Annotated in this window: 34 protein-coding genes (1 of these 34 only partly in view); 13 read left to right on the forward strand and 21 right to left on the reverse strand. The window is 66.1% G+C overall.

Annotated elements, in window-relative coordinates:
* Nucleotides 1-181, reverse strand: the 5' end (the start) of a protein-coding gene (locus KF759_RS07075; RefSeq protein WP_291223977.1) for a hypothetical protein. Its footprint begins 401 nt before the window's first position; only the first 181 of its 582 coding nucleotides appear in the window; its start codon is at nt 179-181; its stop codon lies off the left edge, out of view.
* A gap of 400 nt (nt 182-581) precedes the next feature.
* Here KF759_RS07075 and KF759_RS07080 point away from each other — a divergent pair, with 400 nt between their 5' ends.
* A complete protein-coding gene (locus KF759_RS07080; RefSeq protein WP_291223979.1) occupies nt 582-1595 on the forward strand; it encodes a tellurite resistance/C4-dicarboxylate transporter family protein in 1014 nt (337 codons plus the stop codon).
* A gap of 26 nt (nt 1596-1621) precedes the next feature.
* Here KF759_RS07080 and KF759_RS07085 read toward each other — a convergent pair whose 3' ends face one another.
* Together KF759_RS07085 and KF759_RS07090 are read right to left on the reverse strand one after the other, a co-directional pair.
* Nucleotides 1622-4738 carry a multidrug efflux RND transporter permease subunit gene (locus tag KF759_RS07085; RefSeq protein ID WP_291223981.1) on the reverse strand — a complete coding sequence of 1039 codons (3117 nt, stop codon included), beginning with the start codon at nt 4736-4738 and terminating at the stop codon, nt 1622-1624.
* A gap of 8 nt (nt 4739-4746) precedes the next feature.
* Nucleotides 4747-5871 (reverse strand): efflux RND transporter periplasmic adaptor subunit, encoded by a 1125-nt coding sequence (locus KF759_RS07090; protein WP_291223983.1) that lies wholly within the window; start codon nt 5869-5871, stop codon nt 4747-4749.
* Nucleotides 5872-6252: 381 nt separating this feature from the next.
* Here KF759_RS07090 and KF759_RS07095 point away from each other — a divergent pair, with 381 nt between their 5' ends.
* Nucleotides 6253-7371 (forward strand): diguanylate cyclase, encoded by a 1119-nt coding sequence (locus KF759_RS07095; RefSeq protein ID WP_291223985.1) that lies wholly within the window; start codon nt 6253-6255, stop codon nt 7369-7371.
* A 5-nt stretch (nt 7372-7376) separates the two neighbouring features.
* Here the strand turns inward: KF759_RS07095 and KF759_RS07100 are convergent, their stop codons facing one another.
* Complete coding sequence (locus tag KF759_RS07100) at nt 7377-7907, reverse strand: Lrp/AsnC family transcriptional regulator (RefSeq protein ID WP_291223987.1); 531 nt, start codon at nt 7905-7907, stop codon at nt 7377-7379.
* A gap of 156 nt (nt 7908-8063) precedes the next feature.
* Between KF759_RS07100 and KF759_RS07105 the strand changes: the two genes are divergently transcribed.
* Nucleotides 8064-10778 carry a tryptophanase gene (locus tag KF759_RS07105; protein ID WP_291223989.1) on the forward strand — a complete coding sequence of 905 codons (2715 nt, stop codon included), beginning with the start codon at nt 8064-8066 and terminating at the stop codon, nt 10776-10778.
* A gap of 75 nt (nt 10779-10853) precedes the next feature.
* Here KF759_RS07105 and def read toward each other — a convergent pair whose 3' ends face one another.
* From def to KF759_RS07130, 5 genes are all read right to left on the reverse strand, one after another.
* A complete protein-coding gene (gene def, locus KF759_RS07110) occupies nt 10854-11357 on the reverse strand; it encodes a peptide deformylase (protein WP_291223991.1) in 504 nt (167 codons plus the stop codon).
* 45 nt (nt 11358-11402) lie between these two features.
* Nucleotides 11403-13604: a DNA helicase II gene (gene uvrD, locus KF759_RS07115; protein WP_291223994.1), complete on the reverse strand. Its 2202-nt coding sequence runs from the start codon at nt 13602-13604 to the stop codon at nt 11403-11405.
* A gap of 46 nt (nt 13605-13650) precedes the next feature.
* The gene (locus tag KF759_RS07120) at nt 13651-16992 is read right to left on the reverse strand and encodes a DEAD/DEAH box helicase (protein WP_291223995.1); all 3342 of its coding nucleotides are present in this window, start codon (nt 16990-16992) and stop codon (nt 13651-13653) included.
* A gap of 104 nt (nt 16993-17096) precedes the next feature.
* Nucleotides 17097-17546 (reverse strand): DUF3574 domain-containing protein, encoded by a 450-nt coding sequence (locus tag KF759_RS07125; protein WP_291223997.1) that lies wholly within the window; start codon nt 17544-17546, stop codon nt 17097-17099.
* Nucleotides 17543-20029: an LpqB family beta-propeller domain-containing protein gene (locus KF759_RS07130; protein WP_291223999.1), complete on the reverse strand. Its 2487-nt coding sequence runs from the start codon at nt 20027-20029 to the stop codon at nt 17543-17545. The genes KF759_RS07125 and KF759_RS07130 overlap by 4 nt, the downstream gene beginning before the upstream one ends.
* Before the next feature lie 151 nt (nt 20030-20180).
* Between KF759_RS07130 and KF759_RS07135 the strand changes: the two genes are divergently transcribed.
* The 4 genes from KF759_RS07135 (at nt 20181) to hemC (ending at nt 23575) form a co-directional block, all read left to right on the forward strand.
* Nucleotides 20181-20846, forward strand: a complete 666-nt coding sequence (locus tag KF759_RS07135) for an alpha/beta hydrolase (RefSeq protein ID WP_291224000.1) — start codon at nt 20181-20183, stop codon at nt 20844-20846.
* 67 nt (nt 20847-20913) lie between these two features.
* Nucleotides 20914-21924 (forward strand): histidine kinase, encoded by a 1011-nt coding sequence (locus KF759_RS07140; RefSeq protein ID WP_291224002.1) that lies wholly within the window; start codon nt 20914-20916, stop codon nt 21922-21924.
* On the forward strand, nt 21921-22658 hold the full coding sequence (locus KF759_RS07145; protein WP_291224004.1) for a LytTR family DNA-binding domain-containing protein: 738 nt from the start codon (nt 21921-21923) through the stop codon (nt 22656-22658). Before KF759_RS07140 ends, KF759_RS07145 begins: the two co-directional genes overlap by 4 nt.
* Nucleotides 22655-23575, forward strand: a complete 921-nt coding sequence (gene hemC / locus KF759_RS07150) for a hydroxymethylbilane synthase (RefSeq protein WP_291224006.1) — start codon at nt 22655-22657, stop codon at nt 23573-23575. Before KF759_RS07145 ends, hemC begins: the two co-directional genes overlap by 4 nt.
* 186 nt (nt 23576-23761) lie before the next feature.
* Here the strand turns inward: hemC and KF759_RS07155 are convergent, their stop codons facing one another.
* The 3 genes from KF759_RS07155 to KF759_RS07165 form a co-directional block, all read right to left on the reverse strand.
* The gene (locus KF759_RS07155; RefSeq protein WP_291224008.1) at nt 23762-24547 is read right to left on the reverse strand and encodes a DUF481 domain-containing protein; all 786 of its coding nucleotides are present in this window, start codon (nt 24545-24547) and stop codon (nt 23762-23764) included.
* A 152-nt stretch (nt 24548-24699) separates the two neighbouring features.
* Entirely contained in the window at nt 24700-26460 is a 1761-nt protein-coding gene (locus KF759_RS07160) for an SLC13 family permease (protein ID WP_291224010.1), read from the reverse strand.
* A gap of 172 nt (nt 26461-26632) precedes the next feature.
* Nucleotides 26633-27214 carry a hypothetical protein gene (locus KF759_RS07165; protein WP_291224012.1) on the reverse strand — a complete coding sequence of 194 codons (582 nt, stop codon included), beginning with the start codon at nt 27212-27214 and terminating at the stop codon, nt 26633-26635.
* Nucleotides 27215-27324: 110 nt separating this feature from the next.
* Between KF759_RS07165 and KF759_RS07170 the strand changes: the two genes are divergently transcribed.
* Together KF759_RS07170 and KF759_RS07175 are read left to right on the forward strand one after the other, a co-directional pair.
* Nucleotides 27325-28308: a YafY family protein gene (locus KF759_RS07170; protein WP_291224014.1), complete on the forward strand. Its 984-nt coding sequence runs from the start codon at nt 27325-27327 to the stop codon at nt 28306-28308.
* Nucleotides 28305-29306, forward strand: coding sequence for a patatin-like phospholipase family protein (locus tag KF759_RS07175; RefSeq protein WP_291224016.1), 1002 nt, complete (start codon nt 28305-28307; stop codon nt 29304-29306). Before KF759_RS07170 ends, KF759_RS07175 begins: the two co-directional genes overlap by 4 nt.
* Nucleotides 29307-29321: 15 nt before the next feature.
* On the opposite strand, the gene trpC is transcribed toward KF759_RS07175, so the two are convergent.
* From trpC to KF759_RS07190, 3 genes are all read right to left on the reverse strand, one after another.
* Nucleotides 29322-30116, reverse strand: a complete 795-nt coding sequence (gene trpC, locus KF759_RS07180; protein ID WP_291224018.1) for an indole-3-glycerol phosphate synthase TrpC — start codon at nt 30114-30116, stop codon at nt 29322-29324.
* A 71-nt stretch (nt 30117-30187) separates the two neighbouring features.
* Nucleotides 30188-31225, reverse strand: a complete 1038-nt coding sequence (gene trpD / locus KF759_RS07185; protein WP_291224020.1) for an anthranilate phosphoribosyltransferase — start codon at nt 31223-31225, stop codon at nt 30188-30190.
* Between the two features lie 2 nt (nt 31226-31227).
* Nucleotides 31228-31824: an aminodeoxychorismate/anthranilate synthase component II gene (locus KF759_RS07190; protein ID WP_291224022.1), complete on the reverse strand. Its 597-nt coding sequence runs from the start codon at nt 31822-31824 to the stop codon at nt 31228-31230.
* Nucleotides 31825-32228: 404 nt separating this feature from the next.
* Between KF759_RS07190 and KF759_RS07195 the strand changes: the two genes are divergently transcribed.
* The 3 genes from KF759_RS07195 (at nt 32229) to KF759_RS07205 (ending at nt 33930) form a co-directional block, all read left to right on the forward strand.
* Nucleotides 32229-32699 carry a hypothetical protein gene (locus KF759_RS07195; RefSeq protein WP_291224024.1) on the forward strand — a complete coding sequence of 157 codons (471 nt, stop codon included), beginning with the start codon at nt 32229-32231 and terminating at the stop codon, nt 32697-32699.
* Nucleotides 32700-33041: 342 nt separating this feature from the next.
* A complete protein-coding gene (locus tag KF759_RS07200; RefSeq protein WP_291224025.1) occupies nt 33042-33443 on the forward strand; it encodes a metalloregulator ArsR/SmtB family transcription factor in 402 nt (133 codons plus the stop codon).
* Nucleotides 33421-33930, forward strand: a complete 510-nt coding sequence (locus tag KF759_RS07205; protein ID WP_291224027.1) for an SRPBCC family protein — start codon at nt 33421-33423, stop codon at nt 33928-33930. The genes KF759_RS07200 and KF759_RS07205 overlap by 23 nt, the downstream gene beginning before the upstream one ends.
* 61 nt (nt 33931-33991) lie before the next feature.
* Here KF759_RS07205 and KF759_RS07210 read toward each other — a convergent pair whose 3' ends face one another.
* The 6 genes from KF759_RS07210 to KF759_RS07235 all read right to left on the reverse strand — a co-directional run bounded on the left by KF759_RS07210 (nt 33992) and on the right by KF759_RS07235 (nt 41389).
* A complete protein-coding gene (locus KF759_RS07210; protein WP_291224029.1) occupies nt 33992-35278 on the reverse strand; it encodes an acetyl-CoA C-acetyltransferase in 1287 nt (428 codons plus the stop codon).
* Nucleotides 35275-36246 (reverse strand): hypothetical protein, encoded by a 972-nt coding sequence (locus KF759_RS07215; RefSeq protein ID WP_291224031.1) that lies wholly within the window; start codon nt 36244-36246, stop codon nt 35275-35277. Before KF759_RS07215 ends, KF759_RS07210 begins: the two co-directional genes overlap by 4 nt.
* The gene (locus tag KF759_RS07220; RefSeq protein WP_291224033.1) at nt 36243-36719 is read right to left on the reverse strand and encodes a GNAT family N-acetyltransferase; all 477 of its coding nucleotides are present in this window, start codon (nt 36717-36719) and stop codon (nt 36243-36245) included. Before KF759_RS07220 ends, KF759_RS07215 begins: the two co-directional genes overlap by 4 nt.
* Before the next feature lie 297 nt (nt 36720-37016).
* Nucleotides 37017-38447, reverse strand: a complete 1431-nt coding sequence (ntrC, locus tag KF759_RS07225) for a nitrogen regulation protein NR(I) (RefSeq protein ID WP_291224035.1) — start codon at nt 38445-38447, stop codon at nt 37017-37019.
* The gene (locus KF759_RS07230) at nt 38444-39454 is read right to left on the reverse strand and encodes an ATP-binding protein (RefSeq protein ID WP_291224037.1); all 1011 of its coding nucleotides are present in this window, start codon (nt 39452-39454) and stop codon (nt 38444-38446) included. Before KF759_RS07230 ends, ntrC begins: the two co-directional genes overlap by 4 nt.
* 153 nt (nt 39455-39607) lie before the next feature.
* Entirely contained in the window at nt 39608-41389 is a 1782-nt protein-coding gene (locus KF759_RS07235) for a hypothetical protein (RefSeq protein WP_291224039.1), read from the reverse strand.
* A 39-nt stretch (nt 41390-41428) separates the two neighbouring features.
* Here KF759_RS07235 and KF759_RS07240 point away from each other — a divergent pair.
* Nucleotides 41429-41690: hypothetical protein (locus KF759_RS07240; RefSeq protein ID WP_291224040.1), on the forward strand; the 262-nt coding region annotated here is incomplete at its 3' end.

Here is a 41690-nt window from a genome sequence, read left to right on the forward strand (position 1 = left end):
ACTTCCAGGTCACGAGCGGCTGCGCCGCGGCGAAACTCGCCTCCAGTGCATCGTCCGGCCCGAAGTTGAGCTGGCTGACTTGTTCCGGGCCCTTGCCGGTTCCGTCGCTATCTTGCGCAATAACCGGACCCGCAACGACCAATGCGATCGCCGTGGCGATCACTCGTGCTTTCACGTTCATGCTGTCAACCTCATTTGTTCAAGGACGGAATGCCGCACATCCGCAACGACGTTCGCTCCATCACCTCGATGCGCGGAAGGCGATGGTGCCCTGCACGACGCCCCACTCGCCGAGACGCGTTCGGCAGCATTTCCGAGAACCGTATCACATTTTGCGAATGACACGCGGACGCAATCGAAATGCGCGATGACCCATTCGAGGGCAGGATCGACCGGTTCCCGGCAGGAGGGAGGGGCAGGCCTCCCTGCATCGTTTCGGCGTGGGGTCACGGCCGAACCGATCGATGTGTCGCATCACCGATCGACGGAGAAACCGAGCGGCGTGGGTTCCCGCGGCAGCGGCGGCATAATCGCCGCATGCGACCCTGCCACGCCGCGATCAGGTGAAGGCGCGCCTGCGAGTGAGGGCGCACGATCTGGCGCCCGGCTGCTTTGCGCTTGTGATGGCTACCGGAATCGTCTCGATCGATGCAAGCCAGCACGGCTTGCCATGGTTGGCGCGCGCGCTGTTCGCGCTCAACCTGCTTGCCTTTGTCTGCCTGATCGCGCTGAGCGTGCTGCGCTTGATCTGGTTTCGCGACGATTTCATGACCGACTTGCGCAGTCCGGTGCGCAGCGCGGGATTCCTCACCTTCGTCGCCGGCGCTTGCGTGCTCGGCAGCCAGAGCCTGTTGCTGTTCGACGGGCACTGGCTGGCCTGGCTGCTGTTTGCACTCGCACTGCCTGCATGGCCGCTGTTCGGCGCCTTCTGGCTGTCCGCACTCGCACGCGCGGCGCGTGAGGGAACCTTGATGCGGAATATCCGCGGCGGCTGGCTGATTGCCGTGGTTGCGACGCAAGGCTTGGCCGTACTGCTGCTCCTGCTCGCGGTGCGGCAGGGCAGGCTTGCAAGTCTGTGGCAGCCCGCATTCGGGCTGTTCGTGCTCGGCATCGTGCTCTACCTGCCGATCATCGCGCTGATTCTCTGGCGCCTGCTGTGCCTGCCGCTGCGGCCACGCGAGCTCACGCCGCCGTACTGGATCACGATGGGCGCGCTGGCCATCAGCACGCTTGCGAGCAGCTTGCTGCTGCGGCACCTGCCGCCCGCGCCGCCACGCGTGGCGCTGCTGTTGCCGCAGCTGGTTCAAGGCCTGTGGTTCGCCGCAACTGGCTGGCTGCTGGTGATGATCGTGTTGTGGGCGTGGCGCTGGTGGCACGTGCCGATTCGCTACGGCATCGAGGCCTGGGACATCGTGTTTCCACTGGGCATGTACACCGTCGGCACGTTCGAGCTTGCCGCCGCGCTGCCATGTCCCGCGCTGCTCGCGATCCCGCGTGTCGGCGTCTACGTGAGCCTCGTCGTCTGGGCGCTGGCCGCGATCGGCGCACTGCGCCGTGGCCTGCGCAGCGCGCGCCTCGCGCGGCGGCGGCACTGACGCGAGGCCGGGAGCGCACGCGCGGTTCAGTTTGCCGGCGGGGTCTTGCGCGCCGAACGCTGCATGATCAAACGGAAGAACAGCGGGATGAAGAAGATCGCGATGAAGGTTGCCGCGAGCATGCCGCCGATCACCGGCCAGCCGAGCGCGTGACGACTGGCGGCGCCGGCGCCGCTCGAGGTCACCAACGGCACGCAGCCGAGGATGAAGGCGAGCGAGGTCATCACGATCGGGCGGAAGCGCAAGCGCGCCGCTTCGAGCGCGGCATCGAGCAGGCCCATGCCTTCCTGATGCTTCATCACCGCGAATTCGACGATGAGGATTGCGTTCTTGGCCGCGAGACCGACCAGGGTGACCAGGCCGATCTGGAAATAGACATTGTTGGTCTGGCCAACCAGCCAGGTGGCAAGCAAGGCGCCGAACAGCGCAAACGGCACGGCGGTGATCACCGCGAACGGCAGGCTCCAGCGCTCGTACTGTGCGGCGAGAATGAGGAAGATCATGATGATGCCGAAGGCGAAGGCGAGCGCCGCGGTACTGCCGGCCCTGCTCTCCTGATAGGCGGAGCCGGTCCACTCGAGCTTGGCATCGTTGCCCAGCGTCTGCGCGGCGACTTCCTCCAACGCCTTGATCGCCTGACCCGAACTGTAGCCGGCCGCGGGCTGGGCCATGATCTTGGCCGCCTGGAATACGTTGAAGCGCTCGACCAGTTCCGGGCCGACCGTGTCCTTGACCGTGACCAGACTCGTCAATGGAATCATCTGGCCATCCTGCGAGCGCACGTAGACGTTGCGGACGTCCTCGCGGTGGGCGCGATAGTCGGCTTCCGATTGCACCTGCACGCGGTAGGTACGGCCGAACTGGTTGAAGTCGTTGACGTAGACCTGGCCGAAGGTCGCCTGCATGGTGTCGAACACCGACCGGATCGGCACGCCGAGTGCCTTCGCCTTGTCGCGGTCGAGGTCGAGGAAGATCTGCGGCACATTGGCACGGAAGGTCGAAGTCACGCTCTGAAACTCGGCCCGCTTGCCGGCCGCATCGAGCAACTTCTGCACCTCGGCGGCGAACGCCGCGGTGCCGCCCGAGCCGCGGTTCTGCAGGTAGCCTTCGAGCCCGCCGGTGGTCGACATGCCGCTGATCGGCGGCGGATTGAACGCCGCGGCAAAGCCATCCTTGATCGTCATGTAGGCCTGCCCCTGCAGGGACTGCGCGAGCGAGGCTGCATCGTCGCCCTTGCCCTTGCGCTCCTTCCAGTCCTTGAGCGTGATGAAGGCCAGTCCGCTGTTGCTGATCACCGCGCCCGAGAGGATGTCGAAGCCCGCGAAGGTGACGACATTGGCAACATTCTTGTTGGCCAGCACCATCGCATCAAATTGATCGGCAACCGCCTGGGTGCGCGTGAGCGAGGCCGCATCGGGCAGGAACACCGCCGCCAGCAGATAGCCTTGATCCTCGTTGGGCACGAGTTCGCCGGGCACGCGCTTGAACAGGCCGAAGCTGCCGAGCAGGATCAGGCCGACCAGCAGAAAGGCAACGCCGACGCGGCGATTGAGGAAGGCCACGCCGCCGACGTACTTGCCGGTGATGCGGTCGAACTGGCGGTTGAACCAGACGAAGAAACGCGCCGGCTCATGGTGGCCCTGCTTGAGGATCACCGCACACAGCGCCGGCGAAAGCGTGAGCGCCACCACGCCCGAGATCGCCACCGAAATCGCCACCGTGACCGCGAACTGCTTGTACATCACGCCGGTCATGCCGCCCATGAACGCCACTGGCAGAAACACCGCGCACAACACCAGCACAATCGCCACCACCGGCCCGGCGACCTCTTCCATCGCCAGAATCGCCGCCTGTTTGGGCGAACACTTCTGCTCGCTCATGATGCGCTCCACATTCTCGAGCACCACGATCGCGTCATCCACGACGATGCCGATCGCGAGCACCATGCCGAACAGGGTGAGCAGGTTGATCGAAAAGCCGAGCAGGAGCATGCCGGCGAAGGTGCCGATCAGGGACACCGGTACCGCGATGCACGGAATCAGCGTGGCGCGGAAGTTCTGCAGGAACAGGAACACCACGAGGAACACCAGCACGATCGCCTCGAACAGGGTGTGCACGACCTCCTCGATCGACAGCTTGACGAAGCGGGTGGTGTCGTAGGGCACGTTGTAGTGCACATCGTGCGGGAAGCGCGCCTTGAGCTCTTCCATCTTCGCCACCACCGCATCGGCCACGGCCACCGCGTTGGCCCCGGGCTGCATGTAGACGGCAATGCCGATCGCGGGCTTGCCGTTGGCGTGGGCGATGAGGTCGTAATCCTGGCCGCCCATCTCCACGCGCGCGACATCGCCGAGGCGGATCGTGGAGCCATCGGGCATCGCGCGCACGATGATGTTGGCGAACTCATCGGGGCTGCTCAGCCGCCCCTTGGTCTGCACCGTGTAGGTGAAATCCACACTCGCACGGGTCGGCTGCGAACCGATCTTGCCGGCCGCGAACTGCGCGTTCTGCTCGCGGATCGCGCCGATCACGTCGCTCGGCGTGAGGTCGAGCTGGGCCAGCCGGTCGGGACGCAACCAGATGCGCATCGCGTAGTCGGTACCGCCAAACAGCATGGTGTCACCGACGCCACTGACGCGCTTGAGCTCATCGATGATGTTGAGCAGGGCGTAGTTGGACAGGTAGGTGGTGTCGTGGCTGCCCTGCGGTGAATCGAGCGTGACCACCTGCAGAATCGACGTCGACTTCTTCTTGACCGTCACGCCCTGCTGCTTGACCTCCTCGGGCAGTTGCGCAATGGCCGCCGATACGCGGTTGTTGACGTTGATGGCCGCCTGCTCGGGATCGGTGCCGATGTCGAAATACACGCTCAGCGTCATCAGCCCGTTGGAGGCCGAGCCCGATTCCATGTAGATCATGTTCTCGACGCCGTTGATCTGCTGCTCGAGCGGTGCGGCCACGGTCTGCGACACCACCTCGGGGGTCGCGCCCGGATAAAACGCCTGCACCGACACCACCGGCGGAGTGATCTCGGGATACTGCTCGACCGGCAGGCTGCGCATGGCCGCGAGGCCCGCGAACACGATCACGATCGAGATGACGGAGGCAAAAATCGGCCGCTCGATGAAGAACCGCGAGAACATGGCGCGGCCTACTTCGCGGTCTGCGCAGTCGGCGCTGCGCTGGTGGCCAGGCTCGGTGCGACCCTGGTCCCGGGGCGCGCCTTGAGCAGGCCCTCGACGACCACGCGATCGCCCGCCTTGAGCCCTTCCTTGACCAGCACCATGCCATCGCTGGTGTAGCCCAGAGTCACGGTGCGCGGCTCGATCACATCGTCCTTGCCGACCACCATCACCATCTTGTCGGCCTGTGCCTGCACGATCGCTCGCTGCGGAACCTGCAGGACATTCTTGAGCAGGCCGAGGTCGAGGATCACGCGCACGAACTGGCCTGGCAGCAGGTGCTCGTCGGGATTGTCGAAGATCGCCCGCGCACGAATCGTCCCGGTGCGCGTGTCGACGCGACTGTCGGAGAAGTTCACATGCCCGGCATGGCTGTAGATGCTGCCATCGGCCAGCCGCAAGCGTACCGGCCAATCCTCATCGCCATCGTCTTCGATCGTGCCGTCATGCTGCATCCGCTCGAGGTTGAGTCGATCCTGTTCTGGATAGGCGAAATTCGCGTACATGGGGTCGAGCTGCGAGATCGTCGTCAACAGGCCGCTCTCGCTGCCCGCGACGACCAGACTGCCTTCGGACTGGGTGCCCTTGCTGGTCACGCCCGCAATCGGCGCGGTGACGTGGGTGTAGTCGAGGTTGAGTTCGGCCTCCTTGACCCGCGCGCGCGCCGACTGCGCATTGGCCACTGCGGCATCGTAGGCGGCGATGGTGTCGTCGTAATCGCGTCGGCTGACCACGTGCTTGGCAAACAGCGGCACCATGCGGTCGCGGTCGGCCTTGGCCTTGTTGAGGGCCGCCTGCGCCTGGGCCAGGCCACCGCGGACCTGCTCCAGCGCGGCTTGGTAGGGCGCGGGGTCGATTTCGAACAAAACCTGCCCGGCCTTGACTGCCTCGCCTTCGGTGTAGGTGCGCTTGAGCAGGATCCCGCTGACGCGCGCGCGTACCTCGACTTCGCGGAAACCCGCGGTTTCGCCGACATACTCGATGCTCAGGGGCATCGACGAGGGCTGCATCTGGACCACCGTCACCGGCGCTGGCGGAGGCGCCTGGCCGCCGTCCTTGCTGCCGCATGCAGCCAGGGGGACCAGTGTCGCCATCAGGATCACCCAACGCGCGCGCGCGCGCAGCCCAAAGCCCTGCCCCTGCCTCATCATGCTTTCCCCTGATCTGGAATCTGGAAGTGCACGCCGCGGGGCCTGCACACCGCGCCATGGCGGTGGCGGCGACCCCGGATGCGAACGCGAACCGTGTGCGCAATACTAAGCCTTTGGCGCAGCTTGCGTGTCGGCGATTGGGTCCTTGGGAGCCTTGAGCGCCAAAACGCAGCGTCAAGGATCACCGGCGGCTCGTGCGATGGCGTTGCGACGAGCAGGCCGAACCTGACCGCCACACGGCATCCGGAAGGCTTGATTGGCACAAATGCTGCATCGGGTCACCCATCGCTGACCTTCGCGCCAGCTCAGGCACCAACACCGACCATGTTCAACCTGTTCACCTGGAACGACGCCTTCGTCACCGCAATCCCGCTGGTCGACGAACAGCACCGGGTGCTGGTCGACCTGATCAACCAGCTCGGCGAGCTGTGCACCTCGGCCAAGGACATCGGCCAACGCGATTTCGTGGCAGCACGCGACGCCTTGGTGGCCTATGCCGAGGCCCATTTCCGCGACGAAGAGGCGCACATGGCGAAGTGCGGCCTCGATCCGCGCTTCCAGCGCACGCACTGTGCTGCGCATTGGGCCTTCGTCAAGCGCGTGCAACATCTGGGTGGCGGCGCCGAGCAGTCGCCGCGCAGCATGCATGCCGTGCTCGACTATCTGGTGTGCTGGCTGACCGACCACATCCTCGTGGTCGATCTGAGCATGGCGCGTCAGGAACAGGCGATCCTCGCCGGCAAATCGCCGCAACAAGCCTATGACGAGGACATGCAGTTCACGCGCCCGAGCGCCGAGCCGGTCACTGCCGCGCTGCGCGGCTTGTTGTGGAAACTCGCCGAGAGCAATGACCAGCTGCGCAAGCTCAACCATGAACTCGAGCAGCGCGTCGAGGAACGCACGGCCGACCTCGACTACGCCAATCGGCAATTGCGCATCCTGTCCAATCAGGACGACCTCACCGGCCTGCCCAACCACCGCTATGCGGTCACCATGCTCGATCACCTGTGGGCGTTGGCCGCGGACACGCCCTTCGCGATTCTTCTGCTCGATGCCGATCGCTTCAAGGTCGTCAATGACAAACACGGCCACGCCATTGGCGACGAACTGTTGCGCCACCTCGCGCAGCGACTGCGCGACGCGGTGCGCAGCAGCGACATCGTCTGCCGCTTTGGGGGCGACGAGTTTCTCGTGATCTGCCCCGACAGCAATCGCGACTGCGCCATCAAGGTCGCGCAATTCGTGCTCGATGCACAAACGCCGTTTTTTGCCCATGGCCAGGAACCATGTTGGGATGGCGCACTGAGCATCGGCGTGGCGACCGTGGGGCCGGGCATCGATTCGATCCAGGCCCTGCTCGAATCAGCCGATCGAGCGCTGTATCGCGCCAAGCAGAACGGCGGCAGCCGTTTCGCGCTCGACGAGGGGCCGCGCGCGGCCTGAGCGCGTCAGTTCGGCGCGCGCTGGCGACGGCGTGGCGTGACGGCAGAACGAGACTTGCCAGCGTCGCTGCGCGGCGGCGACAGCGCACGGCTGGGCACCGGCATCGACAGCACGATCGAAGTCGAGGTGGTTCCGAACGGCGTGAGCTGGTCGATCAAGTGCTCGAGGTCCTCGATCGAGGCCACCGCGATCTTCGCAGTGAAGGAGTCGGCACCGGTGCCGCGATAGCACTCGAGCACCTCGGGCATCTCGCGCACCGTGGTGGTCACGCGTGCGAGTACGTCGCCGACCACGTTCATGCGCACGATCGCGAGAATCGGTCGCCCGATTCGCGCCAGATCAACTTGTGCGCGATAGCCGACGATCACGCCGGCGGCTTCGAGTTGGCGCACGCGCTCGGCTGCTGCCGGCGTGGACAGGCCCACACGCCGCCCGAGCTCGGTAAACGTGACGCGCCCGTCCTCCTGCAGCACTTCGAGGATGCGCCAATCGAGCCTGTCGAGTGTGTTTTTAGGTTCTGAGGTGATTTTTACCATTGTCTTGAATATGTTTCGTGTGTGGCCATTGGCGCCTAACGTATTGCATTCAAACACGCAAAGCGCCTTTCTACAATGCTTGCCTTCCGTGCGCTGTTTGCGGGCTTGGGCCTGGCTGCGGCGCGCCCGTCTTCCCGTCCGCTTCCGGAGCACGCCATGGCAACGCCCGTTCCCGTTCACGAGCCGCACAAGGTCAAGACCGTTCGCCCCATCGCGTTCCCGGGCATCGAGGAGCGCAAGCGCAATCTGGCCGCCGCGCATTTCAACACCTTCAACCTCACGCCCAGGCAGGTCGCCTTCGACATGGTCTCCTACGGCTGTGGCGCCGTGACCCAGGAACAGCTTGCCGGCCAGTTGCTCGGCGACGAGGCCTACGCCGGCGCGCGCAACTTCGAAACGATGAACGCGCAGATCACCCGCGTGCTCGGCCACACCTATGTCTGCCCGACGCACAACACCTTGGGCTCGGTGAAGATCCTGCTGCACGCGTTCGCCAAGAGTGGCCAACGTTTGCCGAGCAATGCACGCGCGCGCATCGATCTGCACGCACCGCGCGGCATCGAACTGCTTGACGTGCGCGACCATGCGGAAGGCGTGTTCACCGGCAACTTCGACCTCGCCCGCCTGGAAACCGTGATCGGCGAGCAGCGCCCGCCTTTCATCGGCGCGCAAGCGTTCGCCGACGGCCAGCATCCCTTGAGCCTGGCCAATTTGCGTGCGGTGCGTGAACTGGCCGACCGCCACGGCCTGCGCCTGGTGCTCGATGTCTCACGCGTGGTCGAGAATGCCTGGTACATCCAGTGCTACGAGCCGGGCCTGGCCGATCGCACCATTGCCGACCTGGTCAAGCTGATCGCCAAGAGCGCGCACGCGATCATGATGGACGGCGCCCAGGATGCGCGCGCCAACACCGGCGGCTTTCTCGCCACCGACAATCCCGCCGACCACGAGCGCTTCATCAACGACATCGTGGTGTTCGAAGGCCTGCATACCTACGGCGGCATGGCCGGGCGCACGATGGAGATGATCGCGCGCGGTCTCGAGCTGATGTGCGAGGAGACCAGCGTGCAGTGGGCGATGGCACAGACCGAACGCTTCACCGCGCGCCTGCGCGAAGGCGGCGTGCCGCTCGAGCGTGGCTGCGACGGCGCCTACCTGCAGGCCGACCAGTTCCTGCCGCAGGCCGGCGCACACGCCGCGCATGCACTCGCCTGCGCGCTCTACCAGACCTCGGGCGTGCGTGCGCTGGTGCCGGGCCTGGTCGGTCGCGACTCATTGCTGCCGCTGCAGATCCCGCGTCTGGCCATGACCAACCGCCAGCTCGACCAGGTCGCCGACGCGGTGATTGCACTGTATCGCCAGCGCGAACAAGTGCCCGCGCTCAAGCTCGAACGCGACAGCGACTGGCACGATGCGCTGCACTTCGGCTCGGTGTTTGCCGATCTCGCGGAATACCACTTCGATTGCGAACCCTGGCTCATCCACACGCTCGAACCGATCGCGCTGACTTCGCGCGAACAGCGCGAACGCGCGATCCGCGAAGCCGGCTGGAACACTTTCCTGCTGCGCTCGGCCGATGTCGCCATCGACCTGCTGACCGACTCGGGCACCACCGCGATGTCGACCGCGCAGTGGGCCGCCTACGACGCCGCTTCGCCGACACCGGCGACCAGCGATGCCTATCTCGACTTCGTCGCCGCGATCCGCGACACCTATGGCTATGACCACGTGCTGCCGACCCACCAGGGCCGCGCCGCCGAGCAGATCCTGTCGGAGGTGATGATCAAGCCCGGCCAGATCGTGCCTGGCAACATGTACTTCACCACCACCAAGGTGCATCAGGAATACGCCGGCGGCGTGTTCGCCGACGTGATCGTCGACGAGGCCCACGATTCGACCTCCACCTTCCGTTGGAAGGGCAACATCGACATCGCCAAGCTCGATGCGCTGGTGCGTGAGCACGGCGCGGACAAGATCGCCTATATCTCCTTCGAGCTGTCGGTGAATCTTGCCGGTGGCCAGCCGGTGTCGATGGACAATCTGCGCGAGGTCTACGCCTGGACGCGCAAGCACGGCATAGCGGTGATGTTCGATGCCACGCGCGCGGTCGAGAACGCCTACCTGATCCAGAAGCACGACCTGCGCTACCGCAGCACCAGCGTCAAGGACATCCTGCGCGAGATCATGCTCTACGGCGACGGCGCGACCGTTTCGGGCAAGAAGGATTTTCTCATCAACATCGGCGGCCTGCTCACCTACAAGGACAATGCCGATTGGGCGCGCCGCTCCGAAGCCAAGCTGCGCATCTACGAAGGCGGCGTGCGCGACGGCGGTCTGCCTGCGGCCGATCTTGCGGCGATGGCGCAGGGCGTGCGCGAGATGGTCGATGACCGCTACATCCGCGCCCGCATCGAGCAGTCGGTGCGTCTAGCCGGCTGGCTGCGCGAGGCGGGCGTGCCGGTGGTCGAGCCGACCGGCACCCATGCGGTGTTCGTCGATGCGCGCCGCTTCCTGCCGCATCTGGACCAGGACGAATATCCGGCGCAGCGGCTGGCGAGCGAGATCTACGTCGAGACCGGCGTGCGCCCGATGGAACGCGGAAATGTTTCCAGCGGACGCAAGGCCGATGGCAAGAATTACCGCCCCGCACTCGAACTCGTACGCCTGACCTTGTCGCGCCGCGTCTACACCGACGATCACCTGCGCGCGGTCGCCGATGGGATCATCCGTCTGTGGCAGCGTCGTCACGAGATCGGCGGCTTGCGCTTCGTCTACGAGCCCAGGGATCTGCGCTTCTTCCAGGGCCGCTTCGAGCCGATCCCCGGCGGTGAACAGGAACAACCCGGAAAGCGGGCCAGCGGCGCCGCCTGAGATTGCGACACGCGATCATCCCGTGCGTCGCTTCGGCGCCGCACGGGGCGTGACGCGCGGAAATTGGCGGCTGGCTCAGGCGCTCTGCTTGCGCTTCTTGTCGAGTTTCTTGAGCAGCAGCGAGCGCTTGAGCGGCGAGAGGTGATCGACGAACACCTTGCCGGCCAGATGATCCATCTCGTGCTGCACGCAGACCGCGAGCGGGCCTTCGACCTCGAACTCGATGTGCTTGCCATCGACATCCTGTGCCGCGACCTTGACCCGCAGCGCGCGCTCGACATCGGCATAGATGCCGGGAAACGACAGGCAGCCTTCCTGGAAGATCTGCTCGCCGCTCTTTTCGAGCAGGCGCGGGTTGATCAGCACGCGCGCATCGGACTTGTCCTCGGACATGTCCATCACCAGCAGCTGCTGGTGCACGTTGACCTGGGTCGCGGCCAGACCCACGCCGGGAGCGGCGTACATGGTTTCGAACATGTCGGCGACGAGCTGCTTGAGGGCGTCGTCGAACACGGTCACCGGCTGCGCCTTGGTGCGCAGGCGCGGATCGGGAAACTCGAGGATCGTGAGCAGGGCCATGTCAGTCAGATGCGGCCAAGCCGCGTGGATTGCAAGGCGGCCATTCTAGGGCAACGGCGCCAGCTTGGCGTAGGCGAGCACCAGCCGCTTGCGGCCGTGGCCGGCGAAGTTGATCTCGACGAGGGTGTGCGCGCCGGCGCCTTCATAGGCGAGCACCACGCCTTCGCCGAAACTCGCATGGTTCACGCGTTGACCCAGATTGAACGGGACGGCCGATTCCATGCGCTGCGCGGCGCCGGATGCAAACACCGGTCGGCTGACCTGGGCGCGCGGGCGCACATCACGCAGCAGATTGGCGGGGATTTCGGCGAGGAAGCGCGAGGGCCGCGCATAGGATTCCACCCCGTGCAGGCGGCGAGACTCGGCGTGGCAGAGCACGAGCTGTGCCCGCGCGCGGGTGATCCCGACATAGGCGAGGCGCCGCTCTTCTTCGAGCCGGGCGGCGTCATCGGTCGATTTCTGGCTCGGGAACAGGCCTTCCTCGAGGCCGACCAGAAACACGTTGGGAAATTCCAGACCCTTGGCCGAGTGCAGGGTCATGAGCTGCACGCAATCCTGCCACGCTTCGCCCTGCCCCTCGCCCGCCTCGAGTGCGGCATGCGCGAGGAAAGCCGACAGTTCCGACAACCCGGCCTCCAGATCCTCGGCGCTGCGCTCGAAGCGTGCGGCGACGTTGGCCAGTTCATCGAGGTTCTCCACCCGTGACTCGGCACTGCCGCGACTGTCTTTCTCGTAGTAGTCGCGCAGGCCCGAGCGCGCGAGTGCCTGCTCGACCTGTTCCGACAGACACAACTCATATGCCTTGCCCGAATCATCTCCGACCTCACCGCGACACTCGCGCGCCAGCGTGTCGATGAGATCGAGAAACGCGCGCAGCGCATGCTTGGCGCGCGCAGCGAGTTCGCCCTGCGCGAGTTCCTGCTGCGCGGCCTGCCACAAGGCGATGCCTTGGCCACGCGCCCGTCGGCGCAGCGCATCAAGCGTGCGCTCGCCGATCCCGCGCGGCGGCGTGTTGACCGCGCGCTCGAAAGCCGCATCGTCATTGCGATTGGCGGCCAGACGCAGATAGGCAAGCGCATCCTTGACCTCGGCGCGATCGAAATAACGCAGGCCGCCGTAGACGCGATAGGCCACGCCGTGCTGGGCGAGCTGTTCCTCGAAATTGCGGGATTGTGCGTTGGATCGGTACAGGATCGCGTGGTCGCTCGGTCGCGCGCCTTCGCGCAGATTGGCGCGGATGCGCTCCACCACATAGCGCGCCTCGTCCTGCTCGTTGTAGGCGCTGTACAGGTCGATCGGCTCGCCGGCGGCGTCCGCGGTCCAAAGCTGCTTGCCCAGACGCGCGGGATTGTGCGCGATCACCGCGTTGGCAGCCGCGAGGATATTGCCGGTCGAGCGGTAGTTCTGTTCCAACCGTATCGTCTGCGCCTTGGGAAAATCACGCAGGAAATGCTGCACGTTCTCGACCCGCGCGCCGCGCCAGCCGTAGATCGCCTGATCGTCGTCTCCGACTACGAAACAGCGCCCGCTGCTCCCGGCGAGCACGCGCAGCCAGGCGTATTGCAAGGTGTTGGTGTCCTGGAATTCGTCGACCAGCAGATGCCGCCAGCGCTCGCGGTAGTGCGCAAGCAAGGCCTCATCGTGCAACCACAATTCATGCGCGCGCAGCAGCAGTTCGGCGAAATCGACCATGCCGCCGCGCTGACAGGCCGCCTCGTAAGCGCGATAGATGTCCAGCAACACGCGATTGGCGGGATTGAAGCCGGGATCGATGGCATCGGGGCGCTTGCCCTCGTCCTTGGCGCCATTGATGAACCAGCTCGCCTGACGCGGTGGATGGCGCGCTTCGTCGACGCCCAAGTCGCGGATCACGCGTTTGACCAGACGTTGCTGGTCGTCGGCATCGAGGATCTGAAAGGTCTCGGGCAACCGCGCTTCACGCCAGTGCCGGCGCAGCAGGCGATGGGCGATGCCGTGGAAGGTGCCGATGCTCAGTCCGCGTGCATCAGCCGACACCAACTGCTCGGTGCGCGCGCGCATCTCGGCAGCCGCCTTGTTGGTGAAGGTCACAGCGAGCACCGACCAGGGCGAGACACGCTCGACCTGCAGCAACCAACCGATGCGGTGGGTGAGCACGCGGGTCTTGCCCGAACCGGCGCCGGCGAGCACGAGGTAGTCGCCGGGTGCCGCGGTTACCGCGCTGCGCTGCGCGTCGTTGAGCCCATCGAGCAGATGCGAAACGTCCATCCGCGCATTGTATCGGCGCAGCGTGGGCGTACGCGCAGAAATCGTCTCAGCCGAGCGGGGCAAACAGCTCGGCGACGTCGTCCTCGTCGAAACGCAGCGCCTGCGTGCTGCCGCCCTCGAGCACCGCGCGCGCCAGTTCGGCCTTGCGCTGCTGCAAGGCCTGGATCTTTTCCTCGACCGTGTTCGCACAGATCAACTTGTAGACGAACACCGGCTTGTCCTGGCCGATGCGGTGGGCGCGGTCGGTTGCCTGCGCCTCGACCGCCGGATTCCACCACGGGTCGTAGTGGATCACGGTGTCGGCCGCGGTGAGGTTGAGACCGACGCCGCCTGCCTTGAGGCTGATCAGGAACAGCGGCACCTTGCCGTCCTGGAACTTCTTCACCAAGGCCGTGCGCTGCGTGCCGGGGGTGTCGCCGGTGAGTGACTGCCAGGGCAGCTTGCGCGCATCGAGTGCTTGCTCGATCAGGGCCAACATTTGCGCGAATTGGCTGAACACGAGCACACGCCGACCTTCTTCGACGAGGCTGTCGAGCATGTCGAGCAGGTAATCGAGCTTGGCGCTCTCGACCACGCGCCGCGCGCGTTCGAGCTTGACCAGCCGTGGATCGCAGCAGACCTGACGCAGCTTGAGCAGGGCGTCGATGACGACGATGCCGCTTTGCGCAAGGCCGCGCTTTTTCATTTCCTCCAGCACCCGCTGATGCTGGGCCAGGCGCAGGGTTTCGTAGAGCTCGCGCTGACGGCCTTCGAGTTCGATCTGGCGCACGATCTCGGTCTTGGCCGGCAGTTCCGCAAGCACATCTTCCTTGCGCCGGCGCAGCATCAAGGGCGCGATGCGGCGATTGAGACGCTCCTGGCGCTCGCCATCACCATGTTTTTCGATCGGCGTGCGGAAGAAGCGCGTGAAGTGGCGATCGTCGCCGAGCAAACCCGGCTCGACCGCATCGAACAGCGCCCACAACTCACCGAGATGGTTTTCCAGCGGCGTGCCGGTCATGGCGATGCGCTGCCTGGCATCGAGCTCGCGCACCAGTTTCGCCGCGCGACTCTTGGCGTTCTTGATCGCCTGCGCCTCGTCGAGCACGAGCAGCGAAAATTCCTGCGCCGCCAATTGCTCGTGATCGCGCAGCAGCAAGGGGTAGGTGGTGATGACGAGATCGTGCCGCGCCATTTCCTCATGCAGACCGTGCCGTTGCGGCCCATGCACGACCAGTACCCGCAGCTGCGGCGCGAAACGCGCCGCTTCGTCACGCCAGTTGCCGACCAGACTGGTCGGTGCAAGCACGAGGGCGGGCTGCTCGAGTTGACCGCGCTGCTTGCGCGCGAGCAGATGAGCGAGCAGCTGCACGGTCTTGCCCAGACCCATGTCGTCGGCAAGGATGCCGCCCAATCCCGAGTCGGACAGGAAGTCGAGCCAAGCCAGACCATCACGCTGGTAGCCGCGCAGGCTTGCGCGAAAGCCTTCGGGTTCGTGTGTCGGTTCGCGCTGACCGTGGCGCCGTTCGAGCTGTTCGCGCAGGCGCTCGCCGCCGCGCCAGGGCGTCGCGATCGCGGGCGTGAGCGCTTCGATCACATCGGCCTGGGCACGCCGCAGGCGCAGCGCGCCATCGGTCTCACGCAAGGGCCCTTGCAGCCATTCGAGCAGCGGCGCGATCAGTTCGCGCAACTGGCTCAGCGGCAGCGAAATGCGACGGCGCGCGTCGATCGGCACCAGCCAGGTCGCGCCTTCGGGCTCGCCCTTGCGCGGTGCCAGCGGAAAGACCGGATCGGCGAGCAAGCGATGCAGGATCGGCAACAGGTCGATGCGCTCGCCACCGACGTCGATGCCCAGACGCAGGTCGAACCACGGGCTGCCCGCATGTTCGTCGATCTCGAAGTTCCATTGCACCTCGCCATCGATGAGCTCGAACGGAAAGCCGGCATCGGATTCGAGTCGGAACCCGCATTCGCGCAGGCGCGGCACCAGCGCGAAGAGCTGGTCGGCTGCGGCAACCTGCCTTTGGCCGGGGGCGAGCACGAAGTCGTTGTCGTTGAGCGTGCGCGTGGCGATGCCACGCAGCGAGGCGAGCATTTCGGCAGGAACCAGCGAGAGTTCCTCGAGCTGTTCGAACGCGGCCATCTCGCGCGCGCGGTCGCGCACGATTTCGACCACCCGATCGCCCTGGCGATGCCGCTCGCGTGCGGGCGCGGGGAACGCGGGAACACGCACGCCGGCATAGTCGAACGAAAGTCGCGCAATCCCGGCCTGATAGGGTCGACTGGGCGGCGCATAGGCCGACACCGCGCGCAGTGCGAGCACCGGCTGCGGAACGACAGCGCGCTGGCGTTCGACCACCGGCGCCGCCGGTTGCGGCAGGGCCGCGAGCAAGGGCATGTCGCGCCAGCGCTCCATCAGCAGCGGCACCTGCTCGGGCAGCAGCGGCGGCGCGCGCAGCACCGCTTCGGCCAGACGCAGGTTGCCGTCGACGCGACCGAGCTCGCGCGCCTGCGGATCGAAGTACCAGAGACCACCGATCTTGAACAGGCGACTTTTCGCAGCAGCGCCATCGACGCTGAGCGCAAGCTTTTGCGTGCCATCCTCGCGCGCTTCCCAGCCGATGCGCAGCGCGCGCAGCGGGCCGAGCGTGAGCCGGCCCGCCGAGACCTTGTCGAAAAAGCACGGCAGCGACGCGAGCAGGGTTTCGAGCAAGGGTTCGTCGGCCTCGAAGGCGAGCTGGAACCAGCCGCCGCTGCCACCGAATACCGGCACACGCATGCGCAGGCCGGCGACGAGCTGAAAGGTCGCCTCATCCAGTCCCCGCCACGGCGCCGGATCGGCCCACGAGGGTTGCAAGGGTTGCGGCGTGACGTAGCCACCGCGCTTGCCCGGCTTGACGCGCACCGCTTGGGCCTGCAGGGTCGGCACCGGTCCGGCGCCGTCTGCGCGCAGCAGCACTGCGCAGACCGATTCTTCGACGAGTGCGGGCGCTGGCGGCGCGGCGCCGGCAATGGGGCCGACCGCGCGCAAGCCATCGAGCCAGTTCTTCCACGCACCCAGTTGTGGCTCGACCGAGCCGGCCTCGGCCGCATCGCTTGCCGGCGCGCCGCGCAACTCCTGCAGGATCAAGGCCGCAACGTGCTTGCAGGCATATTCCATCGGGCAGGTGCAATAGCTGTCGAGCTGGGCATCGACGCCGCTCCACTGCAAACGCACGCCGGCGTTGTAGGGCTCGCGCGCCGAACCCTGCACGCTGCCGATCAGCACACCTTCGCCATCACCCGCCGTGTAGCGCAGCGCGCGCACCAAGCCGCGCTGCTGGTACTGAATCCCGCGTTCGAGCGTGCGTGGCTCGAACAGGCTGGTCCAGTGGCGTGCGAGCAGATTGCGGAAGTTCGTCTCGTCCATGCACCGTGCACAGGGCAGTCCAACCCGGCATGGTGCCTGCTGTGCAGCCGGCCGACAAGCATGCCAGTGCCGTCACGCGGTTCACCTTGGGCGCGCAGCCGCGATCAGAACGTCACACACACCGCGCCGCGCTCTTGCAGCACCGATTCCTGCGCGAAGCGCTGGCGATAGTCGGCAATCACCGCACGCAGGCGCTGCTGGGTCGCCGCATCATCGGCGTGCACGGCGATCACGATGCGACTGGCTTCCGCGCGCAGCACGCCATCGCTGCCGCGCCAATGACCGCGACCGTCGATCACGGTGTAGCCCGACGGCAGCGCCGGGGCAAGGACCTCGCGTTCGAACACTTGCCAATCCGCATCGCCGACCTCGCGCCCAGCGGGGATCGCGCGGCCGAAATAGAGCGTGTCGCGCACCAGCCGTTGTTCGTCGAGCCTGCAACCGAGCGGGTGTCGCACCACCCACTCGTAGCGGCTGTTGGCGCCACCACAGCCGCCGAGCAGGATCGGCGCAAGGCCGGCGCCGAGCAGGACGCGGGCCAAGCGCCTGTTCATTGCAGGCTCGACTGGAACAGGCGGTGGATGCGCTTGTATTCGTCGAGCCAGGAGTCGGGATGCACGAAACCGTGACGCTCGAGCGGATAGCCGGCAAGCTCGAAATCGTCCTTGTGCAGCTCGATCAGCTTCTGGTACAGGCGCACCGAATCCTCGAACAGCACGTTGTCGTCGATCATGCCGTGGGCGATCAGCAGCGAACCCTTGAGACCATCGGCGAATTCGATTGGCGAGGAGCGCTCGTAGGCGATCGGATCATCCTGCGGCGTGTTGAGGATGTTCGAGGTGTATTCGTGGTTGTACTGCGTCCAATCGGTGACCGGGCGCAGCGCCGCGCCGGCCTTGAAGACGTCGGGGGCGCGGAACATTGCCATCAGGCTCATGAAACCGCCGTAGGAACCGCCATAGATGCCGACCCGCGCCGGATCACCGGCGGCGTTCTTCTCCAGCCAGTGCACGCCGTCGATGAGGTCTTCCAGCTCGGGATGACCCATGTTGCGGTAGATCGCGGTACGCCAATCGCGGCCATAGCCTTCGCTCGCGCGGTAATCCATGTCGAGCACGACATAGCCTTCCTCGGCGAGCAGGTTGTGGAACATCTGCTCGCGGAAATAGGCGGGATAGCCCTGATGCACGTTCTGCAGGTAGCCGGCGCCGTGCACGAAGATCACGATCGGATGCTTCTTGCCTGCGTCGAAATCACGCGCCTTGTAGAACTTCGCGTAAATCGGCGCCTTGGTGTGCGTGGAAGGCACCGCGACGATCTGCGGCGCGATCCAGTCGATTGCCTTGAACTGCGGCGTGCGGGTGTCGGTGAGCTCGCGCACCGCGCCGCCCTCGACCTCGACCACGGCGAGCTGGGCCGGCACATAGGCACTGGAATGCTGCACGGCCAGACGCTTGCCATCGGGCGACAGCGCGAAGCCGTCGATCGCATTGAAGTGCGTCACGCGCTCGAGTGCGCCGCCGCCGCTCGCCACGCGATAGATGTCGTAGCTGTAGGGCGCCTGCACGTTCGCGCGCAGGTAGAACCAGCGTCCGTCGCCCGAGAGTGTGGGCGCGGAGACTTCGAATTGGCCACTGGTGAGCGCTCGCGCCTTGCCACCCGGCGCCTTGCTGTAGAGCTGGGAATAGCCGCTCTCCTCGGACAGGTACCACAGGCTGCGGCCGTCCTTGCTCCAGCCGAAATCGTTGAAGTTCCAGTTGATCCAGGCCGGATCGGTGAGGCGATGTTCGCTGCGCAATTTGGCGTGTTCGAGATCGACGCTGGCGATCCAGCGATCCTTGTTGTCGATCGCGCGGATCTGGATCGCGAGCTGGCTGCCGTCCTGATTCCAGGCGATGCCGCCACCGCCGCCATCCTCGGCGCGCGAGACGATGCGCACCGCGCGTGTCTCGGGTTCGGTCGCGGCCTTGTTCTTCGCCGCGGTCTTTTTCGACGCACCGTTCTTGCTGTCCTTGTCGGCCGTGGCCTTGCCTGCCTGCGTCTCGGCCTTGGCCTCATCGCCGCCGCGTTCGGCCTTGAGCTTGGCATTTTCCTCGCGGATCGCCTTGAGTGGGTCGTCGTGGATACCCGGCAATGCATCGAGCGCGAGCGCGTTCTGCTCATGCTTCTGCAGGTCGAGCAGCAGCAGGGACTGCGGCGCCGGCAGGTTGCGACCCACGCGCGTGCGTTCCTCCTCCTGTTCCTCGTAGCCCGATTCGGTGACGAAGCGCTGCAGCTTGCCGTGCCGGCCTTCGTCATAGCCCTTGGGCGAGGTCACCACCAACAGCCAGCGGCCATTGGGCGAGAGTGACGTGCCCTGGATCTCCACCGCATCACCGAGGTAGAACGGCAGGCCGACGCGGCTCGGATCGCCCTTGGCGAAGGCATCGGCATGCGCCTTGCGCGCCTCGCGGTCGGCCTTGAGCTGGCGCAGGGTGGAGAAATAGCGCAGCTGCTGGCGCTCCAGGTCATTGGGTTGCTTGGCCTGCGGATCCTTCTCCAGTCGCAGCAAGGCGGCAGGCGCATTGACCGCGCCGGCGATGTCGTAGACGAACCAGTCGCTGCCACTGCGGTACTGCAACGCACGGCCGTCGGCGGAAAACTGCGGCGAGCCTTCGAACTGCGGCGTGCGCGTGACCTGGCTCAGTCGCCCGTTGCCCAGGTCGCGCAGGAACACATCACCGTTGCGCACGAAGGCGGCGCGCTGGCGATTGCGATCGAATACCGCTTCCGCGCCATCGCTGTTTGCCATCGCGGCCGGATCGATGAGGCTGTCCTTGCCATCGCCAAGGTCGATGCGGTGCAGATCGCGCACGCTCGAACCCTTCTGCTTGAGCTGGTAGTAGACGCTGCGGCCGTCGAGGCTCCACCACGTCCGCTCGACCGGCGGCCCGATCCAGTCGGGATTGGCCATCGCCTGTTCCAGCGTGGTCGCCCGCGCGGGCGCTGCCGCCACGGTGAGCAGGGTGACGAGACTGGCAAGCCAGATGCGGATCATGGCGCGTTCCCCGATACTGAAAGTGGCGAGCATAACCCCCGTCGGCAACGCCGACCCGGGCCGAAAGTCAGTCAGGTCAAGCCGGGTCAAGTGCTTGGCAAAAGCGTCCGACGCGGGCAGCCTTGCGCTCCTGCCATCGATGGAGCGCCCCGTGAGCCTGCCTTGTGTCGAGATCGAAACCGCCCCCAAGCCCGTGCATGCGGTGATCTGGCTGCATGGCCTGGGCGCCGATGGCAACGATTTCGCGCCGATCATCCCGCAACTGGTCGATCCGGCGTGGCCGGCGCTGCGCTTCGTGTTTCCACATGCGCCGCCGCGGCCGGTCACGGTCAACGGTGGCGTGCGCATGCGCGCCTGGTACGACATCTCCGGCATGCGCATCCAAGACAAGCAAGACGCTGCCGGACTGCGCGAGTCGATCGCTCATGTCGAAGCGCTCATCGCCCGCGAGGTCGAGCGCGGCGTAGCTTCGCGCCACATCCTGCTCGCGGGATTCTCGCAGGGCGGCGCGGTGGTGCTTGCGGCGGGCTTGCGGCATGCGCAGTCGCTGGCCGGCATCGTCGCGTTGTCGACCTACCTCATGCTCGGCGATGAATTGGCCAGCGAAGGATCGACCGCCAATGCCAAGCTGCCGATCTTCTTCGGCCACGGCAGCCACGATCCGGTGGTGCCGCAGCCTTTGGGCGCGGCCGCCCGCGACGCCTTGACCGCACGCGGCCACGCGGTGGCCTGGCACAGCTATCCGATGGCGCACCAGGTCTGCCTCGAGGAGATCGCCGACCTGCGCGCCTGGATCGGCGCCCACCTGTTCACCTGAATCCGAGGCATGTTCGTTGATGGCCCCGCGCGCCAAACCACCGGAGAGCAACCCGAGCGCCACGTGGATGCCCACGTTTTGCAGCGCGCCGACGCTGTTCGTGCTGATGCTGGTCGGCGAGCTGGTGGCGCTGGTGATCGTGCTCGCGCCGCAGGAAAGCCCGCGCGAATGGTTGCCGCGCCTGGGCACCACCACGGTCTACGTGCAGTGGCTGGTGCTGCTCAATGCGGTGGTGCTGTGTTCGCTGCGCAAGTCCCTGCAGAACCTGATCAGCTTCGCCGGCTTCCTGCTGGCCTGGAGCACGGCGGTGGTGGTCACTGCGCTGGCAAGCTGGGTGGTGTGCCGGATCGACCAGTCGCTCGACGCCGGATTCACCGTGCCGGCACGGGAAACCCTGCGCTTCGTGTTTGCCAATGCGGCGATCTGCGCGCTGATCGCCGCCGCGGTGCTGCGCTACCTGTTCGTGTTCGAACAATGGCGCGAACGCATGCGCGCGGCGAGCAAGGCGCAGGTGGAAGCCTTGCAGGCGCGCATCCGCCCGCATTTCCTCTTCAACAGCATGAACACCATCGCCAGCCTCATCCGCAACCGACCCGCCGATGCCGAGCGCACGGTCGAGGATCTGGCCGAATTGTTCCGCGCGGCGCTCGGGCCCGACGATGCGCCGGCCACGCTCGGCGAGGAGCTCGACCTGATCGAGCGTTATCTCGCCATAGAACGCCTGCGCCTGGGCGAGCGCCTGCGCCTGGACATCGATGTCGCCGCCCTGCCGCGCGACCTGCCGCTGCCGCGCCTGCTGCTGCAACCGCTGGTCGAAAACGCGATCTACCACGGCATCCAGCCGCGTGCGGAAGGCGGCACCTTGTCGATCCACGGCCAGCGCGCGCATGGCGAGGTGGAAATCGTTTTCGCCAACCCGCTGCCACAAGGCGCCTCGGCCCGGCGCAACGGCATGGCCCTGGCCAATGTGCGCGCGCGTATCGGCTACCATTTCGGCACGCACGGCGAGCTGCGCGTGGAGCCGCAGGCAGACCAGTTCATCGTCCGCGTGCGATTGCCGGAGAATGGGGTGCAATGAAAACCTTGATCGTCGATGACGAGCCGCTCGCACGCGAACGCCTGCGTGCCCTGCTCACCGAAGTCGGCGGCAACGAAGTGGTCGGCGAGGCCGCCAATGGCAGCCAGGCGCTGACCGAAGTGGCACGGCTCGCGCCCGACCTCGTCCTGCTCGACATTCGCATGCCGGGCATGGATGGTCTCGAGGCCGCGCGTCACCTGGCCGGATTCGAGCGACCACCCGCGGTGGTGTTCTGCACCGCCTACGGCGACCACGCACTCGAAGCCTTCGAGGCCAATGCCGTCGACTATCTGCTCAAGCCGGTGCGCAGCGAGCGACTCAAGGCTGCGCTCGACAAGGCGCGGCGCTGGAGCCCGCAGCTGGCCGCGGCCACGCTGGCGCAGGCTGCAGGCGAATCCCGGGCGCGCTCGCACCTGTGCGCCCGCATGCGTGGCAACCTCGTGCTGATTCCGATCGACGAGATCCACTATCTGCTCGCCGAAGACAAATACGTGGTGGTGCGGCATGGCGGCGGCGAGGTCTTGATCGAGGAACCCTTGAAGGCGCTCGAAGACGAATTCGGCGAGCGTTTCGTGCGCATCCACCGCAATTGTCTGGTCGCGCGCGCGCGCCTGTCGGGCCTCACGCGCGATGCCGAAGGCCGGCTGCTCGCCGTGATCAATGGTGTCGATGCGCCGCTGGAAGTCAGCCGTCGCAACCTGCCCGCATTGCGCAAGTTGATCAAGTCGCTATGAAGACCTTGCGCATCGCCACCCGGCAAAGCGCACTCGCGCTGTGGCAGGCTGAACACGTCGCCGCGCGCCTGCGCGCGCTGCACGCCGATCTGCATGTCGAACTGGTGCCGATGACCACGCGCGGCGACCAGATCCTCGATCGCCCGCTTGCAGCGATCGGTGGCAAGGGCCTGTTTCTCAAGGAACTCGAAGTCGCACTGCAGGAGCATCGCGCCGATATCGCCGTGCATTCGCTCAAGGACGTGCCGATGGTGCTCGAACCGGGCTTCGTGCTCGGCGCCGTGCTCGCGCGCGCCGATCCCGCCGATGCCTTCGTCAGCGCGCGTTACGCACGGCTCGACGAGTTGCCGCAGGCCGCACGCGTGGGTACTTCGTCATTGCGACGCCAGGCACAACTGCGCGCGCTGCGCCCCGATCTGGAAATCCTAGATCTGCGCGGCAACGTCAACACGCGCCTGGCCAAGCTCGATGACGGCCATTACGAAGCGATCGTGCTCGCCTGCGCCGGACTCGAACGGCTCGGTCTGGGCGCACGCATCCGTGCACGGCTGGACGCACCGCAGTGGCTCAGCGCGGTCGGCCAGGGCGCGATCGCAATCGAATGTCGCGCCGGCGATGAACGCAGCAGCGAACTCGTCGCCGCATTGGAAGCCCCCTCGACGCGCCGCTGCACCGATGCGGAGCGCGCGATGAGTCTGGCCCTGCACGGCGGTTGCAACGTGCCGATCGCGGGCTACGCGATGGAAACCGAACACGGTCTCACGCTGTGGGGAATGGTCGGCGATGCAACCAAGGGCACCCTGGTCCGCGCTGAAGCCAGCGGCCCTGCCGATACGCCCGCCGCACTCGGCCAGCAAGTCGCCGCGGCCTTGCGCGCGCAAGGCGCCGATGCACTGCTTGGCATCGACAGGGATTGAAGACCTCGCGTGGACCGCTGACCCGCTTCGCTTCAGTCCTTGTCGCGCCGGGGCGCAGACTCAAGCAAGGTCGCAAGATCGATCGAAAACGCTTCATGCAACCGTTCGATGCGGGCAGCCCAGCTTCGTTCGGCTGGGCGCCCGTTCGATTGCCTAGACACGCGGCGCGTTGGTCGCCGCGCAGTCTCAACCGCCGAAGTTGTAAACGAGGTTGGTCGTCATCAGCTGATCGGTCTTCTTGGTGCCCGCCGGCGCGTCGGTGTTGTGGCGCACCTGATAACCGACCTTGAGCGCGAGCTTCTTGTTGATGTCGACCTGCAGGCCGGCGTCATTCTGCAGGAAGGTGTTCTTGCTGCCCGCTTCGACCAGCAGGGTGTTGACGAAGGCGGTGTTGGCCGAGAAGGCGTGCTTGAAGTTGACCAGGCCGCGGCCGATCGCCTCGCCTTCCGAACCGGCGTTGGCCGGCAGGGTGCGTTCGAAGCGCTTGTAACCGGGACCGACTTCGAACGACAGTTCATCGCTGGCAGTCTTGAGCAGGGTGTAGCCGTAACCAAGCGAAACCACGGCCTGATACTGGTAGGGCGAGAAATCATCATTCTCGTAACGCACTGCGCCGACCAGATAGCTGCGCTCATCGAACTTGTAGCCTGCCGAAGCACCGACTTCGTAGCGATTGGCGGTGGCCTGATAGGTCTTGATGCTGCTGATCTGGCCGTTGACGATCACCGGCGTGCTGACCTCGCCCTTGGCGCGCAGGGCGGTGAGGTAGAAGGTGTCCTTCCAGCGCTCGTCTTCCATCTTGAAGGCAAGCTTGGCGTTGAGGTTTTCCGACTTGGCATTGCCGCGCGCGGCGGCGAAACCGACTTCGCCCGCGCCCGACCAGGTGCCATCGGCCGTGGTGGTGTCATCGGCCTGCGCGGCCAGCGGCAGCGCGGCCAGCAGCGCTGCAAACAGCAGCCCATGTCTGTTCATCTTGGTAGTCCTTGATTGGCGGAAATTGGCGCATCGGGCTGGCAGCGCAGCCTTCGCGGCGCGACATGGTAGGCAACGCGCCTAAATTCGAGGTGAACGCGCGCCCGCCCTCAGGTGAACATTGGTGACGGCGAGGGAGCCCTTCGCGCCGGTCACATCAGCGGCCAAAAGTACGGAATCAGCAGCATCGAAAGGGCGCAGAACAGGGCGATCAGCGGAATCCCGACCTTCATGAAGTCGGTGAAGCGGTAGCCGCCCGCGTAATAGACCATCGTGTTGGTCGGATAGCCGACCGGCGTGGCAAACGAGGTGGCTGCGGCAAACGCCACCGCGACGACGAAGGGTCGCGGATCGGCGTGCACCGCATGTGCCACCGACACTGCGATGCCGACCATCAGCACCACCGACGGGTTGTGCCCCATGAGTTCGGTGAGCAGGGCGGTGAGCAGATAAACCATCAGCAGGGCCGCGAGCGCACCATGCACACCGACCAATTGCATCCCGGTGTCGACCAGCGCCTGCGACAGTCCGCTGTTCTCGATCGCGGTGCCCAGCGGCAGGATCGCGGCAAGCAAGATGATGATCTTCCAGTCGATGCCTTCGTAGATGTCCTTGCGTCCGAAACAACCGGCCACCGCCATCGCCACCGCGCCGGCGATCGCCGCGACCGGGATCGGCAACCAGCGCAAACCCGAGGCGATCACCACCGCCAGCATGATCGCCAGCGCCGCCCAGGCGCGGCGCGGGGTGCGACGCGAATCCTCGCGCTCGCTGAGCACCACGAAGCGATCGTCGGCGCGCAGCGGTGCAGCGCCGCCCGATGCCAGCAGCAGCAACACATCGCCCGCGGCCAGCCGCACTTCGCGCATCGCCTCGCGCAACACCTGACCATGCCGGCGGATCGCCAGCACCGTGGTGTCGCATTCGCGCTGCAAGTCGAGCTCGCCAAGCAAGCGGCCTTCGATCGACGACTCGGGACGCACCATCGCCTCGATCAGGGTGCCGGCCTTGCGTGGATCGCGGCCGTAGCGGTTTTCGGGGTCGAGCTCGAGCTCGGCGCGCGTACGCAGTTCCTCGATGCGCTCCCATTCACCCCGCACCAGCAGCACGTCGCCGGCCTCCAATGCCTGCTCCTGCGGCGACCACATGTGCTGCTCGCCACGCAGCAGTTCCAGCGGATAGACGCCGTGAGTCTCGCCCAGCCGCGCCGCGGCGATGGTCTTGCCGATCAGGGGCGAGCCGGCCTTGATGCGCAGCTCGGTAACGTAGTGGCCGAGTTCGGATTCGACCTCCATGTGCACGTCGAGCCGGCGTGGCAGCAGCCAGCGCCCGACCAGCATCAGGTAGGTGATGCCCGCAACCGCCAGCATGGCCCCCATCGGGGTGTACTCGAACACGCCGAAACCGCTGAGGCCGTGTTTGCGCGCGAGGCTGTCGGTGAGCAGGTTCGACGAGGTGCCGAGCAAGGTGCACACGCCGCCCATCTGCGCCGCGAAGGCCATCGGCATCAGCACGCGGCCCGGCGGCGTGCGCGTACGCGCACACACGCGCAGCGCCAGCGGCAGGAACATCGCCACCAAGGCGATGTTCTTGATGAAAGCGCCCATTGGCGCGATTGCCAGCATCAGCGCCAAGGTGAGCAACCACGGCTTGCGGATGCGCGAGAGCAGGCGGATCAGCGGATCGAGCGAGCCCGAGCGCTCGATGCCCAGGCTCAGCGCGAACATCGCCGCGACCGTGACCGTGGCCTCGTTGCTGAAGCCCGCCAGCGCCTCGCTCGGCGTTACCAGACCCAGCAGCACCAGCAGCACCAGCACGATCAGCGCGACGATGTCGACACGCACCTTCTCGCTGGCGAAAAGCGCAATCGCCGCGACGACCAGCCCCAGGGTCAACCACGCGGCCAGACTCATGCGAGCGGCCCCGGGCGGGGTGTCGTCTCGCCGCGAGTCACGTACTGACCGGTTGCATGCGCGACGCGGTCAGGCGGCAAAGCGGTTGCGTTGGCGCATGGCGGTGTCGGCATGGGCCGCATGGTAGCCCAAGCCGGCGCCGCGTCGCTGCGGCGCTGCACCTTGAAATAGCTCAGTCCGGCATATCGATATGGATCGCCGGATCGTCGAAGCGCGAGTAGCGCACACGCGTGGTCGTAGCCTTGCCCATGAAACTGCCGCTGGTTTCGACCTGGATCGGCAGCGCGCTGGATGGCGAAATCCAGGCCTTGGCGTCGGCCTTCACCGGCCGCGTCACCGAATAGGCGTAGACCTTGGCGGGTTCGCCATCGACATTTTCGTCGGGCAGCGCCGTGACCTGCATGCCACGCTCGATGTCCTGCACGAACTGCGGGTCGCGGTACTGCGCGATCATCTTCGCCACGCCAGGTACCGGAATCTTCATGAGCTGTCCGTCCATGTCCATGTAGACCGTATCCTCGATCACCAGCTGGGTCGGGCCGGCTGCGGTCTTGATGCGATAACGATCGGGCGCCACGAAATCCATGCTGGTCAGCCTCGTGTTCTTGCGCACATCGGTGACTTCGGCATGGAAACTGCGCGCAGCGATGAGCTTGGCGAAGGCCGCATGCAGTTCATCCTTGGGCGCCGCCTGCGCAGGCGAAATGGCAAGAAGGGCAGCCACCGGGATGGCAAGGAACGTGGACAGTCGCATCGTACCGACTCCTGATCGGATCTGGATCTTGTTTGGACCCGCGCGACGGCGCAGGCGCGCTCAGCGTATGCTTTCACTATACGCAAGAACAGCATCGCAAGGGACACAGCGTGGACCGCTACGAACGTATCCTCAGCCTCCATCGCCTGTTCAAGGCCGCGCGCTATCCGGTGTCGTTTGCGCAGATCAAGTCCGAACTGGGCTGCTCGCGCGCAACCGTCTACCGTGACATCGCCTTCCTGCGCGATGCACTCGGTGCGCCGATCGAGGGCGGCGAAGGCGAGGAAGCCGCGTTCCGCTATGTGGCCGGCGAGGGCGATCGATTCGAACTGCCTGGTCTGTGGCTGACCAGCGACGAACTGGCTGCCCTGCTCGCGCTCAACGAACTGCTCGGACGTGCCGACCCGGGCGTGCTGGCCGGCACGCTGGCGCCGTTCCGCGCGCGCATCGAGCGCCTGCTGTGTGACCACGCCAGTGGTGCAAGCCTCCCGGTGGAACGCATCCGCGTACTCACCAGCGGCGCACGCACGCTCGATCAGGCCGTGTTTCGCACGGTCGCCGGCGCCTTGCTGCGGCGTCAGCGCCTGAAGTTTTCCTATCGTGCGCGCTCCACCGATGCCAGCACCCAGCGCGTGGTGTCGCCGCAGCGGCTCGCGCACTATCGCGACAACTGGTATCTGGATGGCTGGGACCACGAGCGTGAAGCCTTGCGCAGCTTTGCGCTCGACCGCATGCGCGCGCCCGAAGCGCTGGCGGAAGCCGCACTCGATCGCGCGGCCGGCGAACTCGATGCGCACCTGGCCTCGAGCTACGGGATATTTTCGGGCGCACCCAAGGCCTGGGCGACCATCCGGTTTTCGCCGCACGCGGCACGCTGGGTTGCCGATGAACACTGGCATTCACAGCAGCAGGGCACACGTCTGGCCGATGGCCGCTACGAGCTGAAACTGCCCTATTCCAATTCGCGGGAACTGCTGATGGACGTGTTGCGCTATGGCGCCGACGCCGAAGTCGTCGCGCCGGTATCGCTGCGCGAGGAGATGAAGATCATGCTGCAACTTGCGCTCGGCGCCTATCAGGGCGCATCGGCATGAACGCACCCGATGCAAGGGCTGCGCCACGCGGCAAGCACATTTCGCTGGTGCTTGGCTCGGGTGGTGCGCGCGGCTACGCGCACATGGGCGTGATCGCCGAACTGCAGGCGCAGGGCTTCGTCATCGGCTCGATCGCCGGCAGCTCGATGGGCGCCCTGGTCGGCGGCATGTATGCGGCCGGCAAGCTCGATGCGTTCCGTGATTTCGTCAATCCACTGCAGCGCCTGGACGTGTTGCGACTGGTTGACTGGACCTTCCGCGGCGGTGGATTGATCAAGGGTGATCGCATCGGCAACGTGCTGCGCGAGCTGCTTGGCGAGCTGCAGATCGAGCAGTTGCCGCTGCCCTACACCGCGGTTGCAGTCGATCTGGATGCGCAGCGCGAAGTGTGGTTCTCGCGCGGCACGCTGTTCGATGCAATCCGCGCCTCGATCGCGATCCCGACCGTGTTCCGCCCGCACCACTATCAGGGCCGCCTGCTGGTCGACGGCGGCCTGCTCAATCCGGTGCCGGTGTCGCCGACGCTGCGCGACCTTACCGATGCCACCATCGCGGTCGACATCAATGCACCCGCCGAGCCGCTCGATGCGCCCACCGAAGCGGTCGCACCATTTCCCCATGCGGGCGCAGAGGCCAGCGCGCCGCGGCAGGCAATGGCGCCGATTCTCGCTGGCGATTCAGCGCCGCCAAGCCCGCGGCGCCGGTTCGCCGCGCTGTTTGATGCCTTCGCCGAACGTCACGAACGCCATGCCGCGGCCAACGAACCCGGCACGATCGAACTGTTCGCGCGTTCACTCGATGCAGTGCAGGCGACGATGACGCGCCTCAAGCTCGCCGCGCAGCCGCCGGACCTGTTGATCACGATTCCGCGCAATGCCTGCGCGTTCTACGAGTTCCACCGCGCCGCCGAACTCATCGAACTCGGTCGCCGGCGCACCCGCGAAGCGCTCGCACGCTGGCAACCGCCAAGCAACGGTCACGCGGCGCGCAAGATCTGAGCCCCGCGCCTGCGATCAGGCGCCGGGGCCGAACAAGCGCGCGAGTTCGCTGCCCGGATCCTGCGCACGCATGAAGGCTTCGCCGACGAGGAAGGCGTGAATGCCGGCCGCGCGCAAACGCTGCACGTCCTCGCGCGTGTGAATGCCGCTCTCGGTCACCATCAAACGCTCATCATCGAGCTTGGGCCGCAAGGCCAAGCTGGTGTCGAGCGAAGTCTCGAAAGTGCGCAAATTGCGGTTGTTGACGCCGATCAGCAGGGCGGGAATGTCGAGCGCGCGCTGCAGTTCGGTATCGTCATGGACTTCGACCAGCACGTCGAGATCGAGCTCGGCCGCGGTCAGCGCCAGATGCAGCATCTGCGCATCATCGAGCGCGGCGACGATCAACAACACCGCGTCTGCGCCGATCGTGCGCGCTTCGTACAACTGGTATTCGTCGACGATGAAATCCTTGCGCAACACCGGCAATTCGCAGGCCGCGCGCGCCTGCTGCAGAAAGGTCTCGCTGCCCTGGAAGAAATCGGCATCGGTGAGCACCGACAGGCAGGCCGCACCCGCACGCGCGTAGCTCGCGGCGATTGCGGCGGGATCGAAATCGGCGCGGATCACGCCCTTGGACGGGCTCGCTTTCTTGATCTCGGCGATCACCGCCGGCTCTCCGGCCGCGATCTTCGCGTGCAGCGCGTCGGCGAAGCCGCGCGTGGGCGGCAGGTCATGGCAACGCGCCGACAGTTCGGCCTGGCTCAGGCGCGCACTGCGCTCGACGACTTCCTCGACTTTGCGCGCGAGGATGCGCTCAAGGATGTCCATGCGAAATCCGATGTCCGATGAAAAGGTGAACGATAGCGCCGCCGGCAAATCAGCGACAGGCAGCGCCCCGCTCAGGTGCTGCTGGCCAGGCGCCGACTCGCGGCGATGAAGCCATCGAGCCGCGCTCGTGCAGCACCGCTGGCGACCGCGGCGCGCGCGCGCTCGATGCCATCGGCGATCGTATCGGCCACACACGCCGCGTACAGGGCAGCGCCCGCGTTGAGCAGCACGATGTCGCGGGCAACCGTGCCCTTGCCGTCGAGTACGTCGAGCAACATGGCCTTCGACTCGGCCGCGTTGGCCACGCGCAAATTGCGACTCGATGCCATCGCCAGACCGAAGTCCTCGGGCTCGATGTCGTACTCGCGCACCACGCCATCGCGCAGTTCGCCGACCAGGGTCGCCGCGCCCAGCGAGATCTCGTCCATGCCGTCACGCCCCCACACCACCAGCGCACGCTGCGCGCCGAGCTGCTGCAGCGCGCGCACCTGGATGCCGACCAGATCGGGATGAAACACGCCCATGAGGATGTTGGGTGCGCCCGCGGGATTGGTGAGCGGGCCGAGGATGTTGAAGATCGTGCGCACGCCCAGTTCCTTGCGCACCGGCGCCACCGCCTTCATCGCCGGATGATGGCGCGGCGCAAACATGAAACCGATGCCGGTCTCGGCCAGACACTGCGCAACCTGCGAGGGCGCGAGATCGATCACCGCGCCGAGCGCCTCGAGCACATCGGCACTGCCCGACTTCGACGACACGCTGCGATTGCCGTGCTTGGCCACGCGCGCGCCCGCGGCCGCGGCGACGAACATCGAAGCGGTGGAAATGTTGAAGGTGTGGGCACCATCACCGCCCGTACCGACGATGTCGAGCAGATGGGTTTGATCGTCCACCTCGACCTGCGCCGACAATTCGCGCATCACCGCAGCCGCACCGGCGATCTCGCCGATCGTCTCCTTCTTCACGCGCAGACCGGTGATGATCGCCGCGACCAGGGTCGGCGAAACCTCGCCGCGCATGATCTGGCGCATCAGGTCGACCATCTCGTCGTGGAAGATCTCGCGGTGTTCGATGGTGCGCTGGAGCGCTTCCTGCGGCGTGATCGTCATCGTCAGGCTGCCTTCGCCAGTCCACGCTCGAGGAAATTGCGCAGCATCGCGTGGCCGTGCTGGGTGAGGATCGACTCGGGGTGGAACTGCACGCCCTCGATCGGCAGGCTGCGATGACGCAGGCCCATGATCTCGTCGAGCGAGCCATCGGCGTTCTCGGTCCACGCGGTGACTTCGAGACAAGCCGGCAGCGAGGACTTCTCGACCACCAGCGAGTGATAGCGGGTCGCCTCGAACGGTGCCGGCAGTCCCGCGAACACGCCCTCGCCGCGATGATGGATCGGCGAAGTCTTGCCGTGCATGATCTGCGCCGCACGCACCACCTTGCCGCCGAACACCTGGCCGATCGCCTGGTGGCCCAGGCACACGCCCAGCACCGGCACGCCCGCCAGCGGCTCGCGCAGCACATCGAGCGAAACCCCGGCCTCGTCGGGCGTACCCGGCCCTGGCGAAATCACGATCGCGCCCGGCTTGAGCGCGCGGATCTGCGCCAGCGTCAACGCATCGTTGCGATGCACCTGAACGTCCTGACCGAGCTCGCCCAGGTACTGCACGAGATTCCAAGTGAAGGAATCGTAGTTGTCGATCATCAATAACATTTTTATTGTAACACCTTGTTTTTACATGATCAAACGCTGTAAAGCTGCGCTTAATACCCCCTGCCGTACCCCTTGCTGATGGGCTAGCCGGCTGGGTGCGCCGACCTGCCATTGTAGTGCCCGGCCTACTCGCCAGTTCGGCGGCGAAATGGCACCAGCCAGCCCTCAGCGAGCTTTTGCGCCCCTCGCTTACCTACCAGCGACGGGGGCGCCCCAGCAAACAGGCTCGGCCGATGCCTTCGACCAAGCGCGCGGGCAGGGAAAGGGTATCCCGGACGTGTTGTCATTACCCAGTGTTCCGTCGCGCTCTCGCGGAGCGTCAGCCAGACGGTATTTGCGTTCACTGCTGAGGCGGCGACGCAATGCAGGCGCGTCCAGGTCCCCGCCAACCGAGTCGGTGTCCAGTGCAATCCATTGCAAAGAATCCCAAAGTTCCGCCGATCGGGAAGAGCTTCATAAGGCCGCTGCTGATCGCGCTGGCATGCTACGCGTGCGCGATCGTTCTCGGCATCGGCGTCTATATGCTTATTGCCCGTGGCGCCGCTGACGGAACGAATGTTCCAGTTGAGCGGAAACCTGCCTCCGGCGTATCGCCGACAAGTACCTCGACGCCGCAGCCTTCCATAAGCGCAGGTGAGCAGAAGCCCATCAGCGCGGCCCCGGTGACGGTTGAGCGTCTCACGCTTGGGGCATCCTTGGACTCGAATCAGCGAATAGCTGCGGCAACTACTACGTTCTCGCCCGAGCAGACCATTTACGCTTCGGTCTTAACGACAGGTGTGGCGCCAGCGGCAACGTTGTCGGCGAAATGGGTTTATCGCGAAACTGCAGATCTGGTGAGCACCTGGTGTCGCCGCCAGTCGGAACCGCGTTGAAGCTTGCGGCGTACTTGGCGCTGCGCGACGCGAAGATCAACCGCTCGGAACTGGCGCGCCGCCTGGATCTGGACGAAGGGAGATTCGCCGAGTGCTGGATCCGAAGCATGTGACCAAGGCCGGACGCCTCGAGGAAGTGCTGCATACCCTGGGCAGGCGTGTTGACGTGCGTGTTGCATGAGGGTCGGGAGCAGCCTTCATCACGGCGACCGAAGCCGCCTGGGTACATTCCACACGACCGGCCGGGCGTGCCGGCGACCGCGGCGCTGGTTCGGCAGCGCTTCCAGCGTTCTGTCGGTGCCGTGGGTTCGATGAGATGGGCCGACAGCGGCGAGACGGCCCTTGCGCGCTTGCCGCCGACCTCTCATACTGAACCACATGGTTCAGCGTATCTCAAGCCACTTCAACGCATCCTTCGCCGCCCTCGCCGACGCCACCCGACGCGGCGTCCTCGATCAGCTCGCCCGCGGCGACGCTTCCATTTCACAACTCGCCGACAGGTTCGAAATGACCCTCACGGGCATGAAGAAACACGTCGGCGTGCTCGAGCGGGCCGGACTCGTGACCACCGAAAAGCTCGGTCGCGTGCGCACCTGCCGCATCGGCCCGTGCCGTCTCGAGGAGGAAATGGCGTGGATCGCGCGCTACCGGCACGTGTGGGACGCGCGCTTTGCAGCGCTCGATGGTGTCATCGACGAACTCAAGCGACAGGAGAAGGCCCGTGGCCGCAGGAAAGGAAAGTGAAACCCGACGCACGACGGTGCGGAAGTCGACGGAGCGCGAGGTCGTCGTCACGCGAACCTTCGACGCGCCCGCGCGGCTCGTATTCCAGGCATGGTCCAGGCCAGAGTTGTTCAAGCGATGGTGGGTGCCTCGCTCGATGGGCATGACACTTCGCTCGTGCGAAATGGACGTGCGCACCGGCGGCAGCTACCGCCTGGTATTCGGAGACGACCCCGCGAACACCACGGCCTTCTTCGGCAGGTATCTCGAGGTGGTGCCCGACAAGCGCATCGTCTGGACGAACGAGGAAAGCGGCGACGCCGGGTCCGTCACCACCGTGACCTTCGAGGAACGCGATGGCACGACCCTGCTCGTCCTGAGCGAGCGGTATCCCAGCAAGGAAGCGCTGGACGCGGCCGGCACCGGTGCACAGGAAATGTTGGACGAGACGTTCGGACAGCTCGACGAATTGCTTGCCGAGCCAGGCACGCGAGGATCGGGTTCCTGACGCGGTCGCAAACGGGTCGAAAACCACGCGATCGCTCGCTTGCAGCGTCGCGCAATGTTGGCTACGGCCGCTCGAGGATCGCGGTCACGCCCATGCCACCCGCGGTGCAGATCGAGATCAGGCCGCGACCCGAGCCGCGCTCTTCGAGCAGCTTGGCCAGGGTCGCGATGATGCGCGCACCCGTAGCGGCGAAGGGATGGCCGACCGCAAGGCTCGAACCGTTGACGTTGAACTTGGCGTGATCGATCGCGCCGAGCGGTGCGGACAGGCCGAGGCGATCGCGGCAGTAGTCGGCCGACTCCCACGCGCGCAAGGTGCACACGACTTGCGCGGCGAAGGCCTCGTGGATCTCGTAGTAGTCGAAATCCTGCAACTTGAGTCCCGCTTGGGCGAGCATGCGCGGCACCGCGACCGTCGGCGCCATCAACAGGCCTTCGCCGTGCACGAAGTCGACGGCCGCAACCTGCGCGTGGGTGAGGTAGGCCTGCACCTTGTGGCCGTGCGCCGCGGCCCATTCGTCGCTGGCGATCAGCACCGCGGCGGCGCCATCTGAGAGCGCAGTGGAATTTCCCGCGGTGAGCGTGCCCTGCCCCGACGTCTTGTCGAACGCGGGCTTGAGCGCGGCGAGCTTTTCCAGCGTGGTGTCGGGACGCAGCACGTTATCGCGTTCGACGCCGCGAAACGGCACCACGAGGTCCTTGAAGAAGCCGCGCTCGTAGGCAGCGGCGAGCTTGTGGTGGCTTTCCAGCGCGAGCTGATCCTGCGCCTCACGCGAAACTTGCCACTGCCGCGCCATCATCTCGCAGTGATCGCCCATCGATTTGCCGGTGCGCGGCTCGGCGACACCGGGGAACGAGGGCTTGAGCTCGCGCAGCGAAAAACCGCGCACCGCGGCCTTGAGTTTTTCCATCGTGCCACGTGCGCGGTTCATTGCCAGCAAGCGCTGCTGCAAGGCGCGGGAGTAGACGATCGGCACGTCGCTGGTGGTGTCGCTGCCGCCGGCCACACCAACATCGATCTGGCCGCTGATGATCTTGTTGGCGATGATGATCGCGTTATCGAGCGAGGTGCCGCAGGCGCGCGCGGTGGTGATGCCGGGCGTGGTCGGCGCGAGACCCGATGACAGCAGCGCTTCGCGCGCGAGGTTCCAGTCGGAGGCGTGCTTGATGACCGCACCAAAGGCGACTTCGCCAAGTTCCTGGCCGTGCAGGCCGAAGCGTTCGACCAGCGCACCGAGCGTCTTCACCGCCATCGCGAAGTTGCCGACTTCGGCATAGGCCGTGTTGTTGCGACAGAACGGAATGCGCACGCCGCCGATGATGCCCGCCCGCCTGGAACCCTGATTCATTCCTGCAACCCTTGCTCGATCCGCTGCCCTGACAGACTACCTTCTGCCGCCACGTTTGAGAATGTCGGCGCACCGTGGAGCGCCGCTGCATCGCGCTGCCAGGCTGGCCATTCGGCCCAGAACAGCCATGCCGCGGGCTGCTTGCGGATCAGCGAATCGAGCAGTTGCGCAAGCTGCGCGAGCGCGGCTTCGATCGGCTCGGGCGCGATCGGCGCCCCGATCACCAGCGTGCGCTCGCCGCGATCGAAATCGATCTCGATCCAGCAGGGCACGATCGGCACGCCTGCTTCGGCCGCAATCTTGAGCATGCCCTCTGGCAGGCTCGCCGCCCGATCGAGCAGGCGCGCCGGATGCTGCCCGTGTGGCGCGAGCCGTGGCGGCACATCGAGCAGGCTGACCACGACATGGCCTGCCGCAAGCGCATCACGCAGGCGTGGGCGGATGCCGGGCCGAAACGCGACCGCTTGTCCACCGAGACGCTCAAGCTCGGCCATGCGCGCCATGCCATGGCGATAACGCAGCGGGTGGCGCGCGAAGTCGGCTTGATCGAAACGCCCTGAAACGAACACCGATTCGTGTCCGTTGCGGCGCAGGTCGCTGAAGATCCACAGGCCCGTGCCGTAGTGAAAACTCGCGGCCACGAAGGCCCCCGTCGGCCACTGGCCGCGCACCTTCACGTGCTCCGGCAACCATCCGGGCGGGTGACGGCGCGAGAGATGGAGGTCGGCCGCATCGAACAGCCACACGCTGCGCACGTCGCGCGCGAAAGCAGCAAGATCGCCGATTGGCAGTTGCGCCGGCGCATGCGCGAGCGCTGCGCTCACAGGCTCGGGATACAGACTCGCCGACCGCGCAAACAGTCGATAGCAAGGCCAGGCAAGACGCCACGGCAGACGCGAAGGCAAATACGGCACGACATGGAGGATCCATGCATCGTGCAGCCAGCGCCGTGCCGCCGCCAGACTCACCCGCGGCCACCACGCGGGAAGCTGTGTTCGAGCAAAAGATAGGGCGTGGGGCCAAGGCCGAGATCGACATAGGTGGCCTGTGCGACGGTGTTGTCGCGTTCGACATACAGGCGCAGCCCGATCACTTCGGGATCGGCGCGCGCACGCCGCGCGACCTCGCCATGCAGGGCGCGGAACACGCCGCCGCGGCGGGCCGCGGGCAACACGTAGACGCTCTGCAACCACCACCAGTCGCCGTTGCGCCAGTCGCTCCATTCATGCGTGACGAGCACGCAGCCCACGCGCTCGCCGGCGCGTTCCGCGACAAGGTAGAAGCCGCGCCGGGGCGCCGCCAGCAGGGCCGCCACGCCGCGCGTGAGGACATCGCGGTCGAGCTGCCTGTGTTCGGTCTCGATCGCCATCGCGGCATTGGCATCGACGATGAAGGGAAGGTCGGCTGGCGTGGCGTCGCGGATCAGCAGGGACTCGGACATGGGCCGGATTCGTGTTGCAGGAATGGGCGCACGATACACACAGGCGCGGTCTGGTTTCGAGCGCTCAAGCGCCACAACGGTTTGCTGCCGACTCCGGGACCGTGATCCGGCTTCCTTCTCCCACCGGGAGGAGGTGGCGCGAAGCGCCGGACGAGCGCGCTGTCGGCGCGGTCTATCTCGCAATCCACCGCCGCGCCTGCCCTCATCGGCCTGCCGGCACCTTCTCCCCGCGGGAGAAGGAATTCATGCCGCCACCCCATGAATTCAGGTGACTGATCTCAGCCTTGGCGGTCGTGATCACCGCCCACCGCGCGGATGCCGTGGTGGCTTCTTGCGCGAGCTGCCGAGCTTGCGTGTGAGCGTGTTGCGGCCCAGGCCGAGCGCCTTGGCCGCGTGCTGGCGATGGCCGTGGTGGGCTTCGAGCGCGGCATCGAACAGCACCTGCTCGAAGGCGGCGCGTGCGCGCGCATGCAGCGTCTCGTTGCCGGCTTCGAGTTCAACGCGTGCCCAGTCGCGCAAGAGGCTTTGCCAGGGCGCATCGCTCGCCACGCCACCCGCGGGTGCCGGCTTGAGCGCAGCGGGCAGATCCGCCACCGTGATCGTGCGCGCGCTCGACAGCACCGCCAGACGTCGACACAGATTTTCGAGCTGACGCACATTGCCGGGCCAGTCGTGCTCGCGCAGCACGGCAAGCGCCGCGGGCGCGAACTGGCGCGGCGCCACGCCCGCCTGCGCGCAGGCGATGGCGAGAAAATGCGCCGCCAGTTGCGGCACGTCCTCGCGGCGCGCGCGCAGCGGCGGCAGTTCGAGCCGCACCACATCGAGCCGGTGCAAGAGGTCGGCGCGGAACTCGCCGCGCGCGACCTTGGCATCCAGATCCTGATGGGTCGCGGCGACCACGCGCACGTCGGCGCGCAAGAGTTCTCGGCCGCCGACGCGATAGAACTCGCCCGCCGCGAGCACGCGCAAGAGCCGCGTCTGCAAGGCGAGCGGCATGTCACCGATCTCGTCGAGAAACAGCGTGCCGCCCGCAGCTTGTTCGAAGCGCCCGGGATGGCGGCGCGTGGCGCCGGTGAATGCGCCGGCTTCGTGGCCGAACAATTCCGATTCGAGAAGTTCGGCCGGAATCGCGCCGGTATTGAGCGCAATGAAGGGTCGCGCCGCGCGCGCGCTTTCGCGATGCAGGGCGCGCGCCACGAGTTCCTTGCCGGTACCGGTTTCGCCGCAGATGAGCACGCCCAGGCCGCTCGCGGCGACCTGGCCAATCGCGCGGAACAACTCGCGCATCGGCGCGCTGCTGCCGAGCAAGGCGGGTTCGGGTTCGGCCGTGACTGCGGTCACTGCGGGCGCGGACTCGTGCTGGGCGAGCGCGCGCTGCGCGGCGGCGACCGCCTGATCGAGATCGAAGGGTTTGGCGAGATAATCGAGCGCGCCGAGGCGATAGGCCGAAGCGGTGGTGGCGACATCGGTGAACGCGCTCATCACGATCACCGCGAATGGCTTGGGCAAGGCAGCGACGCGTTCGAGCAGCTTGAGCCCACTCGCGCCCGCCATGCGCACATCACTGAACATCACCGTCGGTGCTGGCTCGGCCAGCGCCGCAATCACCTGCTCGGCGCTGCTGAATTCGCGCGTGGCAAAACCCGCCTCGCGCAGCGCCGCGGCGAGCACCACGCGCACCGCGCGGTCATCGTCGACGATCCAGGCCAGCGGCGCGGGCGTGTTCATTCGGTCACCGGCAGCAGCAAGGTGAAGCAGGTTGCGCCCGGACGGCTGGTGAAATTCAGCATGCCGCCATGCTCGTGCGCGATCTCGCGTGCGATCGCCAGGCCCAGGCCATGACCGTCGGCGCGGCCCGAGACCAGCGGTTCGAACAAGGTGTGCGCAAGCTCGGCCGGCACGCCGCGGCCATCGTCGCCGACTTCGATGCGCAGGGCGCGGTGCACGCTGCGATCGGGCAGGCGCGGATCACGCTCGATGCGCGTGCGAAGATTCAGGCAAGTCGCGCCCGCCTGCTGTGCGTTGTGGACGAGGTTGAGCAGGGCCTGCTGCACGCGATCGGCATCGACGCGCACCGTGGGCAGGCTCGGGTCGTAATCGCGGCGAATCGACACCGCTGCGACATCGGCCGCGGCCAGGGCAGCGACGCGTTCGAGTATCTCGTGCACGTTGTGCAGGGCCAGGCGCGGCTTGCCGCCACTCGCCAGCAAGCGCTGCGACAAGGCCGACAGGCGATCGACCTCGTCGATCACGAGCTGGGCGAGTTCACGCTCGGCGCTGCCTTCGAGCCGCCGCTGCAGGAGCTGGGCCGCGCCGCGCATGCCCGCGAGCGGACCGCGCACCTCGTGCGCAAAACCGCGCAGGGTTTCGGTGAGGCGCGTCGCGCCAGCCGCCTCGCCCGCGCAGGGCAGGAGTTCGAGCAGAAGCCCATCATCCTGCGGCGTGAGCGCGACATCGGCCGTGCGGTCACCGAGCGCACTGCGCAGGCGCGCTTCACGCAACCACACCCGGCGCTCCTCGCGCAGCGCGCGGCGTGCGCCTTCGGCCAATTGCGGCGGCCGCGCGTCGAGGGCATCGAGGCCAAGCCCGCGTGCGCCAGTCGCGCCCTGCCCCAGCCACTCGCACAACGCCGGGTTGGCTTGCCGCAGCACCAGAGTAGCGTCGACCAGCGCGATCGGCGTCGCGCACAGTTCGGCCACGGTCGTCGTTGGGGAATGGACATCGGGTGCAGGCATTGCACCATTTTAGTGCATTCAAGGGTGCCCATGGCTTGATGGCGGTGACACCACCGCACTTTGCATGGCGCCGCACGGGCTGGGCTGCGACTGCTATAGAAAGTCGCCAGACCGGGACGCGACAGAACGGAGGTGACCGCTCTGCGTAAGCATCTAAATCCGCGACAGTAACCCTTCCACCGATCGCTCAACGATGTACTTCGCCGCCGGTTCGCCAACGGCCAGCGATTGGAAATGCGCCTTGCCGCACTTGATCTTGCCTTCCTCGATTGGGCGCAAAGCGTCGTTGAACAGCCCACCCTTGGATTCGACGACGAAGTACAGGCGCTCCTGCCCATCTTCGCCGATCACCAGCACCGCCCAGTCCGGGTTGTAGGTGCCGAGCGGGGTCGGCACCTTGAACCAGCCAGGCAGCTTGGCATAAACCTTGATCGCTTCGTTGCGCTCCAACTCAGTGGCGAAATCACGCTCCACATCCGAGTCGTAGACCACATGCTCGTACACGGCCTTCTCGGTGTTCATCAGCATGTTGCCGATATAGCCACGCAGTTCGTTCTCCTGAAACAGCTCCTGCGCGTAGTAAGCCCCGTCACCGATGCGCCGGTACTTGATGCCGTCCACCAGCGCCAGCCGCTTGCAGCGATTGATTGCCTCGGCGGTCTGTTCGATGAACTGCTGCGGGTTGCGCTTGAAGTCGTCCAGCCGCCGACTTTCGGCCAGAATGCGCTGGATCGAGCGCCGGGTGAGCTGGGTGCGGTCCTGCAGATCGGTCAGGATGTCCGGCAATTCAATGTCGGTTTCGTCCAAGGACACGATGGACGCGCCCTTCTGCTCGGTGGCCTGCACGCCGGCCTGGCCGATCGCAAGACCTGCCTTGCGCCATTGCAGCCGCGCCTTGGCGATGCGTGGCGATTCCTTGACGGCTTCGATGCAGTCTTCGATCAGCTTGTCGTTGTCGAACTGCACGCGATAAGTCGTCTTGTGCTTGATCCGATCCCACAGCGCCTTGAACTCCGGGCTGTCCAGAACGGCACGGCGCACGGGGATGGCATCACGGCGCTTGTCCGCATCCTTGATTTCCAGACGCCCGGCCAGCTTGCGCAGGATCGCGACCACTGCGTCCCGATGCGGCTCGTACGCCTCGGGTAGCTGTACCGCGCCCTCCTTGATCGCCGTGCGCAAGGCATCCTCCACCTTGCCGGTCGAGGCGAGATAGCCCTGTTCCTGCAACGCAGCACGCAGCGCTCTGGATTGCTCGACGCCCAATGGCGCCACGCTGCCATCTTCAGCCGCCACCGCAATCGCCGCGAACTGGTCCGGGGCCACCACACCGAACCGGATGCCGATACCTGTCGTGGGATCCTCCAGCTCTTTCTGCAGCCCATCCGCGAACGCTTCGTAGCTTTCGTTGGCGATCACCGTCAGGGTGTTGGTGTCGAACCCCTGGACACGCTCGCCGTTCTTGTCCACGCACAGACGCAGGCCGCGGCCGATCGACTGCCGACGCTCACGTTCGGTGCGGATGTCGCGCAAGGTGCAGATCTGGAACACGTTGGGGTTGTCCCAGCCTTCGCGCAGGGCGGAGTGGGAGAAGATGAACTTGAGCGGCGTGGCCAGGTCGAGCAGTCGTTCCTTGTCGCGCATGATCAGGTTGTAGGTGTCGTCGTCGGCCTTGGTGCTGCCGTTGGTGTCCTTGAGCACCTCAACCGTTTTTCCGCCGACCTTTTTCTTGTCGATCGAGAAATAGCCGTTGTGCACGTCCTCGGCGGCGTGCGCCATGTCCAGTTCCTTGAACAGGCTCTGGTAGTCCGGGTGGCGCGCCCAATAGCGGTACTCGTCCTCGAACAACTGCGCGTAGACGCCCTTCTGCGGATTGCCTTCCGCGTCGTACTCGCGGTACTTGGCCACCTCGTCGATGAAGAACAGCGACAGCACCTTGATGCCCTTGGGCCGCAGGCGCTTTTCCTTGTCCAGATGTTCCTTGATGGTGCGCTTGATCATCTGGCGCTGGATGGCCAGCGGATCGACATCACCCCAGGCCTCGCCCGGTGTCAGGTAGACCTCGCCACCCGGTACCCGCAGTTCCAGCGATTGCGAACCACGTCCGGCACGGATCTCGTCGACGCGACAGTCCTTGTACATTGCGCGCCCGGTTTCCTGCTCCAAATCGAATCCGTCCATGACGGTGACTTCCTTGCGGCGGACACTGCCGCCCACGTCCACATCGAGCTCGACC

This window comes from Dokdonella sp. (assembly GCF_019634815.1).
Classification (GTDB): Bacteria; Pseudomonadota; Gammaproteobacteria; order Xanthomonadales; family Rhodanobacteraceae; genus Dokdonella_A.

What these genes read in the sequence shown, in the direction of transcription:
- KF759_RS07130 (WP_291223999.1), bottom strand. Translation starts at nt 20,029, where the DNA reads ATGATCCGCATCTGGCTTGCCAGTCTCGTCACCCTGCTCACCGTGGCG.
- KF759_RS07230 (WP_291224037.1), bottom strand. Translation starts at nt 39,454, where the DNA reads ATGCCTGCACCCGATGTCCATTCCCCAACGACGACCGTGGCCGAACTG.
- KF759_RS07125 (WP_291223997.1), bottom strand. Translation starts at nt 17,546, where the DNA reads ATGAACAGGCGCTTGGCCCGCGTCCTGCTCGGCGCCGGCCTTGCGCCG.
- KF759_RS07095 (WP_291223985.1), top strand. Translation starts at nt 6,253, where the DNA reads ATGTTCAACCTGTTCACCTGGAACGACGCCTTCGTCACCGCAATCCCG.
- KF759_RS07210 (WP_291224029.1), bottom strand. Translation starts at nt 35,278, where the DNA reads ATGAATCAGGGTTCCAGGCGGGCGGGCATCATCGGCGGCGTGCGCATT.
- KF759_RS07085 (WP_291223981.1), bottom strand. Translation starts at nt 4,738, where the DNA reads ATGTTCTCGCGGTTCTTCATCGAGCGGCCGATTTTTGCCTCCGTCATC.
- trpD (WP_291224020.1), bottom strand. Translation starts at nt 31,225, where the DNA reads ATGACGATCACGCCGCAGGAAGCGCTCCAGCGCACCATCGAACACCGC.
- KF759_RS07160 (WP_291224010.1), bottom strand. Translation starts at nt 26,460, where the DNA reads ATGAGTCTGGCCGCGTGGTTGACCCTGGGGCTGGTCGTCGCGGCGATT.
- KF759_RS07165 (WP_291224012.1), bottom strand. Translation starts at nt 27,214, where the DNA reads ATGCGACTGTCCACGTTCCTTGCCATCCCGGTGGCTGCCCTTCTTGCC.
- ntrC (WP_291224035.1), bottom strand. Translation starts at nt 38,447, where the DNA reads ATGAACACGCCCGCGCCGCTGGCCTGGATCGTCGACGATGACCGCGCG.
- KF759_RS07155 (WP_291224008.1), bottom strand. Translation starts at nt 24,547, where the DNA reads ATGAACAGACATGGGCTGCTGTTTGCAGCGCTGCTGGCCGCGCTGCCG.
- KF759_RS07090 (WP_291223983.1), bottom strand. Translation starts at nt 5,871, where the DNA reads ATGGCGACACTGGTCCCCCTGGCTGCATGCGGCAGCAAGGACGGCGGC.
- KF759_RS07190 (WP_291224022.1), bottom strand. Translation starts at nt 31,824, where the DNA reads ATGTTATTGATGATCGACAACTACGATTCCTTCACTTGGAATCTCGTG.
- KF759_RS07140 (WP_291224002.1), top strand. Translation starts at nt 20,914, where the DNA reads ATGCCCACGTTTTGCAGCGCGCCGACGCTGTTCGTGCTGATGCTGGTC.
- KF759_RS07145 (WP_291224004.1), top strand. Translation starts at nt 21,921, where the DNA reads ATGAAAACCTTGATCGTCGATGACGAGCCGCTCGCACGCGAACGCCTG.
- trpC (WP_291224018.1), bottom strand. Translation starts at nt 30,116, where the DNA reads ATGGACATCCTTGAGCGCATCCTCGCGCGCAAAGTCGAGGAAGTCGTC.
- KF759_RS07105 (WP_291223989.1), top strand. Translation starts at nt 8,064, where the DNA reads ATGGCAACGCCCGTTCCCGTTCACGAGCCGCACAAGGTCAAGACCGTT.
- KF759_RS07175 (WP_291224016.1), top strand. Translation starts at nt 28,305, where the DNA reads ATGAACGCACCCGATGCAAGGGCTGCGCCACGCGGCAAGCACATTTCG.
- hemC (WP_291224006.1), top strand. Translation starts at nt 22,655, where the DNA reads ATGAAGACCTTGCGCATCGCCACCCGGCAAAGCGCACTCGCGCTGTGG.
- uvrD (WP_291223994.1), bottom strand. Translation starts at nt 13,604, where the DNA reads ATGGACGTTTCGCATCTGCTCGATGGGCTCAACGACGCGCAGCGCAGC.
- KF759_RS07100 (WP_291223987.1), bottom strand. Translation starts at nt 7,907, where the DNA reads ATGGTAAAAATCACCTCAGAACCTAAAAACACACTCGACAGGCTCGAT.
- KF759_RS07120 (WP_291223995.1), bottom strand. Translation starts at nt 16,992, where the DNA reads ATGGACGAGACGAACTTCCGCAATCTGCTCGCACGCCACTGGACCAGC.
- def (WP_291223991.1), bottom strand. Translation starts at nt 11,357, where the DNA reads ATGGCCCTGCTCACGATCCTCGAGTTTCCCGATCCGCGCCTGCGCACC.
- KF759_RS07220 (WP_291224033.1), bottom strand. Translation starts at nt 36,719, where the DNA reads ATGTCCGAGTCCCTGCTGATCCGCGACGCCACGCCAGCCGACCTTCCC.